39 protein-coding genes are annotated in these 44,608 nt (G+C 36.3%); 38 read left to right on the top strand and 1 reads right to left on the bottom strand.

Annotation, left to right across the window (positions count from 1 at the left end):
* Nucleotides 1-165: 165 nt before the first annotated feature.
* The 22 genes from fsa (at nucleotide 166) to KE503_RS10390 (ending at nucleotide 21,713) form a co-directional block, all read left to right on the top strand.
* Nucleotides 166-822, top strand: a complete 657-nt coding sequence (fsa, locus tag KE503_RS10285) for a fructose-6-phosphate aldolase (RefSeq protein WP_055196513.1) — start codon at nucleotides 166-168, stop codon at nucleotides 820-822.
* An 18-nt stretch (nucleotides 823-840) separates the two neighbouring features.
* Complete coding sequence (locus tag KE503_RS10290; protein ID WP_055196716.1) at nucleotides 841-1,662, top strand: transketolase; 822 nt, start codon at nucleotides 841-843, stop codon at nucleotides 1,660-1,662.
* Nucleotide 1,663: 1 nt separating this feature from the next.
* Nucleotides 1,664-2,602, top strand: coding sequence for a transketolase family protein (locus KE503_RS10295; protein WP_055196514.1), 939 nt, complete (start codon nucleotides 1,664-1,666; stop codon nucleotides 2,600-2,602).
* Between the two features lie 127 nt (nucleotides 2,603-2,729).
* Nucleotides 2,730-3,560: a DUF975 family protein gene (locus tag KE503_RS10300; RefSeq protein ID WP_022374242.1), complete on the top strand. Its 831-nt coding sequence runs from the start codon at nucleotides 2,730-2,732 to the stop codon at nucleotides 3,558-3,560.
* A 156-nt stretch (nucleotides 3,561-3,716) separates the two neighbouring features.
* Nucleotides 3,717-5,069 (top strand): phosphoglucosamine mutase, encoded by a 1,353-nt coding sequence (glmM, locus tag KE503_RS10305; RefSeq protein ID WP_055196516.1) that lies wholly within the window; start codon nucleotides 3,717-3,719, stop codon nucleotides 5,067-5,069.
* A gap of 3 nt (nucleotides 5,070-5,072) precedes the next feature.
* Nucleotides 5,073-7,301 carry a replication restart helicase PriA gene (gene priA, locus KE503_RS10310; protein ID WP_055196517.1) on the top strand — a complete coding sequence of 743 codons (2,229 nt, stop codon included), beginning with the start codon at nucleotides 5,073-5,075 and terminating at the stop codon, nucleotides 7,299-7,301.
* A gap of 55 nt (nucleotides 7,302-7,356) precedes the next feature.
* A complete protein-coding gene (gene def / locus KE503_RS10315; RefSeq protein WP_022374245.1) occupies nucleotides 7,357-7,836 on the top strand; it encodes a peptide deformylase in 480 nt (159 codons plus the stop codon).
* A 1-nt stretch (nucleotide 7,837) separates the two neighbouring features.
* Nucleotides 7,838-8,767 carry a methionyl-tRNA formyltransferase gene (fmt, locus tag KE503_RS10320; RefSeq protein ID WP_212385149.1) on the top strand — a complete coding sequence of 310 codons (930 nt, stop codon included), beginning with the start codon at nucleotides 7,838-7,840 and terminating at the stop codon, nucleotides 8,765-8,767.
* 3 nt (nucleotides 8,768-8,770) lie between these two features.
* Nucleotides 8,771-10,114 carry a 16S rRNA (cytosine(967)-C(5))-methyltransferase RsmB gene (rsmB, locus tag KE503_RS10325; protein WP_055196519.1) on the top strand — a complete coding sequence of 448 codons (1,344 nt, stop codon included), beginning with the start codon at nucleotides 8,771-8,773 and terminating at the stop codon, nucleotides 10,112-10,114.
* Nucleotides 10,115-10,118: 4 nt separating this feature from the next.
* A complete protein-coding gene (rlmN, locus tag KE503_RS10330; protein WP_022374248.1) occupies nucleotides 10,119-11,150 on the top strand; it encodes a 23S rRNA (adenine(2503)-C(2))-methyltransferase RlmN in 1,032 nt (343 codons plus the stop codon).
* Between the two features lie 11 nt (nucleotides 11,151-11,161).
* Nucleotides 11,162-11,881 carry a Stp1/IreP family PP2C-type Ser/Thr phosphatase gene (locus tag KE503_RS10335; protein WP_022374249.1) on the top strand — a complete coding sequence of 240 codons (720 nt, stop codon included), beginning with the start codon at nucleotides 11,162-11,164 and terminating at the stop codon, nucleotides 11,879-11,881.
* A 12-nt stretch (nucleotides 11,882-11,893) separates the two neighbouring features.
* Nucleotides 11,894-13,744: a Stk1 family PASTA domain-containing Ser/Thr kinase gene (gene pknB, locus KE503_RS10340; RefSeq protein ID WP_212385150.1), complete on the top strand. Its 1,851-nt coding sequence runs from the start codon at nucleotides 11,894-11,896 to the stop codon at nucleotides 13,742-13,744.
* 13 nt (nucleotides 13,745-13,757) lie between these two features.
* Nucleotides 13,758-14,633: a ribosome small subunit-dependent GTPase A gene (gene rsgA / locus KE503_RS10345; RefSeq protein ID WP_022374251.1), complete on the top strand. Its 876-nt coding sequence runs from the start codon at nucleotides 13,758-13,760 to the stop codon at nucleotides 14,631-14,633.
* Nucleotides 14,633-15,268 carry a thiamine diphosphokinase gene (locus KE503_RS10350; protein ID WP_022374252.1) on the top strand — a complete coding sequence of 212 codons (636 nt, stop codon included), beginning with the start codon at nucleotides 14,633-14,635 and terminating at the stop codon, nucleotides 15,266-15,268. Before rsgA ends, KE503_RS10350 begins: the two co-directional genes overlap by 1 nt.
* A gap of 11 nt (nucleotides 15,269-15,279) precedes the next feature.
* The gene (locus tag KE503_RS10355) at nucleotides 15,280-15,771 is read left to right on the top strand and encodes a hypothetical protein (RefSeq protein ID WP_117945163.1); all 492 of its coding nucleotides are present in this window, start codon (nucleotides 15,280-15,282) and stop codon (nucleotides 15,769-15,771) included.
* Nucleotides 15,772-15,774: 3 nt separating this feature from the next.
* Nucleotides 15,775-16,281 (top strand): gamma carbonic anhydrase family protein, encoded by a 507-nt coding sequence (locus KE503_RS10360; RefSeq protein ID WP_212385151.1) that lies wholly within the window; start codon nucleotides 15,775-15,777, stop codon nucleotides 16,279-16,281.
* Nucleotides 16,268-16,720, top strand: coding sequence for a hypothetical protein (locus KE503_RS10365; RefSeq protein WP_249183040.1), 453 nt, complete (start codon nucleotides 16,268-16,270; stop codon nucleotides 16,718-16,720). The genes KE503_RS10360 and KE503_RS10365 overlap by 14 nt, the downstream gene beginning before the upstream one ends.
* Before the next feature lie 125 nt (nucleotides 16,721-16,845).
* Nucleotides 16,846-17,139: an Asp-tRNA(Asn)/Glu-tRNA(Gln) amidotransferase subunit GatC gene (gene gatC, locus KE503_RS10370; RefSeq protein ID WP_008394280.1), complete on the top strand. Its 294-nt coding sequence runs from the start codon at nucleotides 16,846-16,848 to the stop codon at nucleotides 17,137-17,139.
* 10 nt (nucleotides 17,140-17,149) lie between these two features.
* Complete coding sequence (gene gatA, locus KE503_RS10375; RefSeq protein ID WP_212385152.1) at nucleotides 17,150-18,622, top strand: Asp-tRNA(Asn)/Glu-tRNA(Gln) amidotransferase subunit GatA; 1,473 nt, start codon at nucleotides 17,150-17,152, stop codon at nucleotides 18,620-18,622.
* Nucleotides 18,622-20,061, top strand: a complete 1,440-nt coding sequence (gene gatB / locus KE503_RS10380; protein ID WP_022374434.1) for an Asp-tRNA(Asn)/Glu-tRNA(Gln) amidotransferase subunit GatB — start codon at nucleotides 18,622-18,624, stop codon at nucleotides 20,059-20,061. The genes gatA and gatB overlap by 1 nt, the downstream gene beginning before the upstream one ends.
* A 157-nt stretch (nucleotides 20,062-20,218) precedes the next feature.
* Entirely contained in the window at nucleotides 20,219-21,016 is a 798-nt protein-coding gene (locus tag KE503_RS10385) for a Cof-type HAD-IIB family hydrolase (RefSeq protein WP_212385153.1), read from the top strand.
* 1 nt (nucleotide 21,017) lies between these two features.
* Nucleotides 21,018-21,713 carry an HAD family hydrolase gene (locus KE503_RS10390; RefSeq protein ID WP_055196529.1) on the top strand — a complete coding sequence of 232 codons (696 nt, stop codon included), beginning with the start codon at nucleotides 21,018-21,020 and terminating at the stop codon, nucleotides 21,711-21,713.
* Nucleotides 21,714-21,804: 91 nt separating this feature from the next.
* Here the strand turns inward: KE503_RS10390 and KE503_RS10395 are convergent, their stop codons facing one another.
* Entirely contained in the window at nucleotides 21,805-23,793 is a 1,989-nt protein-coding gene (locus tag KE503_RS10395) for a penicillin-binding Tp47 domain C-containing protein (RefSeq protein WP_212385154.1), read from the bottom strand.
* A gap of 356 nt (nucleotides 23,794-24,149) precedes the next feature.
* On the opposite strand from KE503_RS10395, the gene KE503_RS10400 reads away from it, so the two are divergent.
* The 16 genes from KE503_RS10400 to KE503_RS10475 all read left to right on the top strand — a co-directional run.
* A complete protein-coding gene (locus tag KE503_RS10400; RefSeq protein ID WP_022374438.1) occupies nucleotides 24,150-24,857 on the top strand; it encodes a response regulator transcription factor in 708 nt (235 codons plus the stop codon).
* Nucleotides 24,829-26,961 (top strand): sensor histidine kinase, encoded by a 2,133-nt coding sequence (locus tag KE503_RS10405; RefSeq protein ID WP_249183041.1) that lies wholly within the window; start codon nucleotides 24,829-24,831, stop codon nucleotides 26,959-26,961. The genes KE503_RS10400 and KE503_RS10405 overlap by 29 nt, the downstream gene beginning before the upstream one ends.
* Before the next feature lie 389 nt (nucleotides 26,962-27,350).
* Complete coding sequence (locus KE503_RS10410; protein ID WP_212385155.1) at nucleotides 27,351-28,559, top strand: glycoside hydrolase family 3 protein; 1,209 nt, start codon at nucleotides 27,351-27,353, stop codon at nucleotides 28,557-28,559.
* Nucleotides 28,560-28,660: 101 nt separating this feature from the next.
* Nucleotides 28,661-30,088: an amidophosphoribosyltransferase gene (purF, locus tag KE503_RS10415; protein ID WP_212385156.1), complete on the top strand. Its 1,428-nt coding sequence runs from the start codon at nucleotides 28,661-28,663 to the stop codon at nucleotides 30,086-30,088.
* Between the two features lie 16 nt (nucleotides 30,089-30,104).
* Nucleotides 30,105-31,535 (top strand): adenylosuccinate lyase, encoded by a 1,431-nt coding sequence (purB, locus tag KE503_RS10420; RefSeq protein WP_212385157.1) that lies wholly within the window; start codon nucleotides 30,105-30,107, stop codon nucleotides 31,533-31,535.
* 210 nt (nucleotides 31,536-31,745) lie between these two features.
* Nucleotides 31,746-33,611, top strand: coding sequence for a polysaccharide biosynthesis protein (locus KE503_RS10425; protein ID WP_212385158.1), 1,866 nt, complete (start codon nucleotides 31,746-31,748; stop codon nucleotides 33,609-33,611).
* 14 nt (nucleotides 33,612-33,625) lie between these two features.
* Nucleotides 33,626-35,329 (top strand): sugar transferase, encoded by a 1,704-nt coding sequence (locus KE503_RS14710; RefSeq protein WP_212385159.1) that lies wholly within the window; start codon nucleotides 33,626-33,628, stop codon nucleotides 35,327-35,329.
* Between the two features lie 14 nt (nucleotides 35,330-35,343).
* Entirely contained in the window at nucleotides 35,344-36,444 is a 1,101-nt protein-coding gene (locus KE503_RS10435; RefSeq protein WP_212385160.1) for an EpsG family protein, read from the top strand.
* Between the two features lie 14 nt (nucleotides 36,445-36,458).
* Nucleotides 36,459-37,559, top strand: a complete 1,101-nt coding sequence (locus KE503_RS10440; protein ID WP_212385161.1) for a glycosyltransferase family 1 protein — start codon at nucleotides 36,459-36,461, stop codon at nucleotides 37,557-37,559.
* On the top strand, nucleotides 37,556-38,437 hold the full coding sequence (locus KE503_RS10445; RefSeq protein ID WP_212385162.1) for a glycosyltransferase family 2 protein: 882 nt from the start codon (nucleotides 37,556-37,558) through the stop codon (nucleotides 38,435-38,437). The genes KE503_RS10440 and KE503_RS10445 overlap by 4 nt, the downstream gene beginning before the upstream one ends.
* Nucleotides 38,438-39,030: 593 nt before the next feature.
* The gene (locus KE503_RS10450; RefSeq protein ID WP_212385163.1) at nucleotides 39,031-40,140 is read left to right on the top strand and encodes a glycosyltransferase; all 1,110 of its coding nucleotides are present in this window, start codon (nucleotides 39,031-39,033) and stop codon (nucleotides 40,138-40,140) included.
* 10 nt (nucleotides 40,141-40,150) lie between these two features.
* On the top strand, nucleotides 40,151-41,134 hold the full coding sequence (locus KE503_RS10455) for a glycosyltransferase (RefSeq protein ID WP_212385164.1): 984 nt from the start codon (nucleotides 40,151-40,153) through the stop codon (nucleotides 41,132-41,134).
* Nucleotides 41,135-41,145: 11 nt separating this feature from the next.
* Complete coding sequence (locus KE503_RS10460; RefSeq protein WP_212385165.1) at nucleotides 41,146-42,117, top strand: glycosyltransferase; 972 nt, start codon at nucleotides 41,146-41,148, stop codon at nucleotides 42,115-42,117.
* Between the two features lie 12 nt (nucleotides 42,118-42,129).
* A complete protein-coding gene (locus tag KE503_RS10465; RefSeq protein ID WP_212385166.1) occupies nucleotides 42,130-43,083 on the top strand; it encodes a glycosyltransferase family 2 protein in 954 nt (317 codons plus the stop codon).
* An 8-nt stretch (nucleotides 43,084-43,091) separates the two neighbouring features.
* The gene (locus tag KE503_RS10470) at nucleotides 43,092-43,697 is read left to right on the top strand and encodes a DUF1919 domain-containing protein (RefSeq protein WP_212385167.1); all 606 of its coding nucleotides are present in this window, start codon (nucleotides 43,092-43,094) and stop codon (nucleotides 43,695-43,697) included.
* Nucleotides 43,698-43,710: 13 nt separating this feature from the next.
* Nucleotides 43,711-44,608, top strand: an 898-nt coding sequence (locus KE503_RS10475; RefSeq protein ID WP_212385168.1) for a glycosyltransferase family 32 protein, incomplete at its 3' end; no start/stop codon positions are given.

Below are 44,608 nucleotides of genomic sequence, written 5' to 3' on the forward strand. Positions count from 1 at the left end.
CTATTAATAAAGTTGAAAAATATTAATAAATTCATCGCATAATGCTTAAAAATGCCTTGTTTTGCGATTTGACAACCATCATTGTCCATGGTTAAATAAAGCCAGAAACAAAACAACGAACAAAAACAAACAACAATAAACAATGTTTTTAGGAGGAAGTAAGTTATGAGATTTTTCGTGGACACAGCAGATGTAGATCAGATTCGTAAAGCAAATGATATGGGAGTTATCTGTGGAGTAACAACAAACCCATCATTAATCGCAAAATCAGGAAGACAGTTCGATGATGTTATCAAAGAGATCACAACTATTGTAGATGGAGCGATCAGTGGAGAAGTAAAAGCTACAACAACTGATGCAGAAGGAATGATCAAAGAAGCAAGAGAAATCGCTAAGATCCATCCAAACATGGTTGTAAAAATTCCTACAACAATCGAAGGATTAAAAGCTACAAAAGTATTATCTTCTGAAGGAATCAAAACAAACCTTACATTAATCTTCAATCCAAACCAAGCATTATTAGCTGCAAGAGCTGGAGCAACATATGTATCTCCATTCTTAGGAAGATTAGATGACATTTCTCAGAACGGATTAGACTTGATTGCAGATATCAGAGAAATCTTTGATGCAGCAGGAGATATCGATACACAGATCATCTGCGCAAGTATACGTAACCCAATCCACGTAATGGAATGTGCTAAGATGGGAGCTGACATTGCCACAGTACCATATAATGTATTCGAACAGATGATGAAACACCCATTAACAGATCAGGGAATCGAAAAATTCCAGGCAGATTATAAAGCAGTATTCGGAGAATAAGAAAGGGTGGTAGATACAATGACAACCGCAGAATTAAAGAAAACAGCAAATGAGGTTCGCAAAGGCATCATTAAGTCAACACATGCTGCCAAATCTGGACATCCAGGCGGATCTTTATCAGCAGCCGACTTATTTACATATCTGTATTTTGTTGAGTTAAACGTTGATCCTAAGAATCCAAAAGATGAAAACAGAGATCGTTTCGTATTATCCAAAGGACATGTAGCTCCTGGATATTATTCAACATTAGCAGAAAGAGGATTCTTCCCTAAAGAAGACCTGTTAACATTAAGACATGTCGGATCTTATTTACAGGGACATCCTGATATGAAGAAAATCCCTGGAGTAGATATGTCCAGTGGATCTTTAGGACAGGGAATCTCTGCTGCAGTTGGTATGGCACTTGCTGCAAAACTTCAGAATAAAGATTATCGTACATATACACTTCTTGGAGATGGTGAGATCCAGGAAGGTCAGGTATGGGAAGCTGCAATGTTTGCAGGATCAAGAAAACTTGATAATTTAGTAGTGATTGTTGATAACAACGGATTACAGATTGACGGACCAATCGATGAAGTAAACTCTCCATATCCAATCGGAGCTAAATTTGAAGCATTTAACTTTAATGTGGTTGAAATTGATGGTCACGACTTTGATCAGATCGCAGATGCATTCAAACAGGCAAAAGAATGCAAAGGAAAACCAACAGCGATCATTATGAAGACGATCAAAGGTAAAGGTGTATCTTTCATGGAGAACCAGGTATCATGGCATGGTTCTGCACCAAATGATGAACAATGTAAACAGGCACTGGAAGAATTAGAAAAGGTGGGCGAGTAAGATGGCAGAAGTAAAGAAGATTGCGACAAGAGAAAGCTATGGTAATGCTTTAGTTGAATTAGGACAGGAAAACCCTAATGTTGTAGTTTTAGATGCTGACTTAGCCGCTGCAACTAAAACAGGAATGTTTAAAAAAGCTTTTCCAGAAAGACATATTGACTGTGGTATCGCAGAGTGCAATATGATCGGTATTGCTGCAGGACTTGCAGCAGCAGGAATGACTCCATTTGCAAGTAGTTTTGCTATGTTTGCAGCTGGACGTGCATTTGAACAGGTAAGAAACTCTGTTGGATATCCACACTTAAACGTTAAGATTGGAGCGACTCATGGTGGTATTTCCGTAGGTGAAGACGGTGCAACACATCAGTGCTGTGAAGATATCGCTCTAATGCGTACAATCCCTGGAATGACAGTTATCGTTCCATCTGATGATATTGAAGCAAAAGCAGCAGTCAAAGCAGCAGCAGCTATGGAAGGACCAGTCTATATGAGATTTGGCCGTCTGGCAGTACCTGTGATCAACGATGAAGATTACAAATTCGAGATTGGTAAAGGTAACGTTTTAAAAGAAGGAACAGACGTAGCGATCATCGCAAACGGACTTTGTGTTGCTGAATCCTTAGAAGCAGCTAAAAAATTAGAGGCAGAAGGAATCAACGCTCAGGTGATCAATATGGCTACAGTAAAACCATTAGATACAGAGCTTGTATTAAAAGCAGCAAAAGAAACAGGAAAAGTCGTTACAGTTGAAGAACATTCAGTGATCGGTGGATTAGGAAGTGCTGTATGTGATGTATTATCTGAACAGCTTCCAACACCTGTATTAAAGATTGGTGTTAATGATGTCTTTGGACATTCAGGACCAGCAGTAGAACTGATCAAAGAATTCGGATTAGATGGTGACAGTATCGCTGCCAAGGTAAAAGAATTTGTAAAATAATAAATTCTCTTAATAAATAAAATGAAGAAACAGCACATTTGTTTTTATAGCAGATGTGCTGTTTTTATGTTATGATAAATTTAGTTTTATGATCAAAACAATTTAGGAAAGGGACAGGTGATTGATTATGTGGACACGAGGTGAATTAAAGGAACGAGGAAAGGCGGCATTGCATCGCAATTACTGGATCGTTGTGCTGGCAACACTTGTAGTTACAGCATTGACAGGAGGATTTAGCAATACAGCTGGAAATGGTTCTTTACAAGATGGAAGTAATGCAGTAGCTGGAAATGGTGATGCATCTGCAACTTTGATGCAAATGTTGTTTTCACTTTTTGGGGTTACCGGTGATATGATTTATAAAAAATTAATAGGACCAGTATACGCAGGAATGTATGCATCATTTCTATTGATCCTGATAATGATAGTTATTAGTGCTGGATTGTTGTTTCGGATTTTTGTTGGTAATTTATTTGAAGTTGGCGGATGCCGTTTCTATGAAGAAAACAGTGAACATAAAACAAGGATTGCATGGATTATTGATGGATTTCGTAATGGGGCTTACTTAAGGAATGTTGTAACGATTTTTTTGAGAGATTTGTATACATTATTATGGATGCTATGCTTGATCATACCAGGAATTGTAAAAAGTTATGAATATAAAATGATTCCGTATATTCTTGCAGAAAATCCACAGATTTCAAGGAAAAGGGCTTTTGAATTAAGTAAACAGATGATGGATGGACAGAAAGGGGACGCATTTGTGTTAGATCTTTCTTTTATCGGATGGGAGTTTTTATCTTTTATCACACTTGGAATTGTTCAAATCTTTTATGTGGGTCCATACATAAATGTGACATGGGCAGAATTTTATAAAGTTATGCGTGAGAATGCATTGGAGTCAGGAATTGCGACAAGAGAAGAACTTCCAGGACTTCAAAAAGAAATAGACGAATAAAGATTTCATAAGAGGACTTAGATAGAATTGATCTGAGTTCTCTTTTATATTATTTAAGAAAAAGTTCATAGATTCTATATTTGATAGGAACTGTGAATCATGTTATACTATAGATTAGCAAAAAAATAATCAGGAATTATTTAAGGAGTTTGTAAGATGGGAAAATATTTTGGAACAGACGGGTTCCGTGGAGAAGCAAATATAAATTTAACTGTAGAACATGCATATAAAGTAGGACGTTACATCGGATGGTATTTTAATCAGAAGTCAAGCAGCAGAGCAAAGATCGTCATTGGTAAAGATACAAGACGAAGCAGTTATATGTTCGAGAATGCACTAGTTGCAGGACTGACTGCATCTGGTGCTGATGCTTATATGCTTTATGTAACAACAACACCAAGTGTTGCTTATGTCGTAAGAACAGAACAATTTGACTGTGGTATCATGATCTCAGCAAGCCACAATCCATACTATGACAATGGGATCAAACTGATCAATGCCAAAGGACATAAGATGGAAGCAGAAGTCGAAGCGAAGATCGAGGCATACATTGATGGAGAGATCGAAGAACTTCCATTTGCAACCAAGAAAGAAATCGGTCGTGCAAAAGACTATGCAGCAGGAAGAAACCACTACATCGGATATCTGATCTCAACTGCAACAAGATCATTTAAAGGTGTGAAAGTCGGATTAGATTGTTCTAACGGAAGTTCTTTCGCAATCGCTGAGAATGTATTTAAAGCACTTGGAGCAGAAACACATGTGATCAATAACGAACCAGATGGAACAAACATCAATACAAACTGTGGTTCTACACATATCGAAATCTTACAGGGATATGTCAAAGAGAATCATTTAGACGTAGGGTTTGCATATGACGGAGACGCTGACCGTTGTATCGCTGTTGATGAGAATGGTAAGGTTGTTGATGGAGACCTGATCCTTTATGTATGCGGACAATACATGAAGAAACATGGAGAATTAAATAACAATACAGTTGTAACAACAGTGATGTCTAACCTAGGATTATATAAAGCATTTGATGCAGCAGGAATCTCTTATGAGAAGACAGCTGTTGGTGATAAATATGTCAATGAAAATATGGTCAAGAACGGACATGCATTAGGTGGAGAACAGTCTGGACATATCATTTTCAGTAAGTTCGCAACAACAGGAGATGGTATCTTAACATCTATTAAGATCATGGAAGCAATGATCGAACAGAAACAGACACTTGCACAGTTAGCAGAACCAGTACAGATCTTCCCACAGATTCTTGAAAATGTCCGTGTGACAGATAAAGCAGCAGCACAGGCAGATGAAGATGTGCAGAAGGCAGTCAAAGAAGTGGAAACAGAACTTGGAGATGAGGGAAGAATCTTAGTACGTGAAAGTGGAACAGAACCACTAGTACGAGTTATGGTTGAGGCAAGAAGCCATGAGATCTGCAGAGAGAAAGTAGATAAAGTGGTGAAAGTCTTAAGAGAGAAAGGTCACGTTATCAAATAGTCTATGGAAAAGTTATATGCGGATATTATCATTAATATTTCTCATGAGGCACTGGATAAGGTATTTGCCTACAAAGTGCCTTTTTCCTTGATTCAGGATATTCGAGTGGGGCAGCAGGTCGTTGTCCCATTTGGACGTTCTAATAAGGAGCAGACAGGATATGTGGTCAATCTTTCAAGAACTGTAAACTACGATGAGAGTAAAGTCAAGGAGATCATAAGAATCGAGACAGACCATGTTGGCGTGGAAGCGAAGATGATAGAGCTTGCAGCGTGGATTCGGGAGAATTATGGATCAACAATGATTCAGGCACTAAAAACAGTTCTTCCAGTACAAGAGAAAGTTGCAAGAAAAGCAAGAAAATATATTGAACTGACCATGGATGCAGTACATGGACCTGCGATGCTTGAGGAGTATTTTAGTAAGCATTATGTGGCGAAAGCAAGACTTTTGGCAGCATTGCTAGATCATCATAAGATTTCATGGGAGATGGCATCAAAAGACTTAAAGATTTCCAAAAGTACAGTGGACAGCATGGAGAAAGAAGGAATTCTCCATGTTGTGACAGAATATTATTATCGAAGTCCGGGACAATTCAATGCAGCATACTCCCAGACAGAGATTACATTAAATGAACAGCAGCAGGAATTGATCGATGAATTCAGAGAAGATTTTTTGAAGAAGAATTACAAAACATATCTTTTACATGGAATTACAGGAAGTGGAAAGACAGAAGTATATCTTGCAGCGATTGAAGAAGTGATCAAGAAAGGAAAACAGGCAATTGTCTTAATCCCCGAGATCGCATTGACGTATCAGACAGTAACAAGATTTACAAAGCGTTTTGGTGACCGCGTGTCAATCTTGAATTCGAGGTTATCAAAGGGAGAGAAATACGATCAATGGCTGCGTGCAAAACGTGGGGATATTGATGTGATTATTGGACCAAGATCAGCATTGTTTGTGCCATTTCCGAATTTGGGATTGATCGTGATCGATGAAGAACATGAAGGAAGTTACAAGAGTGAGCAGACGCCGAAATATCACGCAAGAGAAGTAGCGATCAAGAAAGCACAGATGGAAGGTGCATCTGTGATCCTTGGTTCAGCAACACCATCTATGGACAGTTATAAACATGCACAGGATGGAACTTACCGTTTATGGGAACTTACTAAACGTGCTAAAGAAGCAGTTCTTCCAAAGGTTTATATAGAAGATCTAAGGGAAGAACTAAAGGCTGGAAACCGCAGCATGTTTAGTAGAAGATTACGAGATCTTATACAAGACCGTCTGGATAAAGGTGAGCAGATCATGTTGTTTTTAAACCGCAGAGGATATGCAGGATTTGTTTCATGCAGAAGCTGTGGCCATGTGATGGAGTGCCCACATTGTGATATTTCGATGACGTATCACAGAGATGGCAGACTTCGGTGTCATTATTGTGGGTATGAACAGCCGATGCTGAAAGTCTGCCCAGAATGTGGAAGTCCGTACATTGGAACATTTGGTCTTGGTACTCAGAAAGTAGAAGCAGCACTTTATAAAGAATTTCCACAGGCAAGAGTTCTTCGAATGGACATGGATACAACGAAGAGAAAAAACAGTCATGAAAAGATACTATCAGCATTTTCCGATGGTGAGGCAGATATCTTAGTTGGAACACAGATGATCGTGAAAGGGCATGATTTTGCAAATGTAACATTAGTTGGAGTTCTGGCAGCAGATCTTTCACTGCATGCAAATGATTACAGAGCCGGGGAGAGAACCTTTCAGCTTCTTACGCAGGCAGCAGGAAGAGCAGGAAGAGGAAGCAAGCCGGGCGAAGTTGTGATCCAGACGTATTCACCAGATCATTACAGCATTCAGACGGCAGCCAGACAGGACTATCATGCATTTTATAATGAAGAGATCGCATATCGTACGATGATGAAATACCCTCCGGTATGGCAGATGTTAGTTGTATTTGCATCAGGAGAAGATAAGGCATGGCTTGATAAAGTAATGGATGCGATGGCAGAAGTTGCAAAGCATATGGATCTTATGGTGATCGGACCGAGTGAGGCAGGATTTGGCAAGATCAATGATCAATACCGCAAGGTTATTTATATTAAGAATAAAGATTACGAGATACTGGTAAAGGCAAAGAATCGTCTGGAGCAGTGGATTGACTTGAACAATATCAGAAAGAAATTACTGGTTAATTTTGATTTTAACCCGATGAACAGTTATTAACCAAGAAATAGGTATTAAGACATATAGTTGTTAACAAGAAGAAAAGGAGAAAATTATGGCAATTCGACAGATTCGAGTATTAGGAGATGACATTTTAAGAAAGACATCCAAAGAAGTAAAGGAAATGACACCAAGAATGCATACATTAGTAGAGGATATGTATGACACAATGTATGAGGCAATGGGAGTTGGACTTGCGGCACCGCAGGTTGGAATCTTAAAGAGAATCGTAGTGATCGACACAGGAGAAGAAGGAGAATGTGTAACACTTGTAAATCCAGTGATCACATTAAAAGAAGGAGAACAGGTTGGAGAAGAAGGATGTTTAAGTCTTCCAGGAAAAGTAGCCGTTGTAAAACGTCCAGACCACGTTATCTGTGAAGCATTTGACGAAGATATGAACCCGATCACAGTCGAAGGATTTGGTTTATTTGCAAGAGCAATCTGTCATGAAACAGATCATTTAGATGGAATTTTATACCCAGATGTAGCAGAAGAACCAGCAAGAGACATCACAATGGAAGAGGTAGAATAAGATGAGAGCAGTATTTATGGGAACTCCGGAGTTTGCAGTACCAACCTTGCAGGCACTGATCGATCACCATGAAGTGCTTGCCGTTGTGACACAGCCGGATAAACAAAGAGGACGCGGAAAGAAAATGCAGTTTCCTCCAGTGAAAGAAAAAGCAGTTGAATACGACATCCCGGTTTATCAGCCACAGAGAGCCAGAGATGAAGAATTTATCGAAGAATTAAAGAAGATCAATCCAGATGTGATCGTAGTCGTAGCTTATGGGCAGATTTTGCCAGAAAGCATCTTAAATATTCCAAAATACGGATGTATCAATGTGCATGGATCACTTCTTCCAAAATACAGAGGAGCAGCACCAATTCAGTGGGCAGTCCTTGATGGAGAAGAAAAGACAGGAATCACAACGATGTATATGGAAAAAGGTCTTGATACTGGAGACATGATCGACAAAGCAGAAGTTGTGTTAGACGAGAAGGAAACAGCAGGTTCTCTGCATGATAAACTCATGGTATTAGGGGCAGACTTATTATTGGAGACATTAAAGAAATTAGAAGATGGTACTGCGGTCAGAAAGAAACAAAATGACGAAGAAAGCTGTTATGCTAAGATGTTAAGCAAAGATATGGGACAGATCGATTTTACAAAAGATGCAAAAGAGATCGAATGTCTTATTCGTGGAATGAATCCATGGCCAAGTTCCTATACATCTCTTGATGGAAAGACAATGAAAGTCTGGGAAGCAGATGTGTTAGACAGAGAAAGCAAAGAAGAACCAGGAACGATCGTCGAAGTGACAAAGAAAGAGATCATCGTGGCGACAGGAAGCAACGATCTTGCACTTCATGAGATTCAGCTGGCAGGAAAGAAACGTATGCAGGTACAGGCATTTTTACTTGGATATCAGGTAGAAGCAGGTATGAAATTAGGAGAGTAATTGATGGAGAATCCAAGAGAATGTGCATTGGATGTGCTTATTAAAGTTGATAAAAAGGAAGAATTATCCCATATAGCGATCAGCAATGTTTTAGAAAAATACCAGTTTTCAGAAAAAAGAGACAGAGCCTTTTTTACAAGATTGGTGGAAGGAACACTAGAACGTCAGATTACGATCGATTATGTGGCTGATCAGTTTTCAAAAACAAAGATCAGAAAATGCAAACCTTTAATCAGAGCATTGCTTCGCATGGGAATCTACCAGATCCTTTACATGGATCAGGTACCAGATTCAGCAGCATGTAATGAGGCAGTAAAATTAGCAAAGAAGCGAGGATTTTCAAGATTATCAGGCTTTGTAAATGGAGTACTCCGCAATATTTCAAGAAAAAAAGAAACGATCAGTTATCCAAAGAAGGACAAGAATCTTGTAACATATTTGTCTGTGACCTATTCAATTCCAGAATGGATCATAAAATTCTTTATGAAAACATACGACGATGAGACAGTGGAGAAGATCATAGAATCTTACTTAGAAGACAAAAAGACAACACTGTGCTGCCTTATGAGCAAAGGCGGCAAAGATGTGATCCGTAAGGAATTAGAAGAAGAGAATGTCACAGTAGAAGACGGAGAACTGATTGAAAATGCAGTGAAGATTTCAGATTATGATTTCTTATACCGACTGAGAGCATTCCGTGAAGGAAAATGCTATGTGCAGGATGAAAGTTCCATGTTATGTGCAAAGTTAGCTGGAGCAAAAGAAGGACAGTTTGTAATGGATCTTTGCAGTGCACCAGGAGGAAAATCCTTGTATACAGCTGATCAGATGAAAGGCAGTGGGCAGGTATTATCAAGAGATCTGACAGAATATAAGACAGATCTGATCGAAGATAACATTGAGCGCATGGGATTTACCAATATGGAAGCAGAAGTATTCGATGCGACAATTTTGGACGAAGAACATATCGAAGCAGCAGATGTAGTGATCGCAGATGTTCCATGTTCTGGTCTTGGGATCATGGGTAAGAAAAATGATATCAAATACCATATTTCTGAAGATGGAATGAAAGATCTTGTAAAACTTCAAAGAGAAATTCTTACAAATGCAGTACAGTATGTAAAACATGGAGGAACTTTGATCTACAGCACATGTACGATCAATCCAGAAGAGAATGAAAAGAATATGCAGTGGATAATTAATAATTTTGATTACGAAGCTGTGGATATCACAGAAGAATTGCCAAAGAATCTAAAGATTGAAACTGCAAAAGATGGATATATCCAGCTGCTTCCGGGAGTTCATCCATGTGATGGATTCTTCATAGCAAAATTAAGGAGAAAATAATTTTATGGATTTAAAATCAATGACTCTTATTGAGATGCAGGAATATATGGAATCGATCGGAGAGAAGAAATTTCGTGCCAAACAGGTATACGAATGGTTTCATAAACATCTTGCACTATCTCTTGATGAGATGAATAATATACCAAAGAAATTAAAAGAAAAAATAGAGCAGACACAGGATGTTTATGGAGTCAAACCAGTCGATTGTTTTATATCAAAGATTGATGGAACCAGAAAATATCTGTTTGAATTATATGATGGGAATATCATTGAAAGTGTATTGATGAAATACAAGCATGGAAATTCTGTCTGTATTTCATCTCAGGCAGGTTGCAGAATGGGATGTAAATTCTGTGCATCCACACTTGGTGGATTAGACCGAAACCTGACACCATCCGAGATGCTTTCCCAGATTTATTATATCCAGAGAGATACAGGAGAAAGAGTTTCCAATGTTGTGATGATGGGAACAGGGGAACCGATGGATAATTACGACAATGTGTTAAGGTTTTTAGAATTGATCACATCTGAGAATGGATTAAATATCAGTCAGAGAAATATCACGATCTCAACATGTGGAATTGTTCCAAAGATCAAAGAATTAGCTGAAAAACATTTGCAGATCACATTAGCAATCTCTCTTCATTCTCCAAATGATGAAATGAGACGAGGACTTATGCCAATTGCTATGAGATATTCGATCAATGAGTTGTTAGATGCATGCCATTACTATTTTAAAGAAACAAATCGAAGAATGACATTTGAGTATAGTCTGGTAGCCGGTGTGAATGATCAGCCGGTACATGCACAGGAACTGGCGTCAAGATTAAAAGGTTTTCCATGTCATGTAAATCTGATTCCAGTCAATCCGATCAAAGAGCGAGATTTCAAGCAGTCCATGCCTCAGTCAGTAATGGAATTTAAAAAGATACTTGAAAAAAATCGTGTAAATGTTACCATAAGAAGAGAAATGGGCGCAGATATCAATGCCGCCTGTGGACAGCTTAGAAGAAAAAAACTGCAGTCAAGATTGTAAAGGAGAACGATATGCGATCCGTAGGAGCTTCACATATAGGCAAGGTAAGGACAGAGAATCAGGATAAGATTTTCTTTCATGACCAGCCTGTAGGGAACTTAAAAAATCTTTATATTGTGGCAGATGGTATGGGAGGACACCGCGCAGGAGGGAAGGCCTCTTCTTTTGCAGTGGAAAGATTTGTAGAATTGATCGAAGAATCAGAACAGACAGACCCGATTGAGCTTATGAAGACTTGTATTGCCACAGTGAATCAGGAAATCATTGCAGAAAGCAAGGAGAATGAAAAGTACGCAGGAATGGGTACGACTTTTGTTGCCGCAACGGTTTCTGATCATAAAGTTACTGTTATGAATATTGGTGATAGCAGATTATATTATGGAAATAAGGAATTAAAACAGATTACGGTAGATCATTCTTATGTAGAAGAATTGATCAATGCTGGAATGTTAGATAGAGAACAGGGAAGGATTCATCCGAAGAAGAATGTGATCACAAGAGCTCTTGGTTCACAGGTAGCAACGCCGGATTTTTTTGAATTTGAAGCAGAAGAAGGATACCTGCTGCTTTGCAGTGATGGACTTTCCAATATGATATCAAACGATGAGTTAAAAGAACTTCTTTTAGATCACGATCAGATTGCCAATAAGATAAACAAGATGATCGCTCGTGCCAATGAGTACGGAGGAAAAGATAATATTTCGTTGGTGATCGTGGATTTAAAGAGATGAGGTGAAGGATAGATGTTAGAACTTGGTACGATGCTGTCAGGCCGTTATGAGGTGCTCAAGCGCGTTGGAAGCGGTGGAATGGCAGATGTTTATATGGCGAAAGATCATAAACTAAACCGGAACGTTGCAGTGAAGGTATTAAAAAGTGAATATGTAGAAGACGAGAAATTTTTAAAAAAATTTGAGACAGAAGCACAAGCCGTAGCAAGATTATCCCATCCAAATATCGTTAATATCTATGATGTTGGGATGGAAGATGGCATTAACTATATTGTTATGGAACTTGCAGAAGGTATTACATTAAAAGAATATATCAGAAAAAAAGGATATTTAAGTCCAAAAGAAACGGTGGAGATTTCAACGCAGATCGCATCCGCAATATCCCATGCACATAAAAATCATATCATTCACAGAGATATCAAACCGCAGAATATCCTTGTGTCTGATACTGGAATTATTAAAGTTACAGATTTTGGGATTGCAAAGGCAACAAGCAGCAATACAGTAACTTCCACAGCAACAGCTATGGGATCTGTACATTATATTTCGCCAGAACAGGCAAAGGGACGTTTTTGTGATGAGAAGAGTGATATTTATTCTTTAGGTATCACAATGTATGAGATGGTTACAGGTCATGTTCCATTTGATCATGAAAATGGTGTAACGATCGCATTGATGCATTTGCAGAATGAGATCACACCTCCAAGTCAGATCAGGGATGGAATTCCAGACAGCTTAGAAAAGATCATTCTAAAATGTACAATGAAAAAGCCGGAAGAGCGTTATCAGACAGCAGATGATCTGATCGCTGATCTGCGACTTGTATTTGAAGACACATCTGGCGGTTATGTAGGTGTTGTGCCGGCAATCGATGATTCGCCAACGATTATGATCGATCAGAATGAGCTGACACAGAGAATCAATACACCAAAGAAGGATCAAAAGATACAACAGGAAGAACCATTGAAAGATGAAGAACAGAATGCGTATCTTGATGAAGATGATGAGGAAGAATCCGGAATGAATTCCAAGATTGAGAAATTAGTTATTGTGCTTGCGGCAGTTGTTGGAGCAATCATATTAATTTCAATCATTGTATTTGTTGTGAAAAGTTCTGGAGTGTTCAAATCCGGAAAATCAACAACGACAACAAGCATTGGAACAACGGCAGAATCAAATGATACGGAATCTAAAAAATATACAGTCGACAACTATATTGGAATGTCATTAAGTGCAGCAAGAGAGAAGATCGATGGCAAATTTAAGATCAAAGTAGAAGAAGAATATTCTGCTGATTATGCGAAGGGTCTTGTTATAAGACAGGATCCAGAAAGTGATACAGAATTAGAGGAAGGCAAAACACTGACTTTAGTTGTAAGCAAAGGTACAAGAACAGAAGATAAAGTTTCTGTGCCAGGAGTTGTAGGCAAGAGGGAATCGTCAGCCAAAAGTGAGTTAGAAGCAGCAGGACTGAAAGTATCTGTTAAGACAAAATACAGTACAGATGTAGCAAAAGGAAAAGTTATTTCCCAGTCACCAGGAAGTGGAAATCAAGTTACAAAGAATTCTACAGTCGTTATTACTGTAAGCCAAGGTGAGAAACCAGAGACTATGGTAAGAGTGCCAAATCTTCGTTATTTCACAGAATCAGAAGCAAGAAGTGAACTAAAGAATTCGAATTTGGTACTTGGAAGTGTATTAACAGAATATAGTGACAGTGTTGAAAAAGGACTTGTTATCAGACAGACAGTAAGTTCAGGAAGCAAAGTAAAAGAAGGAACAGCAGTCGGAATTTATGTGAGCCTTGGGCCTCGCCAGACTGCAACAACAGCAGATCAGGATTCAACAGCAGATGAAGAATAGCAGGAGATAATTCATGCAGGGAAAGATCATAAAAGGAATCGCAGGATTTTATTATGTGCAGACAGAAGATAAATTATATGAATGTAAGGCAAAAGGTATTTTCAGGAACAAGAAGATGAAGCCATTAGTCGGAGATAATGTTGAAATTGATATTCTTGACGAGGAAGATCAGGAAGGAAACATTACAAAGATCTATGAGCGAAGTAACGAATTGATCCGTCCGGCAGTTGCAAATGTCAATCAGGCGTTGATCATATTTGCAGCGAAAAACCCAAAGCCGAACTATAATCTGCTGGATCGATTCTTGATGATGATGGAGAAACAGGAAGTACCTGTGATCGTCTGCTTCAACAAAGTGGATCTTGCAAAAGAACAAGATCTGACATTGTTAGAAAAAGTATATGAAAACTGTGGACATATTGTAAAGTTCATCAGCGTCAAAGAAGAAGAAGGAATTGATGAGATCAGGAAACTGATCCACGGAAAGACGACAGTGCTTGCAGGACCATCCGGAGTAGGAAAATCATCTTTGATGAATCTGCTCCAGCCAGAAGCACAGATGGAAACAGGAGAAGTCAGTGAGAAGATCAAAAGAGGACGTCATACAACAAGGCATTCGGAATTGATCCGTATCGAGAAAGATACATTTGTATTAGATACTCCGGGATTTAGTTCTTTATTTATTCATATGTTTGAAGAAGACGAGATCAAAGATTATTTTCAGGAATTTGCTGATTATGAAGATGAATGTAGATTTCAGGGATGCAGTCACACGCATGAGCCTGACTGTGGAGTTAAGAAAGCTTTGGAAGAAGGAAAGATTTCAAAGATCCGATATGATAATTATGTAAATATTTATACAGAATTAAAAGAAAAGAGAAAATGGTAATGCGCGTATTGATTTTAACAGGCGGAGCGGTAGAAGAAACATTTGCGGCAGATTATATTAAGAAGTGGAATCCAGATAAAGTGATCACCGCAGACAAAGGACTGCTTTACGCTAAAAAATTAGATATCAAACCAGATATCATTCTGGGTGATTTTGATAGCTGCAACAAGGATGTAATGGAAGAGTTTTCCACAGATGAGAAGATCATCGCACCATGTGAGAAAGACGATACCGATACAGGACTTGCAATGCAGAAAGCCATTGAAACAGGTGCAGACGAGATTCTGTTAGTGGGAGGAACAGGAACAAGGCTGGATCATGTTTTAGGTAATATCGGGCAGTTGTTTTATGCACACAGCAAGGGTGTAAAGGCAGAGCTGATCGATGCGAATAATCGTATGAGAGTTCTGGATCACAAAAGCACAGTATCAAAGAAAGACCAGTTTGGTAAATATGTATCTTTGATCCCGATATATGAGGCAAAAGGTGTCACATTACAGGGATTTAAATACCCACTGAATAATGACACGCTGGTATTCCATGAATCATGGGGGATCAGCAATGAACTGGAAGCAGAAGAAGGAACTATCTCTTATCGAGAAGGCAAACTGCTTCTGATAGAAAGTAGAGATTGAGGTTATACAAGATGAAGAAAGAAAATGTAACAACGAATAAAGTAACAAGAAAGCTGGAAAAGGTTCTCTGGGCGGTTTTGATCCTGATGTTTATCATATCAGTGATCGGAATGTTTTTAGGACAGTATATGAATGGTAACGTATTCTATAAAATGTGTGTGATCATGACAATATTAGCTGCCGCCATTTTATCAGCAGAACGTTTTTATTTTGGAAAAGAAATGGGAAGAGATATGCCAGAAGCATTTAAGATCGGTTACTGGCTGATCATCGCATGGGCAGTGATCTTACTGATCCACGCGGCAGGATTGGTATTTTTACCATTTTTAATGGAACTTGAATACAGAGTATTATGGGTAGTGGTTCCAACGGTCAGCTTATTATGGATGACAAGATATATCTTCGGAGACAACCTAGACTGGGATAAGACAGACAAGAAGGGTTGGAAAGAAGGAAGAATGAACTACTCTCAGAAGAGCAATAAGAAGAATATCGGGAGATAGAACATGAATTACAAACAGGCAAAGATCGCTGATTCAGCAAAAGTAGCAAAAGAAACTGTTTTAGTTGGGGATATTACTATAGGAGAAGAATCTACGGTACTGTTCTTTACAGCAATGCGCTGTGAAGGAGAAGAGTCCATTGTGATTGGAAATCAGAGTAATATACAGGAAAATTGTACGATCCATGTAGATGAAGGGAATAGTGTAAAAATCGGTGATGGAGTGACAGTTGGACATAACAGCGTGATCCATGGATGCCAGATCGGAGATAATTCCATGATCGGAATGGGATCTGTTATTATGAATGGAGCAAAGATCGGTAATCACTGCTTGATCGGTGCAGGAAGTCTTGTAACACAAAATACAGTGATCCCAGATAGATCTTTAGTTATGGGAAGTCCAGCAAGAGTCAAACGTACATTGACAGAGGACGAGATCAAATATCTTGAGGGAAGCAGAGAAGAATATGTAGAAGTAGGAAGGATGCTTAAAGAAGATGGCATTCTGTAAGGTCCATGGGTATAGGAATAAGAAAGCAGGGTCTATGAAATACGAGAAATGTCCAATCTGTGAAGAAAAGTTAAGAAATGGTGTCTGCCCAATGTGTGGTTATGATTTTAATCGCTTAGATCGGTCAAGAATATTAAAAGATGGCCATTGGGATATATTAACGACTGACAAAAAGACTTCTCAGCCAAAATATATTCATGATGAAAAACGACATCCAGATTTTAAAAATATCAAGAATACAAAGACGCAGTCAATGAAGACACAGAGGAAAACATCAACCTATAAAAATAAAAAAGAAAAGAAGAGATCAAAAAAAGGAAAGTGGGCGGTGATCGTCTTTATTCTTTATCTGTTGTCATTTTTAGCAGATCTTGTACCAGAGGCATTCACTCACATAGAAGATTTTATAAATCAGATCCTGAATGGATTAAATTTTTAAAAAAAGTAAGCAAAAGTCTGTCATTTTTAAGAAAAAACGGCAGACTTTTGTTCATTTTTATATTTTAAAAAGATAAAAATTATGGTAACATTAACTCTATAGGCAATTTAACAGGAGGAAGACTTATGGCAAATCATATTGATGATGCAACGATTGAATATGTCGGAATTTTAGCAAAGCTTGAATTATCTGGCGAAGAAAAAGAACAGGCCAAGAAAGATATGGAAAGCATGCTCGACTATGTAGATAAATTAAACGAACTAGATACAAGCAGTGTAGAACCAATGTCTCACGTATTTCCAGTGAAGAATGTATTCAGAGAAGACGTGGTAACGAATGGAGACGGAAGCGAAGACACATTAAAGAACGCACCAGAAGCGCAGGACAACGCCTTTGTCGTGCCAAAGACGATCATATAGGAGGCAGAAGATGAGCATTTTAGAATTAACTGCCGTAGAATTAGGCAAGAAGATCAAAGACAAAGAGATCACAGTTGTAGAAGCAACAAAGGCAGCACTTGAACAGATCAAGGCAGTCGAAAGTGATGTACATGGATATGTCTCTTACGATGAAGAAAGTGCATTAAAGAGAGCCGAAGAAGTACAGAAAGGAATCGATGACGGGACTTACACAGGACCATTAGCTGGAGTTCCAATGGCAATTAAGGATAATATCTGTACAAAGGGATATACAACAACATGCAGTTCTAAGATCTTAGAGAACTTTGTACCAACATACTCCGCACAGGCAGTTGAGAACCTGATCAAAGAAGGAGTTGTATTTTTAGGAAAGACAAACATGGATGAGTTCGCCATGGGAAGTACAACAGAGACTTCTGCATATGGTGTGACAAAGAACCCATGGGATTTAGAGAAAGTACCAGGTGGATCATCAGGTGGTTCAGCAGCAGCTGTTGCAGCTAACGAATGTTTCATGGCGTTAGGATCTGATACCGGTGGATCTATCAGACAGCCAGCATCTTACTGTGGTGTTACAGGGATCAAACCAACCTATGGAACAGTATCCCGTTACGGACTGATCGCGTATGGATCATCCTTAGACCAGATCGGACCATTAGCAAAAGATGTCACAGACTGTGCAACATTATTAGAAGCAATCGCATCTTATGATGAGAAAGATTCCACATCTGTCAAATTAGAATCTTATGACTTCACATCTGCATTAAAAGATGATGTCAAGGGAATGAAGATCGGTATTCCAAAAGATTACTTTGGAGAAGGTCTTGACGAAGAAGTCAAAGAAGCTGTTTTAGCAGCAGCAAAGACATTAGAAGAAAAAGGAGCCATTGTAGAAGAATTCGATCTTGGATTAGTTGAATATGCAATCCCTGCATACTATGTTATCGCAGCAGCAGAAGCAAGTTCAAACTTATCACGTTTCGATGGTGTTAAATATGGCTACAGAGCCAAAGATTACGAAGGACTTCACAACATGTATAAGAAGACACGTTCTGAAGGATTCGGAGCCGAAGTAAAACGCCGTATCATGTTAGGATCATTCGTATTAAGTTCAGGATATTATGATGCATATTACTTAAAAGCATTAAGAACAAAAGCACTGATCAAGAAAGAATTCGACAAAGCATTTGAGAAATACGATGTCATCTTAGGACCAGTTGCACCAACAACAGCTCCAAAATTAGGAGACAGCTTAAGTGATCCGATCAAGATGTATTTAGGAGATATCTACACAATCTCCGTAAACCTTGCAGGACTTCCAGGAATCTCTCTTCCGTGTGGAAAGGACAAGAACGGAATGCCAATCGGACTTCAGCTGATCGGAGACTGCTTCAATGAGAAGAAGATCATTCAGGCAGCATACACATTTGAGCAGACAAGAGCATATGAAGCTCCAGCAATTGCTAAAGGAGGGGCTAAATAATGAGCAAGAATTACGAAACAGTCATCGGACTTGAAGTCCATGTAGAATTAGCAACAAAGACAAAAATCTTCTGTGGATGCAGTACAGCATTTGGAGGAGCACCAAATACACATACATGCCCTGTATGTACAGGTATGCCAGGATCTTTACCAGTATTAAATAAACAGGTTGTAGAATACGCTATGGCAGTTGGACTTGCAACAAACTGCGACATCACACAGAACTGCAAATTTGACCGTAAGAACTATTTCTACCCAGATAATCCACAGAATTATCAGATTTCTCAGTTATACTTACCAATCTGTCGAAATGGTAAAGTAGAAATCGATGTCGATGGAGAGAAGAAAGACGTAAGAATCCACGAGATCCATATGGAAGAAGATGCTGGTAAATTGGTGCATGATCCATGGACAGGAGATTCTTTAGTAGACTTTAACCGTTCTGGAGTACCACTGATCGAGATCGTATCCGAACCAGATATGCGTTCTGCAGACGAAGTTATCGCATATCTTGAGAAATTACGTCTGATCATCCAGTATTTAGGAGCATCTGACTGCAAATTACAGGAAGGTTCTATGAGAGCTGACGTCAACTTATCTGTCCGTGAAGTCGGAGCAGAAGAGTTCGGAACACGTACAGAGATGAAGAACTTAAACTCTTTCAAGGCCATCAAGAGAGCAATCGAAGGAGAAATGGAACGTCAGATCGACCTGATCGAGGCAGGAGAGAAAGTCGTACAGGAAACAAGACGTTGGGATGATACAAAGGGAGCATCTTATGCAATGCGCTCCAAAGAAGATGCACAGGATTACCGCTATTTCCCAGATCCAGACTTAGTACCGATTGAGATCAGTGATGAATGGATGGACAAAGTAAGAGAAGCACAGCCAGAGTTCAGAGACGAGAAGAAAGTCCGTTATAAAGAAGAATATGACCTTCCAGACTATGATATCGACATCATTACAGGATCAAAACATCTTGCAGACATTTTCGAAGCAACAATTGCACTTGGATCAGAGCCAAAAGAAGTATCTAACTGGTTAATGGGAGAGACCATTCGTCTGGTAAATGAATCAGAGATGGATATCGACGATGTATCATTCAAACCAGAACATCTTGCAAAACTGATCGAGATGATCAAGAAAAATGAGATCAACAGAAGCGTAGGAAAAGAAGTGTTCGAGAAAGTCTTCAAAGAAAATATCGATCCCGCAGCATACGTTGAAGAACATGGATTGAAATCCATGAACGACGAAGGAGCCTTAAAAGCAACGATTGAAGAGATTGTAGCCAACAATCCGAAATCTGTTGAAGATTACAAAGCAGGTAAGAAGAAAGCCATCGGATTCTTAGTTGGACAGACAATGAAAGCGACACAGGGAAAAGCAAACCCTGGAATCGTTAATAAGATCTTAACTGAGATTTTAGATAATATGTAATTAAGAACAATTCGTTCAAAGGATCACAACACATACAAAAATCAGAATCTGAAACATCAGGTTCTGATTTTTTGTGTGATAAAACATTGAAATTCATCCCATGAAAACGTACAATATAATTACGTATGTAAAAATAAAAAACAGGATGGAGAGAGTTATGAACAAATACAAAGGTGTCGTATTCTTCGACTACGATGGAACAACAGTTGATGAAGTCGATAATATTGCAACAGCAACACCAAAGACAGTAGAATCCTTGAATAAATTAAAGGAAAATGGTTATCTGACAATGTTATGTTCTGGAAGAACCCACAGATTTCTAGAGATGGACGTGGATAAATTCATGGGAGCGATCACATGTAATGGATCACATACAGAAGTTGAAGGGGAAGTGATCCGTGATATCTGTATTCCAGACGAACTGTTATTTAAAGTAGTCAATGAATATTTTCCAAAAGATACGATCATTCATTTTGATACAAGGGATATCAGTTATTATCTGCATCAGGATGCAGAATTTTTTATGCATCACTGTGAACTGTTTCATCTTCCACAGCGCTGGTATGCACCATGGAAATTCCGCCAGAAAGACAATCATGTAAGTAAATTAGTTATGAATTATAAAGATCCACAAGTAAAGATAGATTTTGAAGAAGAATTTAAAGATGTCTTTACTGTTGCAAAACATGTTCGAGAGAATTTTATTGATATCACATTAAAAGGAGTTACAAAAGGTGATGCAATTGTTGAATTGATCGATAAATTAGGAATCGATAAGAAAGATACTTATGCTTTTGGAGATGCAGACAATGATGTAGAGATGATGGAAGCCGTTGGAACAGGAATTGCTATGGGACGTCACAGCGAAGCCGTTGAAAAGGTAGCATCTATGATCACAGGAACAGTGAAAGAAGAAGGAATCACAACAGCATTAGAGAAGTTAGGACTAATTTAGTATGAAGAATGTAATATTTGATGTAGATGATACATTATATGACTTGATGGAAGCCTTTGATAAAGTTCATAAAGAATTTTTTGAAGACAAGACCAAAGAAGACTGTGAAGAACTTTTCAAACGTTCCAGAATTTACAGTGATGAGGCGTTTTATATGGCAAGAGAAGGAAAAATCAGTCACGACGATGAATTTGCATACCGCATTCAGAAGACTTATAAAGACTCTGGGATTGAAGTAAGCAAAGAAGAGGCAAAACAATTTGAAGAACGATATCGTTATCATCAAAAACATATTCATGTACCAGATGGCATCAAAGCACTGCTAAGCGAATGTAAAAAGCAGGGAAAGACGATGGGTTTGCTTACGAATGGAACAGTGCGTCATCAGGGAAAGAAATTAAAGACTCTAGGACTTTCTCAATGGTTTGATAAAGATGAGATGTTTATCTCCGATGCAATCGGATATACAAAACCAAATATCAAAGCATTTCAGATCGTACAGGATAAGATGAATCTGATTCCAGAAGAAACATGGTTTGTAGGGGATACCTTTGAGGTAGACGTTGTAGGAGCCAAGAAAGCAGGATGGCATGTAATCTGGTTTAATCATAGAAAACGTCCGATGCCAGAAGGAGATATCAGGCCTGATCTTGAAGTTAGAACAGTTGAAGAACTGATGGATGTAATTACAAAGTAGATAATGTGAAAAAGAAGGTGGAACCAAATGATAAGTTCCATCTTCTTTTATGATTTTAAGATTGAGATGTAATTGTATGAGAGATAAGAAATTATTTTTTCTTAGTTTTTAAGTTCTTTGCAGATGACCAAGAAGCACGTAAAGTTGTGTTCTTATTATCAACTTTTACAGTTCTTACGGCTCTGACTCTTACATAATACTTCTTATTCTTTTTAAGTTTTGTTAAAACTTTAGAAGAAGATTTAGAAGAAACTTTTACAGCTTTTGCACCTTTGAAGCTCTTAGATGTACCATACTGTACTTCGTAAGAAGTAGCGTTGGCAACTTTGCTCCAAGAAGCTTTTAAGGATGTCTTTTTCGCTTTGCTTAATTTAACAGTTGTCTTAGCAGGTGCTTTCGCATTGATCTTGTAAGTTAATTTCTTTGTACCTGTGTAGTTTTTACCATTAAATTTAACAGTTGCTGTATAAGTTCCAGTTTTTTTACTGTTGGAGTTAGAGTAAGATACTGTGTAATTGCTTGCTGCGATTGTTTTGTTGGCAGAATCTTTTGCTACAACAGTAGCTTTCTGAACTTTTCCGTTTTCTGTGAAAGATGTTTTGTTTAATGCGATAGATTTAATCTTGGCGATTGTTGTTGTACTCTTAACATCACCACAGTTAGAGCATTTTACTACGATAGAACCATCTTTAGATGTTGAAGCTGGTGTAGTAATTGTTTTGTAATTCTTCTTTGTGACAGCTTTCATAGCAGCTGTTAAATGAGATGTGCATTCTTTTACAGTACCAGAATAAATAACTTTATCTTTTAAAGCATCAACAGCTTCACCAAGTTCTGTGTCAAGATCTGCCCAAGCCTTGTCCTGTCCATCACAGTAAGAATCTTTGTCAGCTTTCATATCATTTGCCTGATCGATCAGTTTCTGAAGATCGGATTTTTCTGTGTCTGTTGCATCTTTAGCATTTGCGATATTGTCACCTGTAGCCTGAATATTGAATGAGAAGTCCTCATATCCAAGAGCAGAAATAGTAAGTTTCCAGTAACCAGTTCCATCATAATCTTCAGGTAACTGACAACGAATAGATTCTGTTAAACCAAGCTGGATTCCCATAGATTTATGCATCCAGTTGTCAGCAGCAAATTTAGTACCATATGTTGCTAATGGTTTAGAATATGTATCATCATATCCATAGTATGTCCATGTAACAGCCTGCATATTTGAACCAAGATCTCCATAAGCATCACCATTAAGATCGACACGTAAAAACTCACCATAAGAACCTGCACCAGGTTGAACGGTAACAGTAATCTTATCAGAATCCACTTTCTTGATAGCAGTATCTTTTAAACCAGATTCAGAACCAGTTTTGCGAGCACTGAAAGAGAAAGATCCATCAGAGTTTTCTGTAGCTGTTTTTAAACCATTTGTATTTGCTGTTACATTTGCAGTTGCAGTATAAGCAGATAAATTTACTTCGGTGTAACCACCAGTTAAAGTACCACCATTTTCAACAACCTGATATTTGGCTTTTAAATCATTTAATTGAGAAGTTTTAACAGCTACAGGAACATACTTAATACCAGAAACTTCATAATGGGACATTGTATAAGTATTTCCGTTATCAGTAATCTTTCCTTTATTCCAGCTGACAGATGAACCATCTGTTAAATAGATTGTTTTACCATCATCAGACCAGTGGGAAACTTTGTACTCAGGACCAGTTTTACCATCTGCATCTGTAGTAAAGATGGTAGCCATGCACTGATAGCTTCCACGATGTAATCCATGTTTTGCTGTTGCTCGAGTAACAACATCATATCCACCTTTATCTGATTCTTTTTTAGAATCTAAAACATCTGAGCTAGAAGCATCACCAGCATTATAAATATCCTCATGTGCCCAATATTCTGCCCAAGTAAGTCCAACATAACAATATGTCCATTCTTCAGCCTGATCAGCTTCAGCAGCTTTTACAACATGAGCCACATTAAAGATGTTAGCAGTTACAGGAGTAGCTGTGAAAGCCATAGCACCAGTCATGGCAACTGCAAAAGCTTTACCAATTAATCTTTTACGCATATAGTTTTCCTCCGTTTTCTTGTAAAAAAATAATAGCGCGTATAATAGTTAGAAGAATCTAACTGCTGGAAAATATGATACCATATGAATGGTTAGTGGACAATAACTACAAATGAGAATAATTATCAATATACTGCCGAGCGAAAGCGGGTCACTAGTCAGTAATATTGATAATTATTCGGGAGGTGCTATGGTACAATTTAACCTTTAGAATGGCAGATATTGGTATAACATTTACTTTGCAGGTACAATTCAATATAATAAAGAAAGTTAAGAATTTTGTAAGAATTACATTAAGGGAAATTAAAGAATTAATTGTTAAGATAAAACCATCAAAGATACGAGGAGGAAAAACTATGAACCAGCCAAAGATTCTGGTCGTCGATGACGACAAGGAGATCGTAGGGGCGATCAAGAAACGTCTGGAAATGGAAGACTATGAAATTATCACTGCATATAACGGACTGGAAGCAATGGATGTGCTGATGGAACAAGATGTCCAGCTTTTGATCATAGACGTCATGATGCCAAAGATGGACGGACTTTCAGCTACCATGAAGATCCGTGAAAGCAAGAACATTCCAATTATCATTTTGTCAGCAAAGACAGAAGAAAGCGATAAGATTCTCGGATTATCCATGGGAGCCGATGATTATGTCAGCAAACCATTCCGCCCAGATGAACTGGTGGCAAGAGTCAAATCACAACTGCGAAGATACATGCAGTTTGGTGGGATGAATGCCCCAAAAAGCAATAAGGAACAAATTATAAACGGCGGACTGATCCTTGATATGAAAGGAAAAAGAATGTTAGTTGACGGGGAAGCTGTGAAACTGACAGCAACCGAATATAAGATCGTAAGCCTTCTCATGAAGAATCTTGGCAGGGTATTTTCAGCAGATGAAATCTATGAACGTGTATGGAACGAAGAAGCCTACGCAACAGAAAATACAGTCATGGTCCATATCCGCCGTATCCGCGAGAAAATAGAAATAGATGCAAAAAATCCAAGATATTTAAAGGTGGTGTGGGGAATTGGATACAAGATCGAAAAAATGGACTAATACGATACTGGTCACATTTGTGATCATTGTTATGACCTTGTCAGGAATGTATGGGATCAGTACGATTCATAACATGGCACTGACGGGAAATAGCAGTTTTACAGTGGATGAGCTGGATCAGATTGATTATATCAAAAAGACACAGACATCATTATTTGACAAATGGGCAGAGCAACAAGGTGCAAAAACTTATTCCGGCCAGCAAAACCATGTGTCAGAGGATCTGCTTACAAAGATTAAAAATGAATCCAGAGTAAAAGTAACAATGAAAGTCAAACCATATGACAAAAAGATGACAACAACAACATCGTATTATGGGGCGAAAAATGCAGATTATACAGGGGGAAGGATTGAACATTTTCATATAGAACGATCCGAAACAGAATTAAATAAAGATGGAAGTTTTAAAGGATGGGACCCAACCGATGATTTTAATGCAAATCCAGAAGAATATTATGCGTTTGCTGGAGACAGCTACACGATGGAATTTGTATTTCCATCCAATCTTCTGATCAATAATAAAAAGAAGCAGCGTCTGGAAACAGCAGAAATTGAGATTTCGTTGACAAAGAAAGCTTTAACAGAGATTGATCAGTTTCAGAAGAAGGCAACAAAACAGCTTGCTACAGGACTGAAAGCCATCGTTATTGTATCAGTGGTTGAAGTAATCGGAACAATCTTATTGTGTATTTTATTCGCACTGCAGAAGAAACGAACCAAATTTTTTAATGCATTGGATAAAATCTGGTGGGAAATTATACTGGCAGCAGGATTGATCCTGATCGGACTTGCAATTGCATTGTGCATTGGAGACTGGCAATATACGATCGAATACGCACAGGGTACAATGAGTTCATCGACATTAGAGATGATCATGATGCTAAGTTATCTGTCCGTACCATTTTTTATCATGGCGTTCGCAGTATGCGTACAGACAACGGTATGGAGAATAAAAGAAAGAAATCTTTTGGATTCCACGTTTTGCTTAGGGTATTTTAGAAAATGGTATCGTCATGAAAAGCAAAGACGAGAATTGGAAGAAGAAGCAATGTCTTTTGCACAAAAACATGCAAGAGACAGGATCAGGCAATACCGCGTTTTGAGATATATCATGATTGGAGGCGTTGCGGTCTGCGTTATCATATTGTTCACAGGAGCTCAATTGAGCGACTTCCTGGTTGCTTTAATAGCAATTACATGTATTTCATTATTCAAATTCTTTAAGAAATATTCAAACAAATATGCAGAAGAGCAAAGAGATTTAGGAAAATTAGTCGATCAGATCGAACGTATCTCAAATGGAGAATTGACAGCAATAACAGATATAAGTGAGGACTCAGATTACTACGAATACAGCCAGAAACTGACCCATATCGGACAGGGAATGGAAAAAGCATTAGAAACGCAGATGAAAGGCGAGAGGATGAAGATCGACCTGATCACCAATGTTTCTCATGATTTAAAGACTCCTTTGACATCGATCATTGGCTACGTTGATCTCTTAAGCAGGGACGATACATTATCTGATGAAGCAAAAGATTATGTGACGATCCTTGTGAAGAAGACAGAACGTTTAAAAGACATCATCTCAGATTTGTTTGAACTTGCAAAATCAACGAGTGGAGATATCAAGGTTGATATGGAAGAAATGGATATGAAACGTCTGGTGGAACAAACATTGGGGGATATGGCTGATCAGATAGAGGAATCAGGATTTGGAATCAGATATCAGTGCAATACAGAACATACAAAATTCATGGGTGATGGAAACCGTATGTACAGAGTTGTGCAGAATGTCATTGAAAATGCATTGAAATATTCACTCAAAGGCACAAGAATCTTCATTTATATCACTGAAGAAGCAGGAAATATCGTTTTGAAAGTTATGAATACAGCATCGTATGAAATGAATTTTACCGAAGAAGAGATCATGGAACGCTTTGCGAGAGCAGAAAAATCAAGAACAAGTGAAGGCAACGGATTGGGACTGTCCATTGCAGATAGTTTTACAAAGAACTGCGGAGGTAAATTTGAGATCAAAATTGAAGGCGATCAGTTTACTGTAACCATACAATTTAAACAATATTTTAAAGAAAATAATTAGTTTTCGTATCTTTTCTGCTAAAAAAGCAACGTTCTGAAAAAAAACCACGCGAAAGGGTAGAAAAAATAAATATAAAAGTATATACTAGATATTGTGTCAACAATATGCAAACAGACCATTTTCTTGAATGGTTTTATAATCCTTTCCTCGTGAAGTTTTTATGATACATGGTAACTTTTGGATCGGTTGCGTATTTGGAGACATCTGCTTTTAAAGACCTTTCAGTTCATTCAGGAGTTGGAGGGTCTTTTTTTTGTTTCATAGGAAATTTTGATGAAATCCCTATGAAATAAAAAAGCCCTCCGGGCAGGATTCTTTTTTATAGTAAAATTGCAAGATGAAAAAGCATCTGATATAATATTAAGAAAAATACATGTACGAGAAAGGGCATGAAGATGATGAAGAAACGGTGGATAAGTCTCCTGCTGATCCTTGTGCTTGTTATGGCAGCAGGATGCGGAAAGAAGAATACAACGAAGAAAGTAAAGACCGAGGATCTTGACGAGGCAACACTGCAGGGAATGGCAAAGGATATTACGAAAGATATGTCATTGAAGAACAAGATCGGACAGCTGTTTATGGTATCTATATACCAGCTAGATGAAGCAGAAAGTAAAAATCAGACAAAAATAACAGATGCTATGAAAAAGACATTAAAGAAATATCCTGCGGGTGGCATTGTGATGTTTGCAAAGAACATTGAGACTCGTGAGCAGACAAAGACAATGATAAAGAAGTTACAGAATGCTTCTTATGTACCACTATTTATGGCAGTGGATGAAGAGTGTGGAACAGTTTCAAGAGTTGCATCTAATCCAAAGATTGGAATGACAGCATATCCATCGGCACAGGAAGTAGGCAAAACATATGATGATAAGCAGATTGCCAAGATGGGGCAGACACAAGGTAAAGAATTAAAAGAATTAGGATTCAATATGAATCTGGCACCAGTTGCAGACGTACTTACGAATAAGAATAATACAGAGATTGGCGACAGAAGTTTTGGAACAGACTCAAAGAAAGTATCATCAATTGTAGCAAGCTTAGTTAAAAACATGCAAAAGCAGCAGATTTCCGCAACGATAAAACATTTTCCAGGAAGCGGTGGATGCGGAGGAGATACTCACCGTGGAAGTACAGAGACATACCAGACGATCGAGACATTAAGAGATGTAGATTTTAAACCATTTAAGGCAGGAATCAAGGCAGATGTGGATGCGGTGATGGTATCACATTTAATGCTAAGCAATGTGACAGACGAGAAAGAACCTTCCAGTTTAAGCAGTAGGGTTGTCAGTGATATTTTAAGGGACGAACTTGAATACAAGGGAATCATTATGACCGATGCGATGAACATGAAAGCGATCACAGACAACTACAGCTCAGGAGAAGCAGCAGTCAAAGCTATTCAGGCAGGAGTCGACTTAATTGTGATGCCTGATAATTATAAGGAAGCATATCAGGCAATTGAGAAAGCAATAAAAAATGGACAGATCAAGGAATCAAGGATTGATAAATCTGTAAGAAGGATCCTTTATGCCAAGATCAAGAGAGGAGAAATACCACCAGATACTACCTTATTAAAGGATAATGAGTAGAGTAAGACTCTTGCAGATTTAAAATGAATATGTTACTATCAAAAATGTGTATTTTACAAAGGAAACTAAAGATTGTATAACAGAAAGGTCAAAAGATCACGATGAGCAGAGAGAACTTTGATAAGTTGGGAGAAGAATGTGGAGTTTTCGGTATCTATGATTTCGATGGCAACGATGTAGCGTCAACGATCTATTATGGATTGTTTGCCCTGCAGCATCGAGGTCAGGAAAGCTGTGGAATCGCAGTTTCTGATACGAATGGTCCAAAACGTAATGTCACATCTCAAAAAGGTATGGGATTATGTAATGAAGTGTTTACACCAGATTCCCTTCAGGCATTAAAGGGAGATATCGGTGTAGGACATGTAAGGTATTCAACAGCAGGAGAGAGCGTTCCAGAGAATGCCCAGCCACTGGTATTAAATTATGTAAAAGGGACATTAGGACTTGCACATAATGGTAATCTGATCAATGCGTTAGAACTTCGTGAAGAATTAGAACAGACAGGAGCTATTTTCCAGACAACGATCGATTCAGAAGTTATCGCATACCATATCGCAAGAGAACGTGTGAATACATCATCTATTGAGAAAGCAGTTGCGAAAGCAATGCAGAAGATCAAAGGAGCGTATTCCCTGATCGTTATGTCACCACGAAAACTGATTGGTGCCAGAGATCCTTATGGATTTAAACCACTTTGTATCGGTAAGAGAGAGAATGCATTTGTTTTAGCATCTGAAAGCTGTGCATTAGATACGATCGGAGCAGAATTTATCCGCGATGTCAATCCAGGAGAGATCGTAACGATCACAAAAGACGGAATTCAGTCTGATTGTAGTATGTGCCTTCCACAGGAGAAGACAGCAAGATGTATCTTTGAATACATATATTTTGCAAGACCTGACAGTGAAATTGATGGTATAGGAGTTTACCACTCAAGAATTCAGGCAGGAAAATACCTTGCACAGGATTCACCAGTCGAAGCAGACTTAGTTGTAGGAGTACCAGAATCAGGAAACGCAGCAGCACTCGGTTATTCTTTAGAATCAGGAATTCCATATGGAACAGCATTTGTAAAGAATGGTTATGTTGGAAGAACCTTCATTAAGCCAGGACAAAGCAGCCGTGAATCAAGCGTACAGATTAAGTTAAATGTATTAAAAGAAGCAGTCAAGGGAAAGAGAGTCATCATGATCGATGATTCCATTGTTCGTGGAACAACAAGTGATCGTATCGTATCTATGCTTCGTGAAGCGGGAGCAACAGAAGTGCATGTAAGAATCAGTTCACCACCATTCTTATGGCCATGTTACTTTGGAACAGATATTCCAGAGAGAGAACAGCTGATCGCATACAACCGTTCCATTAACCAAATCTGCGAAGTAATAGGAGCAGATAGTTTAGGATACTTAAGAGAAGAAAGACTTTCAGAGATGGTTCAGGGATTACCGATCTGCAAAGGATGTTTTACAGGAAAGTATCCAATGGAACCACCAACAAGAGATATTCGTGGAAATTTTGAAAGATAAAGATAAGGAGATTTTTATGAACGACCGTTACCAGAGCCCATTATCAGAACGTTATGCAAGCAAAGAGATGCAGTATATTTTTTCTCCAGATAAGAAATTTAAGACATGGAGAAAATTGTGGATCGCACTTGCTGAGACTGAGAAAGAATTAGGACTAGATATTACACAGGAACAGATTGATGAGTTAAAAGCACATGCAGAAGATATCAACTACGATGTAGCTAAAGAACGTGAAAAATTAGTCCGCCATGACGTAATGTCCCACGTATATGCATACGGAGTACAATGTCCAAAAGCAAAAGGAATCATCCATTTAGGAGCAACTTCCTGCTATGTTGGAGATAACACAGATATCATCATCATGACAGAAGCATTAAAACTTGTCAGAGTAAAATTATTAAATGTAATCAACGAATTATCCAAATTCGCAATGAAATATAAAGATCTTCCAACACTTGGATTTACACATTTCCAGCCAGCACAGCCTACAACAGTAGGTAAGAGAGCAACACTGTGGCTGATGGATCTTGTATATGATTTAGAAGATCTTGACCACGTCATTGCCAATATGAGACTGTTAGGTTCCAAAGGAACAACAGGAACACAGGCAAGTTTCTTAGAGTTATTTGAAGGAGATCATGAAACGATCAAGAAGATTGATGGAATGATTGCCAAGAAGATGGGATTTGACAAATGCCAGCCAGTATCCGGACAGACATATTCAAGAAAAGTTGATTCCCGTGTGATCAATGTATTAAGCCAGATCGCACAGTCTGCTCATAAATTCTCAAATGATATCAGACTGTTACAGCACTTAAAAGAAGTAGAAGAACCATTCGAGAAGAACCAGATCGGATCATCTGCAATGGCATATAAGAGAAACCCTATGAGAAGTGAAAGAATCGCTTCCTTAGCAAACTATGTAATGGCTGATGCAATGAATCCAGCATTCGTGGCATCTACACAGTGGTTTGAAAGAACTTTAGATGACTCTGCCAACAAACGTTTATCCGTACCTGAAGGATTTTTAGCAATCGATGGAATCTTAGATCTTTACTTAAACGTTGTAGATGGATTAGTTGTATATCCAAAAGTTATCGAAAGCCGTTTAAGAAGCGAACTTCCATTCATGGCAACAGAGAATATCATGATGGATGCTGTAAAAGCTGGTGGAGACCGTCAGGAACTTCACGAGAAGATCCGTGTACATTCTATGGCAGCAGGAAAAGTTGTCAAAGAAGAAGGAAAACCAAATGATCTGTTAGAAAGAATCGCAGCAGATCCAGCATTTGGAATGAATATGGAACAGTTACAGTCAATCATGAAACCAGAGAACTTCGTAGGACGTGCACCACAGCAGACAGAAGAGTTTGTGAATGAAGTGATCAATCCAATTTTGGAAGAAAATAAAGAAGTACTCGGATTAACAGCTGAGATCAACGTATAAAAAGATAGAATCTTGATAAAAAGATAAAATTTTAACATAAAAAGAGATGGAAAGATCAAAACAATATAGATTTTTCCATCTCTTTTTGCTGTATTTTAAGAAAAAATTACCAAAAAGCAGGAAATGAGCAGGAGTAGATATAGGAAATTAAGAAAAAAGGTGCTATAATAAATTTTATAATAAAATATATTGAAGGATTATAAATAAATTATGAAGTTAAAGAGTTATGTAAACAGAAAAAGGCTAGCGATAGAATTGGTATTGTTTGATATCATTGCTATTCAGCTGGCAGCATTTTTAGCAATTTTAACACGTTTTGAATTCAGAATTCATACAATTGAGCCATTGTTTATTGACACGTTAGTCCATTATGCAGTATTGAATACATTTTGCAGCATTTGTATTTTTGCAGCATATAGAATGTATTCAACTCTTTGGAGTTTTGCAAGCATTATGGATTTTTTTAATGTCGTGAAAGCAGTATTGATCTCCAGTGTATTTCAGTTTATAGGGATTCATATGTTGGCATGGCCGATTCCAAGAAGTTTTATTGTATTGTATATTGGATGGCTTGGAATTGCTGCTGTATTTCCGAGAATGATGATCCGAATTCTACGAGGGGGAAGAAGGATTCCATTGCAGACGATTGGTAAACAGGCAATTCCAGTGATGTTAATCGGAGCTGGAGAAGCAGGAAGCATCATTCTGCAAGAATTTAAGAATAGCAAGTTTGTAGAGAAAGAGATTGTCTGTGTAATTGATGATGATCCAAAGAAATGGGGAACTTTTATTCACGGGGTTCCAGTTGTTGGAGGAAGGCGCAAGATTACACAAAGTGTTGTAAGATTTGGAATTCAAGAGATTGTACTTGCAATTCCAACATTGAAGCCACACGAGAGGAAGAATATCATTAATATTTGTCAGCAAACAGGTTGTAAGATGAGTACACTTCCAGGAATTTACCAACTGATTAACTGTGATGTCAAAGTGTCCATGCTTCGAGATGTGCAGATTGAAGACTTACTAGGAAGAGAAGCAGTACGTACAGATTTAGAATCCATCATGTCTTATGTTAAGGACCAGAAAGTTATGGTGACTGGAGGTGGAGGATCAATCGGAAGCGAGCTGTGCAGACAGATTGCAGATGATCAGCCGAAACAATTGATCATTATTGATAATTATGAAAATGCAGCCTATGAATTGCAGATGGAATTAGGAAGAAAACATCCAGAATTAGATGTTATCGTATTGATTGTTTCTGTCCAGAATCGAAGAAAAATCCGTGAGATTTTCGAGCAATATAAACCAGATTTAGTATTCCATGCAGCAGCACATAAGCATGTGCCATTGATGGAATATAGTCCATGTGAAGCAATTAAGAATAACGTATTTGGAACAATGAATGTTGCATCTGAAGCCAATCGTTCGGGTGTTAAGCGTATGGTATTGATTTCTACAGACAAAGCAGTCAGACCTACTAATATTATGGGAGCTTCTAAACGAATCTGTGAGATGGTCATTCAGACCTACAATCAACGTTCCAAGACAGAATATGTCGCTGTCCGATTTGGAAATGTATTAGGAAGTAATGGAAGTGTTGTGCCATTATTTAAACAGCAGATTAGAGAAGGAGGACCGGTAACAGTAACCCATCCAGATATTATTCGTTATTTTATGACTATTCCAGAAGCAGTCAGTTTGGTTCTGCAGGCAGGAGCGTATGCTCAAGGAGGGGAAATCTTTATCCTGGATATGGGAGAACCGGTAAAGATTTTAGACCTTGCAGAAAATATGATCCGATTATCTGGATTAGTACCAGGAGAAGATATTGAGATTAAGTTCACAGGACTTCGACCGGGAGAAAAGTTATACGAAGAACTGTTGATTGATGACGATAACAAGAAAGAGACGGCAAACAAACGTATTTTTATTGGACAACCAATCAAGATTGATGAAGCTGAATTCGATGAGAAGATGAAAGAACTTGAGAAAGCAACCTTCTCAGAAGATGAAAATATCCGACAAGTTGTAAAGAAACTTGTGCCAGAATATACAATTCAGCAGATAAATAATTAAAAGGGGAAACATATATGTATCAAAGAGTGATAAAAAGAGGACTGGACATCTTATTATGCGGGGCAGCAATGTTGATCATATGGCCGCTATTTTTGTTAATTGCAATCCTGATCAAATTAGACTCCAAAGGTCCAGTATATTTTAAGCAAAAAAGAGTAGGAATCCATAAGACACATTTTTATATTTATAAGTTCCGTACTATGAGAACAGATACACCAAAAGATGTGCCAACTCATTTATTACAAGACCCAGATGCATTTATTACAAGAATGGGGAAATTTTTAAGAAAAACAAGTTTAGATGAACTGCCACAGATCTTACATAATGTTTTGTTAAAAGGTGATATGACAATCATCGGACCACGTCCTGCACTTTGGAATCAGTACGATCTGATCGAAGAACGTGACAAATATGGAGCAAATGATGTGAAACCAGGAATTTCAGGATGGGCACAGATTCATGGAAGAGATGAATTAGAGATTCCAGTGAAGGCAAAATTAGACGGGTATTATGCACAGAATATCAGCTTCTGGCTGGATGTTAAATGTGTACTTGGAACTGTCAGCTCTGTATTAAAAAGTGAAGGTGTTGTGGAAGGCGGAACGGGAGCTATGGAAGCGGCAGCTAGTAAAGAACGCCCAAAGATCTTAATCTGCACAAATCACTCTTATATGCTGTATCAGTTTCGAAGAGAACTGATACAAAAATTAATGGAAACACATGAAGTTGTGATCAGTATGCCATATGTTGGACATGAAGAAGATTTTCAGGAGATGGGATGCAAATGCATTGAAACACCAATCGACCGCAGAGGAATCAATCCAGTGACTGATTTGAAATTGATCAAAGCGTATGCGAAGATGTTAAAAGAAGAAAAACCAGATCAAGTGATCACATTTTCTATTAAACCAAACATTTATGCAGGATTTTTATGCGGATTAAAGAAAGTTCCATACTGCTGTAATGTACAAGGACTAGGAACAGCATTTCAGAAAAAAGGACTTGCAAGCTTTGTGACACTTCTGTATAAAGTAGCATTCTTCCGTGTGAAGAAAGTATTCTTTGAAAATACATCTAATGCAGAAGAATTCAGAAAGAGAAAGATTATATCCAGAGACAAACAAGTACTGCTCAAAGGTGCAGGAGTGAATCTTAAATATTATAGATATTGTCCATACACCGAAGAAGACCCAATTCGGTTTTTATTTGTAGGAAGAATCATGAAAGAAAAAGGTGTTGACGAATTATTCAGGGCATCTAAGAAATTAAAAGAAATCTATCATGACAAGATTGAAATTGGTATGGTAGGATTCTTTGAAGATGAATACAAAGAAAAAGTAGAATATCTGGAGCAAGAAGGAATCATTCGATTCTATGGATTCCAGAAGGAAGTACGCCCATTTTATGAGAAGGCACATTGCATTGTACTTCCATCCTATCATGAAGGAATGTCCAACGTATTATTAGAAGCAGCTTCCACAGGAAGAGCTCTGATCACAACATACATTCCAGGATGTAAAGAAGCGGTTGATGAAGGAATCAATGGTTATTTATGCAAAGTTAAAAGTGCAAAAAGTTTATACCGCAAGATGCACAAATTTATCGAATTAACCAAAAAAGAACGAGAAGAAATGGGTAAAAATGGACGCAGAAAAATGCAGGCACAGTTTGATAAAGATAAGGTAGTGGAGAAGACGGTAGAAGCAATATTAAGCTAGGAGACGATATAAAGATGACATCAAAATATGTATTGATATTAGTATGGATAGGAATTGCTGCTGTGATATTCAGTCAAGAAGGTATGCAACAGCCAGAGAATATATGTGGAAAAACTGAATATAGATATCGGTTTTTGTGGGCATTTTTGGTGTTTTTACCGGTGATTTGGATGGTGGGGACCCGTGGGAATATTGGAGATACGGAATCATATGCTATGACATTTCGTAAAATGCCACAGGCAATTAGTGGATTAGCACATTATATGTCAACAGTGAAAAAAGATAGGGGGTTTTATTTATTATCAGCAATTATTAAGTTGATAATAGGTAATAATACAGTTCGTTATTTTTTATTATTGGCGTTGGGACAGGGATTATGTCTTGTTTATGTTTTTCGTAAATATTCTATTAATTATGCAATTAGCATTTTCTTATTTATGGCATCAAGTGATTATATTTCATGGATGTATAATGGAATTCGTCAGTTTACAGCGGTTATATTGTCCTTTATTGGAATAGAATTTTTGCTAAATGATAAAATTATAAAGTTTATTATTTTAATATTAATAGCCTCAACAATGCATCAAAGTGTATTGATTTTGATTCCTTTTGCAATAATTGCAAAAGGAAGAGCGTGGAATAAAAAAACAATTTTATTTATTTTAATTGCAATTGCAGCAGTAATGTTTATTGGAAAATTTACCAATTTTTTAGATACAGTATTATCAGATACACAATATAAAAATGTGGTAAGCGACTGGAAGCAATTTGAGGATGATGGGACAAATCCAATAAGAGTGTTAGTATATGCGGTTCCAACAATTTTATCCTATATTGGACGAAAAATTATATGGATAGAGGATAATAAGTTAGTTAATCTTTGTGTTAATATGTCAATTATATCAACAGGATTATATGTAGTATCAATGTTTACTAGTGGAATTTTCATAGGAAGATTACCTATTTATTTTTCTCTATATAATTACATTTTATTACCATGGGAGATTGAGAATTTATTTACTGAAAGATCGAAGAAGTTAGTTTACATAGGATTAATCGGTTTTTATTTATTATTTTATTATTATCAGATGCATATGACATATGCAATGTTCTAAAAGAAGGGAAAAGTATGAAACCAATACGGATTTTACATGTTGTAACATATATGGGAAGAGGCGGACTGGAAACAATGCTAATGAATTATTATCGGCAAATTGATCGTAACGAAGTACAGTTTGATTTTTTGGTTCACCGTGATTTTGAAGCCGATTATGACAAAGAGATTTTGAAGTTAGGTGGAAAAATTTATCATTTGCCACGTTTGAATCCTTGGGATTATCGATATTTAAAGAAGTTAGATGAATTTTTTCAACAGCATAAGGAATATAAAATAGTACATTCTCATTTAGACTGTATGGCAGGAATTCCATTAAAATATGCGAAGAAAAATGGAATTCCAGTACGAATTGCTCATGCACATAGCAAGAGTCAAGATAAGGATTTTAAATATCCATTAAAACTATGGATGAAGAGGATGATACCAAGATATGCGACAAAACTTTTTGCTTGCGGAGAAGAAGCTGGAGAATGGATGTTTGGTGGACTAAAATTTAATATTTTAAATAATGCGATTGATACAAAACAATATCAATATTCAGAAAAAGTCAGGACCGCGTATCGAGAAGAATTAGGACTAGGGGATAGTTTGGTTATAGGACATGTCGGCAGATTCAATCCTCCCAAAAATCATAGATTTTTAATTGAGATTTTTGATAAATTAAAACAAAAAAATACAAACGTAAAATTGTTGTTAGTTGGAGATGGAGATGGCAGAGGAAAGATAGAGGATCTGGTAAAAGAAAAGAATCTGCAGGAAGATATAAAATTCTTAGGAATGAGAGATGATGTATATAATATTTTGCAGGCGATGGATGTTTTTGTATTTCCATCATTATATGAAGGGCTTCCAGTTACCTTAATTGAAGCACAAAGTGCAGGGTTGCCTTGTATTATTTCTGATCAGGTACCATTAGAATGTAAAATATCAGATTTGATTCATGTAAAAAGTCTTCAGGAAAATGAATCAGCATGGGTAGATGAAATATTAAAGCAGTCAGATTATAAAAGAACAGATACTACACCTTTGGTTATTCAAAGTGGCTATGATATCAGAAAGAATGCGGAAAAGTTGCAGAAATATTATTTAAAATTATATAGGGAGACAGAATGATACGTTTAACAGTATTTACACCAGCATATAACAGAGCACATACTTTGCCGAGAACTTATGAAAGTCTGTGCAGTCAGAATTGTAAAGATTTTTGCTGGTTGATCATAGATGATGGGTCAATAGACAATACGGCACAATTAGTAAAGGGTTGGATGGAAAAAGATAACGGCTTTAAGATTCAGTATATATACAAAGAAAATGGTGGTATGCATACAGCACATAATATAGCTTATGAAAATATTACAACGGAGTTGAATGTTTGTGTTGATTCAGATGATTGTATGGCAGAAGATGGGGTTGCCAAGATTCTGAAGAAATGGGATGAAGTAAAAGACAGAGGTTATGCAGGGATTATCGGATTAGATGCCGACATGAATGGAAAAATCATAGGAAAGAGTTTTCCAAAATCTATGAAAGAAACTACGTTAATGGAATATTACGCTATGGGTGGAGCAGGCGATAAGAAGTTGGTATACAGGACGGACATTATTAAAAAATATCCCCCTTATCCGGTGTTTGAAGGAGAAAAATATGTGGCACTTGCATATAAATACAGATTGATCGATCAGGATTACAAGTTAGCTGTATTGCCGCAGGTTTTGTGTAATGTGGAGTATCAGGAAGATGGTTCCAGTGGGACGATGTGGAAACAATATTTGAAGAATCCAAAAGGATTTGCTTTTTGGAGAAAGATTTGTATGCGATATCCAGAAAGTAAAAAAAGAAAGATAGTAGATTGTATTCATTATTGTTCTAGTAGTCAGATTGCGAGAAATAAGGGATATATAAGAAAGTCGCCAGCTAGGGTTATGACTTTTTTTTGTAGTCCGTTAGGTGCTGTATTGACGATGATGATTAAATATAAAGCAAGAAAATAAAAAGGAATCGGATTATGAATCAAAAATTTCTATGTGATTTTTATCGAATGACAGGCAAAAAGTATAAGAGAAATATTAAATCATATTTAAATATAATGTTTCAACATAATGTTCGGTACATGTATTGGTGGAGAAAGCGAAATAAGAAGTTTATAGGAAAAATTGCAAGAGTGTTTTTATTTAAATATTCTAGGAAATATGGGTTGGAAATGCAAAAATAGAAGAAGGATTTTATTTAGGACATCCATATAACATTACGATTAATGAAGAAAGTATATTAGGAAAAAATATAAACATACACAAGGGAGCTACAATAGGAAAAGAAAATAGAGGAAAGAAATTAGGAGCACCTCAAATAGGAAATAATGTATATATTGGCGTTAATAGTACGGTGGTCGGAAAATAGAAATAGGGAATGATGTTTTGATAGCACCAAATACTTATGTAAACTTTAATGTACCATCACATTCAATTGTAATTGGTAGTCCAGGAGTGATTATTCCAAATGAAAAAGCTACAGAAGGATATGTTAATTTTTGTGTTTAGATTTGAGGAATAAAAGAGTTTATCTAAATTAGTAAATGGGGGATTATATGAAAAAAATACTTTTTTTAATACATGATTTAGGACAAGGTGGAGCTGAAAAAGTATTGATTAATCTTGTTAATAATATGGATCATACGAAGTTTGATGTCACAGTGATGACGTTATTTGATTGTGGAGAAAATAAACAATTTCTTTCAAAAGATATTACGTATAAGACTTGGTGTAAAAAAATGGTACGGGGAAATTCACATTTAATGAAATTATTAACGCCAAGTCAGCTTCACAATTTAGTAATTAAGGAATATTATGATGTAGAAATAGCATATTTAGAAGGACCATGTGCTAGGGTAATTAGTGGTTGTCAGAATAAGAAAACAAAATTAGTATCATGGATTCATATTGAGCAGCATACGTCAAAACGAGCAGCAAGATCGTTTAGAAGCATTGAGGAAAGCCGAAAATGTTATGCAAGATTTAATAAAATAATTTCAGTTTCAAAAAGTGTAGAACAGGATTTTAAAAAAGCATTATCAGTTAATGCTGATTATGAAGTTCTGTATAATACAAATGAAAGCAAAAAAATAAAAGAAATGTCGAATGAAACAGAAAATCAGATATTAAATCAAGATGTAATAAAAATGATTGGTGTTGGAAAATTATTGAAAAATAAAGGATTTGATCGTTTATTAAAAATCGTAAAACGATTAAAGAAAAATGGACTAAACACACATTTGTATATCTTAGGAGATGGACCAGAACGAGGAAATTTAGAAGAATATTGTAGAAATAATGATTTGATAGATAATGTGACTCTATTAGGATATCAGTTGAATCCATATAAATTTATAAAAAAATGTGATCTTTTTGTATGTGCGAGTTTAGCAGAAGGATTTTCTACAGCAGCAACAGAAGCATTGATTTTAGGAATACCTGTATGTACAGTAGAAGTTTCAGGGATGAAAGAAATGCTTGGAGAAAATAATGAATATGGAATAGTTGTTGCTAATGAAGATATAGAACTATATAAAGCAATAAAAGATTTGGTAAAGAATCCAGAAAAGATTTTATATTATAAACAACAGGCAGAATTTAGAGGGAATTATTTTAGTACAGAAGGAACTGTAAAGAAAGTAGAAGAAATGATAGAAAATTTATGAGGAATCAATAATGATTAGTATAATAGTACCAGTCTATAATGCTGAAAAATATGTATCAAAGACATTGCAGAGTATTTTAAAGCAAACATATCAGAATTTGGAAGTTATTGCAGTAAATGATGGATCTACAGATCAGACAAGAAATATTTTAGACGAATATGGGAAAAAATATCCAGAAAAACTTCGAGTAATACATACTGAAAATCAAGGTGTTACATTAGCAAGGATGGAAGGATTAAAAATCGCAAGAGGAACTTGGATAGGATTTGTTGATTGTGATGATATGATAGACCCCGATATGTATGAACTATTAATACGTAATGCAGAAAAATATGATGCAGATATTTCACACTGTGGATATCAAATGCAATTTGCTGATGGTAGGGTGAATTATTTTTATAATACAAAGAAAATAATAATACAAGATAAATATCAAGGAATGAAAGATTTGTTGGAAGGTGACTTCATAGAGCCAAGTCTATGCAATAAAATTTTTCATAAACAGCTTTTTCAAAAGTTCTTTAACAACAAAAAGATAAATACTAAGATAAAAATTAATGAAGATTTATTAATGAATTATTATTTATTTTTTTATGCCAATAAATCTGTGTATGAAGATATTTGTAAATATCATTATATTATAAGAAATAAATCTGTAACAAGAAAAGGGTTAAATAAATCGAGAATTTATGACCCTATAAAGGTTAAGAAAATTATTTTAAATGAAAATATAGATGAAGTCAGAGAGATTGCAAAAAAAGTATATATATTAACTAGTATTAATGTTTATAATAGTTTAATGATAGATAAATCCAATAAATTTAAAAAAGACGAAATTAAAGTTAGAAATATCATAAAAGAGAATAAGGAATATATTAAATTATTAGGCAGGAAGCAAAAAATTCTTGGAAAAATGATATTATATATCCCTTGTTTATATAAATATATATATCGATTTTATGCGAAATACTTGCTGAGAAGTAAATATAACTAGAGGAGAAAATTATGGAACCATTGATCAGTGTCATTATACCAGTATACAATGTAGAAAAATATCTAAATAAATGCATTACTAGTGTTGTGGAGCAAACATACAAGAATCTTGAAATTATCATTGTAGATGATGGATCAACTGATCAAAGTCCAGAAATTTGTGATGAATGGAAAAAAAGAGATAGTAGAATTCAAGTAGTGCATAGTTCAAATGGTGGAGCTGGGAAAGCACGTAATACAGCATTAGATATGGCAACGGGAGACTATGTTACATTCGTTGATAGTGATGATTATATAGCACCACAAATGTATCAAGTTTTATTAGAACAGTTTTATGATGGAATTGGAATCGTAGAATGTAATTATTCAATGGTATATGATGATTCTGAAAAATTTAAAGAAGAAAGAAAAATTTATAAAATACATACATATTCTGCGATGCAAGCAATGCATGAAAATATTAACGATCATATATTTCGACAACTTATTTGGAATAAAATGTATCGGAAAGATGTTATAAAGGGGATATATTTTCCAACGGGAAATAAGATTGATGATGAATTTTGGACCTACCAAGCAATTGGAAATGCATCCAAGTTAATATATATTGATCAAAAGTTATATGCTTATAGGCAGCAGGAGCAATCTGTGATGCATTTGTTAGATGCAAAAAAAAGATTAGAGGCTCTTAAAGCGAAAGAAGAAAGACACAAATATATATGTAAGTTTATGCCACAATTAAAAACAGAGAGTTTAAATAATCTTTGGTTTACATGTATCTATCAAGGACAAAGGGTTTTAAAAGATAAGAATAAGGAAAATTTGAAAAGTGTTTACCCTCAAATAAAGAGGTTTATCAAAAAATATCCACAAACTAATCTGAAAGATATAACAGATAAAAAACAAAAAATATGGATTATATTTGCAAAAATATCTTTTTGTGGAACTTGTAAAATAAGAAATTTATTAAAAATAGGGTTATAGAGAGTAAAAAATATGGATAAAGAACAACCATTAATATCAGTTATAGTACCAGTATACAATGTAGAAAAATATTTAAAAAAATGTGTAGATAGTATTACTTCACAGACATATAAGAATTTAGAAATTTTGCTTGTCGATGATGGATCGACAGATTCATCAGGACAAATTTGTAATGAGTTTGAAAAAAATGATGCAAGAATAAAAGTAATTCATAAAAAAAATGGTGGATTATCAGATGCAAGAAATGCAGGACTAGATAGAGCAAAAGGACAATATTATGCATTTATTGACAGTGATGATTATATTCAGGATAACACAATAGAAATTATGTTAAATGCAATTAAAAAAAATAAGAGTGAGATTGCAGTATGTAATATGATTCGATTTCTAGAAGAAGGAGAAACTGTTCAATTTTATTGTCCTACAGATCATGAAGTATTATATCAAGGTAATCAAAGATATAAAACGTTAAATCAGCCGTCTGTATGTAATAAATTGTTTGAGGCAAAATTATTTGAAGGAATTCGATTTCCAAAAGGAAAATATTATGAAGATACATTTGTGTATCATGAAGTTTTATATCGAGCAAATAGTATTGTTTTGACAGGAACAGATAGTTATTGGTATTTATCAAGAGAAGATAGTATTTTAGGACAACCACAATACACGGAAAGATATTTTGATTTTATAGAAGCAGTATATAAGAGAGCAGACTTTTTATTAAAACATGATGTACAGCCATATGCGAAAGAAGCGTGTTTAAGTTTATATGCTGCCATTGCAAACGCAGAAAGTAATATTGAAGAAAATACAAAAACAATAGAGAAGTTTTCAATTGCAAGAAAACAATATACTTTGGTGTATAATGAATTGATGAAGACGAAGAATCAAATTGGAATAAAACAAAAATTAAGATTAATGTTACTTAAATATTTTCCAAAATTGCATGTAAAAATTTATAGATAGAGGTTCATATGAATATTGTTCAACGAATAGAGTGGAGATTATATAAAGAACGAAAGAAAAGAAAATTAAAAAATTTAACGCCAACAATTATTGCATCAAATTGCAATGGAGAGTTTATATATTATGATATGAATCTTAAATTTCGTTCACCAACAATTAATTTGAGTTTTGAAATGAATGATTATGTTAAAATGCTTGAAAACCTAGAATGGTATATGAAGCAGCCAATTTTGCCTTATGAAGATGAGCGATTTGAATATCCGACAGGAATGTTAGGAGATATAGAAATAAGATTCAATCATTATGAAACATTGGAAGAAGGAATAGAAAAATGGGAAGAACGTAAAAAACGTATTGATTGGAATAATTTATTTATCATGGGTATAGATGGGGATGATTGTACTTATGAGTCATTGAAACGTTTTGATGCACTTCCTTTTAAAAATAAGGTAATATTTACGCATAAACAATATCCAGAAATAAAATCTGCATATTATATTCCAGGATTTGAAGATCAGGATGGAATAGGGGTTTTATTATATTTTAAAAAACAATTTTTAGTTCGAAGATATTTAGATGATTTTGACTATGTATCATTCTTAAATGGAAAGTAAGGGGGAGGTATTTATGATTCCTAAAATTATACATTATTGTTGGGTTGGAAATGCTCCGAAACCTAAATCAGTATTATATTGTATTGAAAGCTGGAAAAAGTTTTGCCCAGATTATGAAATAAAAGAATGGAATGAAAGTAATTATGATTTTTCTAAAAATCATTATATGAAACAAGCGTATGACGCAAAAAAATGGGGATTTGTTCCAGATTACGCAAGATTGGATATTATATATCAATATGGTGGAATTTATTTAGATACTGATGTTGAATTAGTAAAAAGTTTTGATGAATTACTAGATCAGGATGCTTTTATGGGATTTGAAAATACAGGAGATGGTGAGTATTTTGTTAATTGTGGACAGGGCTTCGGAGCGGTTCCAAAGCATGAGATTATAAAAGCAGCAAGAGATTTGTATGATAATTTAGAGTTTATAAATTTTGATGGCACATTGAATATGTTAGCATCACCGCATTATACAACACAAACATTATGTCAGTTTGGTTTAGAACAAAAAGATAAAGAACAGAAATTACCAAATATGATGATATATAGATCTGACGTATTATGTCCAAAGAATTTCAGAACTGGGAAATTAAATGTTACGGATAAAACAGTTTCGATTCATCATTTTACAGCTTCATGGCTAGATGATCAAATAAAAAAAGAAATGGAACATCAGCAATTATTAGAGAGATATTTTGGAATAAAATTAGCAAAAAACATTTTATTAATTGAGAGTGTTTGGAAGAAATATGCAGGAATTAAATTGATAACAAAGTTACCTAAACGTATAATTTATAAAATAAAAAGAAAAATTGTTTATCTATTAGAATTACTACCATTTTATAAAGAACTTGTTATAGCAAAGTTTATGTCTATAGGGAAAAAAGGAGCGGTATTATTAGATC

This window comes from Anaerostipes sp. Marseille-Q3525, from assembly GCF_018223505.1.
In the GTDB taxonomy this organism is placed as follows: domain Bacteria; phylum Bacillota; class Clostridia; order Lachnospirales; family Lachnospiraceae; genus Anaerostipes; species Anaerostipes amylophilus.

What these genes read in the sequence shown, in the direction of transcription:
- fsa (WP_055196513.1), top strand. Translation starts at nt 166, where the DNA reads ATGAGATTTTTCGTGGACACAGCAGATGTAGATCAGATTCGTAAAGCA.
- KE503_RS10290 (WP_055196716.1), top strand. Translation starts at nt 841, where the DNA reads ATGACAACCGCAGAATTAAAGAAAACAGCAAATGAGGTTCGCAAAGGC.
- KE503_RS10295 (WP_055196514.1), top strand. Translation starts at nt 1,664, where the DNA reads ATGGCAGAAGTAAAGAAGATTGCGACAAGAGAAAGCTATGGTAATGCT.
- KE503_RS10300 (WP_022374242.1), top strand. Translation starts at nt 2,730, where the DNA reads ATGTGGACACGAGGTGAATTAAAGGAACGAGGAAAGGCGGCATTGCAT.
- glmM (WP_055196516.1), top strand. Translation starts at nt 3,717, where the DNA reads ATGGGAAAATATTTTGGAACAGACGGGTTCCGTGGAGAAGCAAATATA.
- priA (WP_055196517.1), top strand. Translation starts at nt 5,073, where the DNA reads ATGGAAAAGTTATATGCGGATATTATCATTAATATTTCTCATGAGGCA.
- def (WP_022374245.1), top strand. Translation starts at nt 7,357, where the DNA reads ATGGCAATTCGACAGATTCGAGTATTAGGAGATGACATTTTAAGAAAG.
- fmt (WP_212385149.1), top strand. Translation starts at nt 7,838, where the DNA reads ATGAGAGCAGTATTTATGGGAACTCCGGAGTTTGCAGTACCAACCTTG.
- rsmB (WP_055196519.1), top strand. Translation starts at nt 8,771, where the DNA reads ATGGAGAATCCAAGAGAATGTGCATTGGATGTGCTTATTAAAGTTGAT.
- rlmN (WP_022374248.1), top strand. Translation starts at nt 10,119, where the DNA reads ATGGATTTAAAATCAATGACTCTTATTGAGATGCAGGAATATATGGAA.
- KE503_RS10335 (WP_022374249.1), top strand. Translation starts at nt 11,162, where the DNA reads ATGCGATCCGTAGGAGCTTCACATATAGGCAAGGTAAGGACAGAGAAT.
- pknB (WP_212385150.1), top strand. Translation starts at nt 11,894, where the DNA reads ATGTTAGAACTTGGTACGATGCTGTCAGGCCGTTATGAGGTGCTCAAG.
- rsgA (WP_022374251.1), top strand. Translation starts at nt 13,758, where the DNA reads ATGCAGGGAAAGATCATAAAAGGAATCGCAGGATTTTATTATGTGCAG.
- KE503_RS10350 (WP_022374252.1), top strand. Translation starts at nt 14,633, where the DNA reads ATGCGCGTATTGATTTTAACAGGCGGAGCGGTAGAAGAAACATTTGCG.
- KE503_RS10355 (WP_117945163.1), top strand. Translation starts at nt 15,280, where the DNA reads ATGAAGAAAGAAAATGTAACAACGAATAAAGTAACAAGAAAGCTGGAA.
- KE503_RS10360 (WP_212385151.1), top strand. Translation starts at nt 15,775, where the DNA reads ATGAATTACAAACAGGCAAAGATCGCTGATTCAGCAAAAGTAGCAAAA.
- KE503_RS10365 (WP_249183040.1), top strand. Translation starts at nt 16,268, where the DNA reads ATGGCATTCTGTAAGGTCCATGGGTATAGGAATAAGAAAGCAGGGTCT.
- gatC (WP_008394280.1), top strand. Translation starts at nt 16,846, where the DNA reads ATGGCAAATCATATTGATGATGCAACGATTGAATATGTCGGAATTTTA.
- gatA (WP_212385152.1), top strand. Translation starts at nt 17,150, where the DNA reads ATGAGCATTTTAGAATTAACTGCCGTAGAATTAGGCAAGAAGATCAAA.
- gatB (WP_022374434.1), top strand. Translation starts at nt 18,622, where the DNA reads ATGAGCAAGAATTACGAAACAGTCATCGGACTTGAAGTCCATGTAGAA.
- KE503_RS10385 (WP_212385153.1), top strand. Translation starts at nt 20,219, where the DNA reads ATGAACAAATACAAAGGTGTCGTATTCTTCGACTACGATGGAACAACA.
- KE503_RS10390 (WP_055196529.1), top strand. Translation starts at nt 21,018, where the DNA reads ATGAAGAATGTAATATTTGATGTAGATGATACATTATATGACTTGATG.
- KE503_RS10395 (WP_212385154.1), bottom strand. Translation starts at nt 23,793, where the DNA reads ATGCGTAAAAGATTAATTGGTAAAGCTTTTGCAGTTGCCATGACTGGT.
- KE503_RS10400 (WP_022374438.1), top strand. Translation starts at nt 24,150, where the DNA reads ATGAACCAGCCAAAGATTCTGGTCGTCGATGACGACAAGGAGATCGTA.
- KE503_RS10410 (WP_212385155.1), top strand. Translation starts at nt 27,351, where the DNA reads ATGAAGATGATGAAGAAACGGTGGATAAGTCTCCTGCTGATCCTTGTG.
- purF (WP_212385156.1), top strand. Translation starts at nt 28,661, where the DNA reads ATGAGCAGAGAGAACTTTGATAAGTTGGGAGAAGAATGTGGAGTTTTC.
- purB (WP_212385157.1), top strand. Translation starts at nt 30,105, where the DNA reads ATGAACGACCGTTACCAGAGCCCATTATCAGAACGTTATGCAAGCAAA.
- KE503_RS10425 (WP_212385158.1), top strand. Translation starts at nt 31,746, where the DNA reads ATGAAGTTAAAGAGTTATGTAAACAGAAAAAGGCTAGCGATAGAATTG.
- KE503_RS14710 (WP_212385159.1), top strand. Translation starts at nt 33,626, where the DNA reads ATGTATCAAAGAGTGATAAAAAGAGGACTGGACATCTTATTATGCGGG.
- KE503_RS10435 (WP_212385160.1), top strand. Translation starts at nt 35,344, where the DNA reads ATGACATCAAAATATGTATTGATATTAGTATGGATAGGAATTGCTGCT.
- KE503_RS10440 (WP_212385161.1), top strand. Translation starts at nt 36,459, where the DNA reads ATGAAACCAATACGGATTTTACATGTTGTAACATATATGGGAAGAGGC.
- KE503_RS10445 (WP_212385162.1), top strand. Translation starts at nt 37,556, where the DNA reads ATGATACGTTTAACAGTATTTACACCAGCATATAACAGAGCACATACT.
- KE503_RS10450 (WP_212385163.1), top strand. Translation starts at nt 39,031, where the DNA reads ATGAAAAAAATACTTTTTTTAATACATGATTTAGGACAAGGTGGAGCT.
- KE503_RS10455 (WP_212385164.1), top strand. Translation starts at nt 40,151, where the DNA reads ATGATTAGTATAATAGTACCAGTCTATAATGCTGAAAAATATGTATCA.
- KE503_RS10460 (WP_212385165.1), top strand. Translation starts at nt 41,146, where the DNA reads ATGGAACCATTGATCAGTGTCATTATACCAGTATACAATGTAGAAAAA.
- KE503_RS10465 (WP_212385166.1), top strand. Translation starts at nt 42,130, where the DNA reads ATGGATAAAGAACAACCATTAATATCAGTTATAGTACCAGTATACAAT.
- KE503_RS10470 (WP_212385167.1), top strand. Translation starts at nt 43,092, where the DNA reads ATGAATATTGTTCAACGAATAGAGTGGAGATTATATAAAGAACGAAAG.